Origin of the sequence: Candidatus Palauibacter soopunensis (assembly GCF_947581735.1) — a bacterium.
GTDB classification, from domain to species: domain Bacteria; phylum Gemmatimonadota; class Gemmatimonadetes; order Palauibacterales; family Palauibacteraceae; genus Palauibacter; species Palauibacter soopunensis.
In genome coordinates this window covers 1-57,671 of the sequence record NZ_CANPVT010000040.1, presented here as the reverse complement: position 1 = coordinate 57,671, position 57,671 = coordinate 1, and the positions used below count along the sequence as shown (strand labels likewise).

General features: G+C 68.4%; 45 protein-coding genes (1 of these 45 running past the window's edge). 13 read left to right on the top strand and 32 right to left on the bottom strand.

The window, feature by feature from the left end; genetic code table 11:
- The 9 genes from RN901_RS11160 to RN901_RS11120 form a co-directional block, all read right to left on the bottom strand.
- On the bottom strand, positions 1 to 15 hold the start of the coding sequence (locus RN901_RS11160; protein ID WP_310758363.1) for a hypothetical protein. Its footprint begins 3,234 nt before the window's first position; only the first 15 of its 3,249 coding nucleotides appear in the window; it begins with the start codon at positions 13 to 15; the stop codon falls past the left edge of the window.
- A 121-nt stretch (positions 16 to 136) separates the two neighbouring features.
- Positions 137 to 2,020, bottom strand: coding sequence for a CocE/NonD family hydrolase (locus RN901_RS11155; RefSeq protein ID WP_310758362.1), 1,884 nt, complete (start codon positions 2,018 to 2,020; stop codon positions 137 to 139).
- A gap of 19 nt (positions 2,021 to 2,039) precedes the next feature.
- A complete protein-coding gene (locus RN901_RS11150; protein ID WP_310758361.1) occupies positions 2,040 to 3,224 on the bottom strand; it encodes an acyl-CoA dehydrogenase family protein in 1,185 nt (394 codons plus the stop codon).
- The gene (locus tag RN901_RS11145) at positions 3,221 to 3,487 is read right to left on the bottom strand and encodes a hypothetical protein (RefSeq protein WP_310758360.1); all 267 of its coding nucleotides are present in this window, start codon (positions 3,485 to 3,487) and stop codon (positions 3,221 to 3,223) included. The genes RN901_RS11150 and RN901_RS11145 overlap by 4 nt, the downstream gene beginning before the upstream one ends.
- Entirely contained in the window at positions 3,469 to 3,789 is a 321-nt protein-coding gene (locus tag RN901_RS11140; protein ID WP_310758359.1) for a hypothetical protein, read from the bottom strand. The genes RN901_RS11145 and RN901_RS11140 overlap by 19 nt, the downstream gene beginning before the upstream one ends.
- A 34-nt stretch (positions 3,790 to 3,823) precedes the next feature.
- Positions 3,824 to 4,858 (bottom strand): isocitrate/isopropylmalate family dehydrogenase, encoded by a 1,035-nt coding sequence (locus RN901_RS11135; protein WP_310758358.1) that lies wholly within the window; start codon positions 4,856 to 4,858, stop codon positions 3,824 to 3,826.
- 2 nt (positions 4,859 to 4,860) lie between these two features.
- On the bottom strand, positions 4,861 to 5,472 hold the full coding sequence (locus tag RN901_RS11130) for a hypothetical protein (protein WP_310758357.1): 612 nt from the start codon (positions 5,470 to 5,472) through the stop codon (positions 4,861 to 4,863).
- Positions 5,469 to 6,710 carry a LeuA family protein gene (locus RN901_RS11125; RefSeq protein WP_310758356.1) on the bottom strand — a complete coding sequence of 414 codons (1,242 nt, stop codon included), beginning with the start codon at positions 6,708 to 6,710 and terminating at the stop codon, positions 5,469 to 5,471. Before RN901_RS11125 ends, RN901_RS11130 begins: the two co-directional genes overlap by 4 nt.
- Positions 6,707 to 7,699 (bottom strand): nucleotidyltransferase family protein, encoded by a 993-nt coding sequence (locus tag RN901_RS11120; RefSeq protein ID WP_310758355.1) that lies wholly within the window; start codon positions 7,697 to 7,699, stop codon positions 6,707 to 6,709. The genes RN901_RS11125 and RN901_RS11120 overlap by 4 nt, the downstream gene beginning before the upstream one ends.
- Before the next feature lie 135 nt (positions 7,700 to 7,834).
- Between RN901_RS11120 and RN901_RS11115 the strand changes: the two genes are divergently transcribed.
- The 5 genes from RN901_RS11115 to RN901_RS11095 are packed head-to-tail and all read left to right on the top strand — an operon-like array spanning position 7,835 to position 12,268.
- Positions 7,835 to 8,290 (top strand): DUF1499 domain-containing protein, encoded by a 456-nt coding sequence (locus RN901_RS11115; RefSeq protein WP_310758354.1) that lies wholly within the window; start codon positions 7,835 to 7,837, stop codon positions 8,288 to 8,290.
- Positions 8,287 to 9,198: a hypothetical protein gene (locus RN901_RS11110; protein WP_310758353.1), complete on the top strand. Its 912-nt coding sequence runs from the start codon at positions 8,287 to 8,289 to the stop codon at positions 9,196 to 9,198. Before RN901_RS11115 ends, RN901_RS11110 begins: the two co-directional genes overlap by 4 nt.
- The gene (locus RN901_RS11105) at positions 9,198 to 10,787 is read left to right on the top strand and encodes a DUF445 family protein (protein WP_310758352.1); all 1,590 of its coding nucleotides are present in this window, start codon (positions 9,198 to 9,200) and stop codon (positions 10,785 to 10,787) included. The genes RN901_RS11110 and RN901_RS11105 overlap by 1 nt, the downstream gene beginning before the upstream one ends.
- On the top strand, positions 10,784 to 11,473 hold the full coding sequence (locus tag RN901_RS11100) for an SCO family protein (RefSeq protein WP_310758351.1): 690 nt from the start codon (positions 10,784 to 10,786) through the stop codon (positions 11,471 to 11,473). The genes RN901_RS11105 and RN901_RS11100 overlap by 4 nt, the downstream gene beginning before the upstream one ends.
- Before the next feature lie 9 nt (positions 11,474 to 11,482).
- Positions 11,483 to 12,268, top strand: a complete 786-nt coding sequence (locus RN901_RS11095) for a cytochrome c oxidase assembly protein (protein WP_310758350.1) — start codon at positions 11,483 to 11,485, stop codon at positions 12,266 to 12,268.
- A 22-nt stretch (positions 12,269 to 12,290) separates the two neighbouring features.
- Here the strand turns inward: RN901_RS11095 and cutA are convergent, their stop codons facing one another.
- The 5 genes from cutA to folE form a co-directional block, all read right to left on the bottom strand.
- A complete protein-coding gene (gene cutA, locus RN901_RS11090; protein WP_310758349.1) occupies positions 12,291 to 12,611 on the bottom strand; it encodes a divalent-cation tolerance protein CutA in 321 nt (106 codons plus the stop codon).
- Positions 12,608 to 14,479, bottom strand: a complete 1,872-nt coding sequence (locus RN901_RS11085) for a long-chain fatty acid--CoA ligase (RefSeq protein ID WP_310758348.1) — start codon at positions 14,477 to 14,479, stop codon at positions 12,608 to 12,610. The genes cutA and RN901_RS11085 overlap by 4 nt, the downstream gene beginning before the upstream one ends.
- 19 nt (positions 14,480 to 14,498) lie before the next feature.
- Positions 14,499 to 14,975 (bottom strand): tetratricopeptide repeat protein, encoded by a 477-nt coding sequence (locus tag RN901_RS11080; protein WP_310758347.1) that lies wholly within the window; start codon positions 14,973 to 14,975, stop codon positions 14,499 to 14,501.
- Between the two features lie 61 nt (positions 14,976 to 15,036).
- Complete coding sequence (locus RN901_RS11075; protein ID WP_310758346.1) at positions 15,037 to 15,726, bottom strand: hypothetical protein; 690 nt, start codon at positions 15,724 to 15,726, stop codon at positions 15,037 to 15,039.
- A gap of 49 nt (positions 15,727 to 15,775) precedes the next feature.
- Positions 15,776 to 16,336 (bottom strand): GTP cyclohydrolase I FolE, encoded by a 561-nt coding sequence (gene folE, locus RN901_RS11070; protein WP_310758345.1) that lies wholly within the window; start codon positions 16,334 to 16,336, stop codon positions 15,776 to 15,778.
- Positions 16,337 to 16,722: 386 nt separating this feature from the next.
- Here folE and RN901_RS11065 point away from each other — a divergent pair, with 386 nt between their 5' ends.
- The gene (locus tag RN901_RS11065) at positions 16,723 to 17,007 is read left to right on the top strand and encodes a hypothetical protein (RefSeq protein ID WP_310758344.1); all 285 of its coding nucleotides are present in this window, start codon (positions 16,723 to 16,725) and stop codon (positions 17,005 to 17,007) included.
- Entirely contained in the window at positions 17,000 to 18,787 is a 1,788-nt protein-coding gene (locus RN901_RS11060) for an amidase (RefSeq protein WP_310758343.1), read from the top strand. The genes RN901_RS11065 and RN901_RS11060 overlap by 8 nt, the downstream gene beginning before the upstream one ends.
- Positions 18,788 to 18,805: 18 nt before the next feature.
- Here RN901_RS11060 and RN901_RS11055 read toward each other — a convergent pair whose 3' ends face one another.
- Both RN901_RS11055 and RN901_RS11050 read right to left on the bottom strand, forming a co-directional pair.
- Positions 18,806 to 20,713, bottom strand: coding sequence for a gamma-glutamyltransferase (locus RN901_RS11055; RefSeq protein WP_310758342.1), 1,908 nt, complete (start codon positions 20,711 to 20,713; stop codon positions 18,806 to 18,808).
- A 96-nt stretch (positions 20,714 to 20,809) separates the two neighbouring features.
- Positions 20,810 to 22,030 (bottom strand): DEAD/DEAH box helicase, encoded by a 1,221-nt coding sequence (locus tag RN901_RS11050; protein WP_310758341.1) that lies wholly within the window; start codon positions 22,028 to 22,030, stop codon positions 20,810 to 20,812.
- 78 nt (positions 22,031 to 22,108) lie between these two features.
- On the opposite strand from RN901_RS11050, the gene RN901_RS11045 reads away from it, so the two are divergent.
- Complete coding sequence (locus RN901_RS11045) at positions 22,109 to 23,968, top strand: M1 family metallopeptidase (protein ID WP_310758340.1); 1,860 nt, start codon at positions 22,109 to 22,111, stop codon at positions 23,966 to 23,968.
- Here the strand turns inward: RN901_RS11045 and lysA are convergent.
- From lysA to tyrS, 15 genes are all read right to left on the bottom strand, one after another.
- Positions 23,931 to 25,295, bottom strand: a complete 1,365-nt coding sequence (gene lysA / locus RN901_RS11040; RefSeq protein ID WP_310758339.1) for a diaminopimelate decarboxylase — start codon at positions 25,293 to 25,295, stop codon at positions 23,931 to 23,933. The two genes, RN901_RS11045 and lysA, sit on opposite strands and share 38 nt — an antisense overlap.
- The gene (locus tag RN901_RS11035) at positions 25,292 to 26,728 is read right to left on the bottom strand and encodes a Na+/H+ antiporter NhaC family protein (RefSeq protein ID WP_310758338.1); all 1,437 of its coding nucleotides are present in this window, start codon (positions 26,726 to 26,728) and stop codon (positions 25,292 to 25,294) included. The genes lysA and RN901_RS11035 overlap by 4 nt, the downstream gene beginning before the upstream one ends.
- A 38-nt stretch (positions 26,729 to 26,766) precedes the next feature.
- Complete coding sequence (locus tag RN901_RS11030; RefSeq protein WP_310758411.1) at positions 26,767 to 27,333, bottom strand: DNA-3-methyladenine glycosylase; 567 nt, start codon at positions 27,331 to 27,333, stop codon at positions 26,767 to 26,769.
- A gap of 35 nt (positions 27,334 to 27,368) precedes the next feature.
- Positions 27,369 to 29,678 carry an NYN domain-containing protein gene (locus tag RN901_RS11025; RefSeq protein ID WP_310758337.1) on the bottom strand — a complete coding sequence of 770 codons (2,310 nt, stop codon included), beginning with the start codon at positions 29,676 to 29,678 and terminating at the stop codon, positions 27,369 to 27,371.
- A 113-nt stretch (positions 29,679 to 29,791) separates the two neighbouring features.
- On the bottom strand, positions 29,792 to 31,384 hold the full coding sequence (locus tag RN901_RS11020) for a class I adenylate-forming enzyme family protein (protein ID WP_310758336.1): 1,593 nt from the start codon (positions 31,382 to 31,384) through the stop codon (positions 29,792 to 29,794).
- Between the two features lie 11 nt (positions 31,385 to 31,395).
- Positions 31,396 to 32,523, bottom strand: a complete 1,128-nt coding sequence (gene aroB, locus RN901_RS11015) for a 3-dehydroquinate synthase (RefSeq protein ID WP_310758335.1) — start codon at positions 32,521 to 32,523, stop codon at positions 31,396 to 31,398.
- Positions 32,520 to 33,014, bottom strand: coding sequence for a 2-amino-4-hydroxy-6-hydroxymethyldihydropteridine diphosphokinase (folK, locus tag RN901_RS11010; RefSeq protein WP_310758334.1), 495 nt, complete (start codon positions 33,012 to 33,014; stop codon positions 32,520 to 32,522). The genes aroB and folK overlap by 4 nt, the downstream gene beginning before the upstream one ends.
- 84 nt (positions 33,015 to 33,098) lie before the next feature.
- Positions 33,099 to 33,299, bottom strand: a complete 201-nt coding sequence (locus RN901_RS11005) for a hypothetical protein (RefSeq protein WP_310758333.1) — start codon at positions 33,297 to 33,299, stop codon at positions 33,099 to 33,101.
- 215 nt (positions 33,300 to 33,514) lie between these two features.
- A complete protein-coding gene (locus RN901_RS11000; protein WP_310758332.1) occupies positions 33,515 to 35,248 on the bottom strand; it encodes a hypothetical protein in 1,734 nt (577 codons plus the stop codon).
- Positions 35,249 to 35,302: 54 nt separating this feature from the next.
- Positions 35,303 to 38,686 carry a SusC/RagA family TonB-linked outer membrane protein gene (locus RN901_RS10995; RefSeq protein WP_310758331.1) on the bottom strand — a complete coding sequence of 1,128 codons (3,384 nt, stop codon included), beginning with the start codon at positions 38,684 to 38,686 and terminating at the stop codon, positions 35,303 to 35,305.
- Positions 38,687 to 38,801: 115 nt separating this feature from the next.
- A complete protein-coding gene (locus tag RN901_RS10990; RefSeq protein ID WP_310758330.1) occupies positions 38,802 to 40,529 on the bottom strand; it encodes a hypothetical protein in 1,728 nt (575 codons plus the stop codon).
- A gap of 55 nt (positions 40,530 to 40,584) precedes the next feature.
- Positions 40,585 to 43,953, bottom strand: a complete 3,369-nt coding sequence (locus RN901_RS10985; protein WP_310758329.1) for a SusC/RagA family TonB-linked outer membrane protein — start codon at positions 43,951 to 43,953, stop codon at positions 40,585 to 40,587.
- A 280-nt stretch (positions 43,954 to 44,233) separates the two neighbouring features.
- Positions 44,234 to 45,958, bottom strand: a complete 1,725-nt coding sequence (locus RN901_RS10980) for a hypothetical protein (protein WP_310758328.1) — start codon at positions 45,956 to 45,958, stop codon at positions 44,234 to 44,236.
- Between the two features lie 107 nt (positions 45,959 to 46,065).
- Positions 46,066 to 49,392: a SusC/RagA family TonB-linked outer membrane protein gene (locus RN901_RS10975; protein ID WP_310758327.1), complete on the bottom strand. Its 3,327-nt coding sequence runs from the start codon at positions 49,390 to 49,392 to the stop codon at positions 46,066 to 46,068.
- Positions 49,393 to 49,854: 462 nt separating this feature from the next.
- A complete protein-coding gene (gene tyrS / locus RN901_RS10970; RefSeq protein ID WP_310758326.1) occupies positions 49,855 to 51,066 on the bottom strand; it encodes a tyrosine--tRNA ligase in 1,212 nt (403 codons plus the stop codon).
- 229 nt (positions 51,067 to 51,295) lie between these two features.
- Between tyrS and RN901_RS10965 the strand changes: the two genes are divergently transcribed.
- Positions 51,296 to 53,392, top strand: a complete 2,097-nt coding sequence (locus tag RN901_RS10965) for a PBP1A family penicillin-binding protein (protein WP_310758325.1) — start codon at positions 51,296 to 51,298, stop codon at positions 53,390 to 53,392.
- 1 nt (position 53,393) lies between these two features.
- Here the strand turns inward: RN901_RS10965 and RN901_RS10960 are convergent, their stop codons facing one another.
- Positions 53,394 to 54,698 carry a thymidine phosphorylase gene (locus RN901_RS10960; RefSeq protein ID WP_310758324.1) on the bottom strand — a complete coding sequence of 435 codons (1,305 nt, stop codon included), beginning with the start codon at positions 54,696 to 54,698 and terminating at the stop codon, positions 53,394 to 53,396.
- Between the two features lie 49 nt (positions 54,699 to 54,747).
- On the opposite strand from RN901_RS10960, the gene RN901_RS10955 reads away from it, so the two are divergent.
- The 4 genes from RN901_RS10955 to thiE are packed head-to-tail and all read left to right on the top strand — an operon-like array spanning position 54,748 to position 57,410.
- Positions 54,748 to 55,245, top strand: coding sequence for a hypothetical protein (locus tag RN901_RS10955; RefSeq protein WP_310758323.1), 498 nt, complete (start codon positions 54,748 to 54,750; stop codon positions 55,243 to 55,245).
- Between the two features lie 2 nt (positions 55,246 to 55,247).
- The gene (ruvX, locus tag RN901_RS10950; protein WP_310758322.1) at positions 55,248 to 55,712 is read left to right on the top strand and encodes a Holliday junction resolvase RuvX; all 465 of its coding nucleotides are present in this window, start codon (positions 55,248 to 55,250) and stop codon (positions 55,710 to 55,712) included.
- Positions 55,709 to 56,740, top strand: coding sequence for an endolytic transglycosylase MltG (gene mltG / locus RN901_RS10945; RefSeq protein ID WP_310758321.1), 1,032 nt, complete (start codon positions 55,709 to 55,711; stop codon positions 56,738 to 56,740). The genes ruvX and mltG overlap by 4 nt, the downstream gene beginning before the upstream one ends.
- 13 nt (positions 56,741 to 56,753) lie before the next feature.
- The gene (gene thiE, locus RN901_RS10940) at positions 56,754 to 57,410 is read left to right on the top strand and encodes a thiamine phosphate synthase (RefSeq protein WP_310758320.1); all 657 of its coding nucleotides are present in this window, start codon (positions 56,754 to 56,756) and stop codon (positions 57,408 to 57,410) included.
- Positions 57,411 to 57,671 lie beyond the last annotated feature (261 nt).

Genomic DNA, 57,671 nt, shown 5'->3' with positions numbered 1-57,671 from the left:
GCGAACGTTGGACATGGCTCTCTGCCTCGTGAAACGGGTCGTTTGAGCGAGGAAACGTGCGGCCCCGGACGAATGCGGGCCAGAGCCCGCGGGACCGGAGACGGGGCGCGGGCTCGGCCGGCGGCTCCTGTCTCCGCTAGGAACCCGCCGCGACGGGAAGTTCGACGCTCGACGGATGGGTCGCGGAGCGGTACACGCGCACGGTCGGCGGGTCCTCCGACACCTCTTCCGCGTTGTCGCGGTCGGCGCCCATGACCGTTACGCGCAGCCGGTGGCCCGCGTTGAAGACGGTCGAGGTCGGGTGCAGATCGAGCCGCAGTTCGGCCGGCTCGTCCGGAAGCGGTTCGACGTCGCTCGCGTAGCTGCGCTGGAAGGGGAGGCCGAGGTTGTCCCACGGCGCGTCCGCGAGCTCGCGATGCGAGGCGCGAAGCACGCCCTCGGTCACGTAGCGGGAGGATCCCTCCGCGTCCACTTCCTCGAGCAGCACGAAGAAGTCGGCGTCCCGCGTCGACGAGGTCACCCACAGCGTCACGACCGGGTGGCCCGTGACCGTGAGGTCGGACACCAGCGGCGGAGTCGTGTAGGTCAGCGACTTCGCATCGGTGTCGCGCAGGTCCGGGTACACCATCTCCGGCGCCGCCCCGACGGCGTTGTCCCAGCGGCTGGAGGTCCCGGTGGTCGTCGAGAGATCGACCAGGTACTCGTCGAACGCGGCCTCGGCCGTGGGTGCGTCGGGCGAGAGCCCGCCGTCGTTGACCGATGCGACGCTCCCGCTCGCCCCGGGCGCGAGGAAGAGGCGTTGGCTCGTCGTTTCCGGCGGCCACACGTCGGACGACACCCAGCGCCAGTCGCCGGGATCGTTCATGATGGCGTAGTGGATCGGCGCCTCGTCGAGCACGCCGTTGTCGATGCCCTTGAGCCAGTAGTCGAACCAGCGGTGCTGCTCCACCGCGTACAGCTCGATGCGTTCGGCCATCAACGCGGGGTCGGGCATGCCGGAGTGGGGCCAGGCCCCGATGCCCAGCTTCTGCGGCCCGCGGTAGTTCGCAAACCAGAGCGTGGCGTCGGTGACGAAGATGTCGTACCAGCCGTTCCAGTGGTACGCCGGAACCCCCGCCTCGAGCACGTCTTCGAGCACGCCGCTGGGTCCGTGGCGCTCCCACGCCAGCTCGGGCGCCGCATGATCCCGATAGCGCCCCGCGCCGTACTGCTCGAGCACGTCCCAGTTGTCCTCGTGCTCCTCCATCGCCTGCCGCAGGAGCACCCCCTCGACGTCCTCGTCCACCGCCGGGGCCGGAATGGAGACGTCGAACTCGCGAGTCAGGCCACCCCAGTGCCCGATGAGGTCATCCCGGTACACGCCGCCGGGATACATGAGATCGTACATGTCGAGGGCCGCGACATCCGGGAAGATCGCCTTGAGCGCCGGCGGGTTGCGGGACGCGGCCATGTACTGCGTGATCCCCAGGTAGGAACCGCCGTACATGCCGACGTTGCCGTCCGACCAGGGCTGCGAGGCGAGCCACTCGATGAGTTCGACCGCATCGGTCGTCTCCGACTCCGAGAACAGCCCCTCGTAGCGGCCGAAGGAGGCCCCGCTCCCCCGCACACCGGCCGCCGCCACCACGTAGCCGTGGAGGACGAGGCGCTGGAGATCCTCGTTCGCGTCGACCTGGGAGCGGATGTCCGGGAGCGGATCCAGGTCCGGCGCGATCACGCGGAGGATCCGGCCCGGATTGCGGTGATAGCGGGAATGCGTCCACACGACCGGCAGGGGCTCGCTCTCCGGCGCGCCCCCAAGCGCCGGGCGGGTGACCTCGACCGCCAACCGCACGCCGTCGCGCATCTCGACGTAGCGGGAGGTTGTGACCCAGCCGTCGTACCGGGGCTCGCTGTACCCCTCGTAGCGGCCGAACTCCGACACGCGGTCGGGCGCTTCTCCTCCGGCGTCGTCGGTGCCGGGTTCGGCGGCACATGCCGCCAGAAGGGCGGGCAGGAAGATGGCGGTGATTCTCCTCATGTCGTTCTCGTCCCGCTCGTCAGTTGTAGGCCGGGAGCCCGGTCGCGTCGTGTCCGAGGATGAGGGAATGGATGTCGTGCGTGCCCTCGTACGTATAGACCGACTCCAGGTTCGCCATGTGACGCATGGAGGCGTACTCGGCGAGGATCCCGTTCGCGCCGAGCAGCCGCCGCGACTCGCGGGCGCACTCGCAGGCCATGTTCACGTTGTTTCGCTTCGCGAGGGAGACGTGCTGCGGCCGCATCGTGCCCTCGTCCTTCATCCGGCCGAGCCGGAGGCAGAGAAGCTGCGCCTTCGTGATCTCGGTGAGCATGTCCGCGATCCGGACCTGCTGGATCTGCGTCTGCGCGATCGGCGTCCCGTCGAACTGCACGCGGTTCTTCGCGTACTCGACCGACTCCCGGTAGCAGGCCATGGCGGCGCCGACGGCCCCCCACGAGATCCCGTAGCGCGCCTGCGTGAGACACTTCAGCGGGCTCTTGAGCCCCCCGCTGCCCGGGAGGAGGTTCGTGCGCGGCACCCGCACGTCCTGCAGCACGAGTTCGGAGGTGTCGGAGGCCAGGAGGGAGAGCTTCCCCTTCTGGTCGCTGGCGGAGAAGCCGTCGCGCCCCGTCTCGACGATGAAGCCGCGGATCGAGCCGACGTCGTCCAGGTCCCCGGTCTTGGCCCAGATCACCGCCACGTCGGACAACGACCCGTTCGTGATCCACATCTTGGCGCCGTTGAGGACCCACTCGTCGCCGTCCTCCACGGCCCGCGTGATCATCCCGCCGGGGTTGGAGCCGAAGTCGGGCTCGGTGAGGCCGAAGCAGCCGATGGACTCGCCGCTCGCCAGCCGCGGCAGCCACTCGCGCTTCTGTTCCTCCGATCCGAAGGCGAAGATCGGGTACATGACGAGGGCGCCCTGCACCGAGACGAAGGAGCGGATGCCCGAGTCCGCCCGCTCGAGTTCCTGCATGATGAGGCCGTAGGCCACGTTGTTGAGGCCGGCGCAGCCGTATTCCTCGGGGAGGTTCGCCCCGAAGAAGCCGAGTTCTCCCATCTGCGGGATGAGTTCCCGCGGGAACGTGCGTTCGATGTAGTGGTGGCCGATGATGGGCAGGACTTCCTGGTCCACCCACTCGCGCACCAGATCCCGAATCGCGATCTCCTCTTCGTGCAGGAGCGCATCGAGATCGAAGTAGTCGACACCCTCGAAAGTCATTCGTGAATTTCTCCGGATTCCGGGCAGCCCTTGGCCGCGGGATGAGGGACGGCGGACGAATCCGCGCGGAAACAATGGACGCCGAGCGCGACGCCGGCCGCGGCGAGAAGGATGCCCGCGGCGACCCCCGGCCAGCCGTACACATGCGCGTTGATGACGAGGACGATCCCGACCATGGTGGCGAGCGCCGCTGCCGGAAGCCCCAGCACCGTCCGGATGCCGGCGCGCTTGCCGGGCCGGACGCCTAGCGGCCGAGCCGCCATCGAGTGTAGCCCTTCACGACCTCGCGGCCGATGCGGAAACCCAGATAGTACGCGGCCACAAGCGGCAGCCCCCACGCGTACGCGGGCAGGAAACCGAGGTCGGGAGAGGAGCGGAGCCAGATGACGACCCAGACGGCGAACGGCAGCGTGATGCACGCGGCGACCACGTGCCGCCAGAGCCGCATGCGCCGCTGCATGCGGGGCCCGCAGGCTTCGCACCAGTCGTCGGCGTCCAACTGTCCCTTGGGAAACATCTGGCCGCAGGCGCCGCACATCACGCCCTTGAAATGAAGCTCTTCCATCCGCTCGCGCTCCGTGCCGGTCCTTCCGCGCCGGTCATTCACCGGCGGCATCCAGTCGCTCGATGACGGCGCCGGCGAACTCCGCCGTGCTCGCGGAACCGCCGAGGTCCGGAGTATAGCCGGCGCGCTCCTGCAGGGTCCGGTGCAGGGCGGCGCGGATGCGCGCGGCCACCTCGGGTTCATCCAGGTGGTCGAGCAGGAGGCAGCCCGCGAGCAGGAGGGAGGTGGGGTTCGCGATCCCCTTCCCCGCGATGTCCGGCGCCGATCCATGCACCGCCTCGAAGATCGCCGCCCGCTCGCCCAGGTTCGCGCCCGGCGCGAAGCCGAGCCCGCCAATGAGTCCGGCCACCTGATCCGAGAGGATGTCGCCGAACATGTTCTCGGTGACGATCACGTCGAAGCGGTGCGGGTCCAGTGCCAACTGCATCGCCGTGGCATCCACGATCTTCTCGTCGAATTCCACCCTTCCCTCGTATTCGGCCGCGACGTTGCGCCCGACCTCGAGGAAGAGACCCTGCGTGTACTTGAGGATATTCGCCTTGTGGACGAGGGTCACGAGACGCCGGTCGTGGGCGAGGGCGTACTCGAACGCGAAGCGCACGATGCGGCGAGACCCGTAGCGCGTAATGAGCATGACGGATTCGGCGACGGCGCGCGGATCGTTCTCCATCCCGATGAAGTGCTCGATGCCGGCGTAGAGGCCCTCCGTATTCTCCCGCACGATGACGAGGTCCACGTCCTGGTAGCGGGCGGCCGGGAGCAGGGTGACCGCGGGCCGGACGTTCGCGTAGAGGTCGAAGTGCTTGCGGAGCGCGACGTTCACCGACCGGAAGCCGGAGCCGATGGGGGTCGTGAGCGGCCCCTTGAGGGCGACCCCCGTCGCCTCGATCGCTTCGAGAGTCGCCTGCGGAAGCGGCTCTCCGGCCGCTTCCATCGCGGTGACGCCGCCGAGGCACTCGCGCCAGCGGATGGGCGCGCCGGCGGCCTCCAGGATCGCAACCGTGGCTTCGGATATCTCCGGGCCGATGCCGTCACCCGGGATCAACACGACGTCGTGTAGCGGCTTCATGGTCACGAAGGTGCGAGTTGATCGGCCACGCGCAACGCGAGCGTGGTGAGCGCGAATGGGGACGCGGCCTCCGCGACCGCCCCCGCGACGGGGCCGTGCCAGAGCACGGCGCTGCGCCGCACGTCGATGACGGCGAGTTGCAGCACGGCTCGGCTCTCCCGATACGAGACCGCGAGCGGCAGGACGACGAGGCGGGCCCCGAAGAGGGCGGCCACCTGGCGGAGCTGCGTGTGGAGCGGTTCGTAGAGTTGCGCCCGGGAATCCGGCGCGACGAGCAGGCCCTGGTAGGCGAGCCGCCCCGGGTCGACGTCGATCATCGGGTTGCGGGCGAGGCGAGCCTCCACGGCGGGCGCGAGAGCCCAATGTGCGGCCCCCTCCTCCTCGCCGAACGCGAACTCGATCTCGGCGTTGAGAAGATCGATCGTGCGCCGTGCGCTCCCCGTCCCCCCGACCCACGTCCCTCCGGGATCCGGCAGTGCGGACTGCACGGGAAGGACGACGACCGGCACGCCCGCGGGCACCGCCGGAGGGTTGTCGGCCGGAGGCTGCTGCGCCGCCAGCGCCCCCGCGGAGAGAAGGGCGAGCGTGCAGGACGACGCTGTCCGGCGTCTCATGCCCGCGCCGCTTCGACGCGGGCGATCTCGGCCTCGATTTCCTCCTGCGAGAGCGTGTGGTCGCACTTCTTGGCGAGTCCGAACAGCGCCTCGCACAGGGCCTCATCCCCCCCGTCGTATCCGTGCTGGCTCAGCCAGAAGCGGACGTTGCTGAGACCGGACACCGGAGAGATCTCGATGGTCTGTCTCCGCCCCACGATCGAAGCCGGGACGCCGCTGTACACGCGGTCCTCCAGCCAGCCGTCCCCCTTCTGCATGGCCTTGATGATCGCGGCCGCGTGTACGCCGGTCCCGGTCCGGAAGGCGTCGTCCCCGATGACCGGATAGTTGTGGGGTACCTCGACGCCGCACATCTCCGCCGTGAGGCGGCAGTAGTCCGACAGCCGGTCGATCGGGTGATCGTGCGTCCCGAGCAGGTGGAGGTTCACGAGCAGCAGATCCATCTCGACGTTGCCGATCCGTTCGCCGATCCCGAGCGCGGTGGCATGCACCCGGTCGACACCTTCCTCGATCGCCGCCAGCGCGTTCGCCAGCCCGAAGCCGCGGTCTCGATGTCCGTGCCAGTCGATCTTCACGGATTCTCCGGTGCCGGCCACGATGTCCTTCGCGAAACGTACGAGTCGCCGCACGCCGTGGGGCGTCGAGTGGCCGACGGTGTCCGCGAGGCAGATCCGCCGGGCCCCCGCCTCGACCGCGGCCGAGAAGAGCCGGGCGAGCGTCCGGGGCCGCGACCGCGTCGTGTCCTCCGTCACGTACATGACATCGAGTCCCTCGCCGATGGCGAACCCGATGGCGTCGCGCGTCGAAGAGAGGATCTGGTCCACATCCCAGTTCTCGGCGTACTGGCGGATCGGCGAGCTTCCGATGAAGGTGGCGACCTCGATGTTCAGGCCGGTCGCCTGCTGGACGCGCGCCACGGGCTCGATGTCGGCCTTGACCGTGCGGGCGGCCGCGTTGGCCTCGATCGGGAGTTCGCAATCGGCGATCTCCCGAGCCAGCGCGAGGCACGCTTCGTAGGCGCGGGGACCGGCACCCGGAAGGCCGATGTCGACCGCGTGGATGCCGAGGTCCACCATGAGGTGGAGGAGTTCGATCTTCTTCCCGATGGGCGGGTCCTTGACAGACGGATTCTGGAGGCCGTCGCGCAGCGTTTCGTCGTCCAGTTCGACCCGGGTCGCCGCGTAGTCGTGGCTCCCCGGAAGCGCGTTCCAGTCGTATATGAGTTCGTCCTGGCTCACGTCCGCTCGCCTTCGACGACGCCGTCGTCTCCCACGTTCACTCTCCCGCGCACGCCGCGCAGCGTCACACGGTCCCCGACGAGCGAATCTACGAGATCGCAGTCGTCGATGACGCTGTCCGCGCCGACGATGGTGTGGCGGAGGCGCGAACCCCGGACCCGGCATCCGGATGCGACGCTCACGTTCGGGCCGACTTCGGACGTCTCGACGATGGCATCCGCCGCGACCGCAATGGCCCCGTCGACGGCGACGGAGTCCGGGAGATCCGGATCTCCTCCGTGTCCGCGTTCGAGCATGATCCGGTTGGTCTCGAGCAGCGTCTCGGGCTTCCCGCAGTCAAACCAGCCGCCCACTTCCGCCGTATGGAGACGTGCGCCACGGTCGATCATGTACTGGAACGCGTCCGTGAGGAAATACTCGCCAAGGTGGGGATCCAGGTCCATCACATGCCGAACCCCCTCGAACAGCAGCTCATGGTCCTTCACGTAGTAGACGCCGATGTTCGCGAGCTTCGATACGGGTTCCGATGGCTTCTCGATGATCCGCTTCATGTATCCCGCTTCATCGGTGAGGATGACGCCGAACCGCTGGTAGTCCTCGACCTCCTTGGCCCAGATGATGCCGGATGCGGACGCGTGGCGGTGCAGCACGCCGAAGTCGGCATCGAAGAGCGTGTCCACGAAGACGATGATGACCGGCCCGGTCACGTGGGGTTCCGCCAGCGCAATCGCGTCCGCCGTACCGCGCTGGGTGGCCTGCTCCACGTAGGTGACGGAGAGGCCCGGGAACTCCTCCGCCATGAAAGCCCGGATCTGGCCGGCGAGGTGCCCGGTGATGCAGATGAACTCGTCGACGCCCTCGGCTCTGAGTTGCTCGACCACGTAGGAAAGCACGGGCCGATTGGCCACGCGGAGTAAGGGTTTGGGACGGCTGTGGGTGTGGGGACGGACCCTTGTACCCATTCCCGCCAACGGTATTATGGCCTGCATGTTAAGCCGTCAGAGTTTCGGGAGAGTGGTCCTGCTGTCTGCGGGGGCCGGGAGCCCGGGCCAACCGGGCCCCGCGGACCGCAAAGTTATCCGTCCGCGGCGGACGCGGGCAACCGCGGACCGAGGATTTCCGGGGTGACGGAGGCATCTCCCGACGGCGGGCAGGCTGGCGGGCTCTCCCGCTGGTTTCACCAGAATTCGGCGGATACCCGCGCGCCGGGCGGGCCCGAACCGCGCCTCTACGAGGTGGCCTTCTCCCGCGTCTGGGACCAACTGCTGAAATACGTCAGGCGGCGCTGGTGGTGGACGCTCGCCCACCGTGACGAAGACCTCGGACTCATCTCCGTGCGGTGCGTGGTCCCGCTCCTGCGGTGGGTCGATGACCTGACGATCTGGGTTGCCCTGGATTCGAACGGGCTCACGCGGGTCGAGGCGTTCTCGCGCGCGCGGCGGCGAAATTTCGATCTCGGCATGAACCGGCGAAGGATCCGGGGCATGCTGAAGTCGCTCGACAGGGCCCTGGGACCGCGAGCCAGGCTGCCCGACCCCGCTCCGGGCGGGGACGCGTGGGACGCGCCGGGGGAGACGTGATCGGGCGATGGCTGCCCGGGGCGGCGGGTGCCGCCCTGGTCCTCTTCGCCTGTGCGGGACCCCCGCCGGACGGAACGACGGAGGCTCGCGGAGAAATCGCCGGCGAGCCGCTCACGCCGGCGGTCGACGCACGCTACCTGACGCACCTGCTCTTCGCGGCCGTCGACGGGACGGCGTTCATCGGCTCGTTCGATCAGACTGCCGAGGGCGAGGATCTGCGCCTTGACTACGACGTGCGGCTCGTGGACGGCGATGCGTGGCAGCCCCTCGTTCTGACGCGCGACACGATGCCCGTGGCCCGGGCGGCGTGGCGCCTTCTGCCGACGCCGGCGATGGCGGTGCGTGTCGGCGATGCCGGACAGATCGTGAGTCTTCTGTTCAGCGAACCCGAGGGCGAAGACATCGATGCGGTGCGTCTCATAGCGGGTGAGGAAGTGTCTGTCTGGACCGGACCCACGGGCCAGCGGGAGTCGCTTGGGATCGCGGCGCTGGAGATGAGCGACAGGGCCGTGCCCGGCATCCTCTTTTTTCGTCGCGCCGCCCGGGCGCTGAGCATCCCCGTCGCGGTGACGGATGGTCAAACGTTCGTGTTCGCCGACTCGCTCGGGAACGGCCTCGTCGTCCACGCGGGCACCATCGGCCAGCCGGCCGTCGCCCACACCTGGCTGCACGGCGTCGACGCGGCCTGGGGCGACGTGACGCTCGAGCCGCCGGATCCGGGCGGGACCGGCGGCTCGGCCTCCGCCTGGCGGTTCGAGATCTCCGGTACGACGGTCCGTGGGAGTTTTCGGCCGCTGCCCGACGAGGACCCCGGCGATGGGACGCTCATCCGCATGGAGGCCATCGTCTACGTCGGAACGGAGGTGCTTGACTTCAACGGGTTTGCGGCCACGCTGCCTTCTCCCTGATGGAATTCGACTGGCTGCGTGCCCTCGTCACGGTGGCCTTCGGCGCCCTGGCGGGCGGGATTACGAACCGGATCGCCGTCTGGATGATCTTTCATCCCTACCGTCCACCGAAGATTCTGGGCCGCCCCGTCCGCTGGCTGCAGGGAGCGGTGCCGAAGAATCAGAAGCGGCTGGCGGATTCGGTCGGTGGCGTCGTCGGCGGGGCGCTCCTCACACCGGAAGACATCACCGCCGAACTGCGGGAACTCGAGTCCGCTTTTCGGGAGCGACTGCGGGAACTGGCGATCGAACTCAGCGAGGGCGAGCAGCCCGCGCTGGCCGATCTCCTCCCCGAGGCCGCGCTCGCAGAGGTCCGTGACATCCTCACGCAGATTCTCGGGCAGGGCCGGGAGTTCCTGGCCGGGACGCTCGATTCCCCGGATTTCGGGGATGAATCCGGGCGCCTCCTCGAATCGATCCGGGAGTCGCTGAGCGACGAATCGCTCGCGCAGACGCTGGAGCCGGAACGGATCGCCGCCATCCGCGAAACGATGGACGGCTGGCTCGCGCGGCTCGTCGATTCGTCAGCCTTCGAGATGACGGTACGCCGCCACCTGGACGAGGCCGCGCGGCAACTGCTCAGGCCGCACCGGACGTTCGAGCAGCTGATTCCCGCGGGGCTCGTGGCCGCGCTGGAGCACGCGATCAAGGACTACCTTCCGGTCGCGATCGAGCGTTTGAGCCGACTGCTGGACGACCCGGACGCGAGGAAGCGGATCGAGCATGTGCTCGGGGAGCTGTTCGACCGCTTCATGCAGGACCTCCGCTTCCACCAACGCGTCGTGGCCCGCCTCATCGTCACCGAGGAAACGGTGACGCACGCGCTCGACACCCTGCGCGAGGAAGGCGCCGACCGCCTCGGCGGCGTGCTGCGCGAACCGGAGGTCCAGACGGCGATCGCGCGGCACGTGAACGATGGCGTCGTCGAGTTCCTCCGGCACCCTCCTTCGGAGGTCATCGGCGGCGCGGGCGATCCCCAGGTCGAGAGCGCGCTCGATGCGTTGGCGGAGTGGCTCGTGAAGGCGGCGCGGGATCCGGGCTCGCGCGCCTTCCTGCTCGACCGACTCGAGGGACTGCTCCAGCGCTTCGGGGAGAGGAGCTGGGCGGACGTGCTCCGTGCCGTTCCGGCCGACCGCGTGGCGGCTTCGCTCGCCGCGGGATTTCGGTCCGACGCGGGACGTGCCCTCTTCGACTCGATCGCCGAGCCGATGGCGGACCGGCTCCTTCACACGCCGATCGGGCGGCTCGGGCGTTTCCTGCGCGAGGACGCCGCGGTACGGCTGGCGGATACGCTGGCCGCGCCCTCGTGGGACTGGATCGTCAACCGGGTGCCCGAGGTGGCGGGGCGAATCCGGATCGCCGAACGTATCTCGACGAAGATCGAGAACTTCTCCATCGAGCGGATCGAACACCTTGTTCGCGATATCAGCCAGCGTGAATTCGACCTCATTGTGCGGCTCGGCTACCTGCTCGGCGCCGGCATCGGCACCGGACTCGTGATTCTCGATTCCCTGCCGGTGCTCGAATTCATCCGGGGACTGTTCGGATGAGGCCGGCGCGCGCCGCCGCCGGCGCCGTCGCGTGCGGCATCGGTCTCGCCGTGTTCGCCTGCGCCTCGCCCGACACGGCGATCGACCGAACGGAGGGCACGGGGGAGCTTCGGGGGCTGGCGGTCGAACAGCCGTTCGAGGCGCCGGAGTTCACCCTCACGGACTCCCGGGGGCGCCGGTTCGACTTTCGGCCGGAGACCGCGGGGTCGCTCACGCTGCTCTTCTTCGGTTATACGCATTGCCCCGACATCTGTCCGGTGCAGATGGCGGTGCTCGGGGCCGCCCTCGACGACCTTTCGTACGCGGACCGCCGCGAGATCGAAGTCGTCTTCGTGACAACGGATCCCGCGCGCGACACGCCGGACCGGCTGCGGAGCTGGCTGGACCTCTTCGACGCCTCCTTCGTCGGCCTCACCGGGGAGGGCGAGACCGTGAACGAGATCCAGGCCGGATTCCACCTGCCGCCCGCGCAGATCGAAGAGACCTCGCCCCCGCCGGGCGCGGGAGAGCCTTATTTCGTGGGACACGCGACGCCGGTCGTCGCCGTGACGGGCGACGGCCTGGTGCGGGCGCTGTACCCGAGCGGCGTGCGGCAAACCGACTGGCGGCACGACCTCCCCCTGCTCCTGCGTCTCAACCGGTCGGTTTCGCAGCCGGCGGGCGAAGCGGGCACGGGCGACGACTGAGGCCTCGCGATGCAATGGTGGTGTGCGGCCCAGAGCATCCCCTGGGACTGGTCGTGGCGCCCCTATCCGGGCGTCTGGCTCTTCATCGCGCTCCTGTGCCTCGCCTACCGCGCCTTCACCCGTGGCGCCGCGCCTTCGCGGCTGGAGATCGCCCGCTTCGCCGGCGGCGCGCTCACGCTCTGGATCGCGCTGGACTGGCCGGTGGGCGCGCTCGGTTCGGGATACCTGGCTTCGGTGCACATGGTGCAGTTCCTCCTCATCGCGCTGCTCGCCCCGCCTCTCCTCATCGCGGGGCTTCCGCGCGCGGCGCTGGAGCGAGTGCGCCGCGGCAGGACGACCTCCGTCCTCGGGTTCGTCACGCGGCCGCTCATCGCGCTGCTGCTGTTCAATGCGGTCGTCATCGCGACGCACTGGCCGGAGGTCGTGGACGGGCTGATGGCCTCGCAGGCGGGCTCGCTCGCGCTCGACATGGCCTGGCTGGGCGGCGGACTCGTCTTCTGGTGGCCCGTCGTGAGTTCGATCCCGCACCGACCGCGTTTCCCGCTCGGCGTGAGAATCTGCTATCTGATCGCGAGCACGGTGTTGATGACGCTGCCGTATGTCTTCCTGACGTTCGCGGAACTCCCGTTCTACGCGACGTACGAACTCGCGCCTCCGGTGGGCACGCTCTCCGCGGGTGAGGACCAGCGGCTGGCCGGGCTGATCATGCGGATCGGCGGAGGCACGATCCTGTGGACCGCGGCGGGCGTCATCTTCTGGTTCTGGTACCGCGCGGAGAACGACGCCGCCGGCTGAGGCGGGGCGTCGCCACGGACCGCTAGTCGCTCACCTGTTCGGAGACCCAGTCCACGTAGGGTGGGGAGCCGGCGGCCACGGGAATGAAGAGGACCTCGGGGACATCGTACGGGTGGAGTTCGCGGATGCGGCGCTCGACGGCATCGCTGCGGGCCGCGGCCGTCTTGAGGATGCCGAGGGCTTCCGCTTCCTCGCACACCTCGCCCTCCCATCGATAGACGGAGGTCACGCCGTTCACCACGTTCAGGCAGGCGATGAGCCGTTCGTCGACGAGGGTCCGCCCGAGCCGCACGAGTTGTTCGCGGTCAGGCCCCGTGACGAGCCCAACCACGACGTCGCTCACGGGCGATCCCGCTCTTTCTCCCGCCCGCTCATGGCGTCCTCGGCCCGCTCGTAAAGCGCTTCGATCGCATCGGCGAAACGGGTCTCGATCACGCGACGCTTGACCTTCAGCGTCGGCGTCAACTCCCCGCCCTCGACGGTGAACGGCCCGGGGACGAGAAGCACGTCGCGCGGCCGCTCGTAGTGCGCGAAGTCGCGGCAGCATTCCCCTACGGCCCGTTCGACCATTTCGCGCGTCCGGGCGTCCGTGACGAGGTCGGCGTCCGCCGCTTCTTCGACTCCGTGCAGTTCCGGACGGACGGCCTCGAATTCGGGCACGACGATGACGATCGGGAACTTTCGCCCGTCGCCGAGCATCACGGCTTCCGCCACCATCGGGTGCAGCTTGATCGCCGCCTCGACGGGCTGAGGGGCGATGTTCTTTCCGTAGGCGGTGATGATGAGGTCCTTCTTGCGGTCCGTGATCCGGAGGTATCCGTCCTCGTCGATCTCGCCCACGTCGCCCGTGTGGAACCAGCCGTCCTCGTCGATGGCCTCGGCCGTCGCTTCGGGCTTGTTGTAGTAGCCCGCCATGATCTGCGGCCCGCGGACGAGGATCTCCCCGTCCTCGGCGATCCGGATTTCGGTGCCGGGGATCGGTTTCCCGACCGTGCCGAGGCGGATGGCGTCGATCGGATTGAAGCTGACGGCGGGCGAGGTCTCCGTGAGCCCGTACCCTTCGACGATGCGCAGGTGCGCGGCGAAGAAGAAGCGGGCCACGGCGGGCGAGAGGGGGGCTCCGCCGCTCACGAAGTAGCGGATCTGCCCTCCCGTGCGGGCGCGCAGCTTCGAAAAAACGAGGCGGTCGGCGAGCGCGGACTGGAGACGGAGACCCGGCCCGACCCGGCGTCCCTCGAGTTCAGCCATCGCGCGGGCTTCGCCGACGCGACGCGCCCAGTTGAAGATCCCCTGCTTCGCGCCACCCGCCTCCCGGGCGCTGGCTTCGGCCCTCTCCAGCACCTTCTCGAACACGCGCGGAACGGCGGCCATGAAGGTGGGCGAGACTTCGCCGAGATCGCGGGCCACCGTGTTGGGGGACTCCGCGTACGCGACGGTGACCCCCGCTCGCCACATGATGTAGTGGCCGACGGTGCGCTCGAACACGTGGGCCAGCGGCAGGAGCGCAAGGGCCACGTGTGTGGAGTCGATCGGGAAGACCCGCAACGCCATGTCCGCGTTCGAATGGAAGTTGGCGTGCGTGAGCATCACGCCCTTCGGATCGCCGGTCGTGCCCGAGGTGTAGATGAGCGTCGCCAGGTCTTCCGGACGCGTCTTTCGGGCGTGTGTTTCGTACGTCGCCGCGAGCGCTTCGGGCGCGGCCTCGCCGAGGTCGGAGAGGGCGTCCACCTGCATCGTGGCGAGCGAGGACCCCTCGGGCGCCGTCACGGGCCCGAAGGCGATCGCCAGTTCCAGAGCGGGAAGGTCGGCTTCTACCTCCGCGATCTTGTCCAGTTGCTCCTGGTCTTCCACGAATACGGCCCGCGCGCCGGAGTCCGCGAGGATATAGCGCACCTGGTCGGCGGGAAGCACCGGGTAGACGGGAACGGAGGTGAGCCCCGCCATGACGATGCCCCAGTCCGCCAGGGCCCACTCGAGGCGGGTCTGCGAGAGAATCGCGATGCGATCGCCCGGCGCAAATCCCCTTGTCCGGAGCCCGAGCGCGATGGCGCGGGCGCGGCGTCCGATCTCATCGGTGGAGGTCGAAACCCAGACGCCGTCGGCTCCCCGCGTACGCGCCGCGTCATCCCGGGGCCGCGAGAGCCCGTCGAGGAAGAGTTCCGGCAGTGTGCCGGGGCGATAGTCGTCCGGGAGCGGGCTCGAGACCTGCACGCTGCTGGTGCGCGCGCCGCTAGTGGGCGACCGATTCCGCGACCGGCACACCCAGCCGCTGCAGCGTGCGCCGGGCATGCTCGAGATGCCTCGGCTCTTCCCGGTCCCCGCCCGCATAGGCGAGGAACTCCTGAAGGTGCCGCGAGGCGTCCCGCTCGGCGCCCTTCTTCAGCAGGAGGAAAGCCAGGCCGTAGTGCGCCGCGGTGCTGCGCGGGCGCTCCTCGAGGGCGGCCCCGTAGGCGCGAACCGCATCATCGGTCAGTCCAATGTGCGTGTACACCACGGCCATCTGTTCCAGTGTGGCCGGATGCCGCGGGTTGTACTTCAAGGAGAGACGAAACGAGATGAGCGCCTCATGGTAGAGCTCCTGCCGAACCAACTCCACGCCTTCCTCATAGAAGTCCGGCTGTCTCCGTCGGCGCCGTCCGTCACTGTCCCAGATCTTCCACCACACCATGCCACCTCCCCCCCGAGCGAGCTGGATCTTATGTCTCACTCAACCTTCTTCCACACACACCCCCACACATCTGGCGACAACGGGGAATTATAGCGTCTTGTCAAGCTGAGGCAAATTTCGGACTGCGTTCACCGACCCAGATGGTGGCGTCGGAGGCGACTTCCGCGAACTCCGACGTGGCGAGCGAGTCGAGGTCCGCGGGGGCCGGATTCTCCACCACGAGGCGCGCGCCGGGCCGCGCGCAGCGCGTGATCTCGGACAGTTGGAGCGCCATGGGGGCGGCGAGCGCGATGCCGTGCAGTGCGCCGGAGCGGATCGGCCAGCGGTGCGGCGCCGCGCCCAGGAGAGGATCGACGCCGGCAACGAGATCCTCGACGCCCACGGCGGCCGGGGCGGAACCGTCGCCGGGGTCCGGCAGCCAGACGAGTACCTCGAGACGGTCTCCGAGGCGGGCGATGGCAGGGGCGTGCGCGGCAAGTCGCGGGCCAAGGAGCACCACCATGCCGGCCCGGTCGCTCACGCCCAGCAGGGCCGCGAGGCGCAGTGCCGCCTCCGGAGCGGCCGCCCCGGCGGGGCGCGCGGTCCCGGTGCTCGGCGTGGCGCGTCGCGCGGCATCGGAAAGATCGAACCGCATCGTCCCGCCGCGGATGGGCACCTCGATCTCGCACAGGGGACAGCCCAGCCGGCCCTCGACCACGCGACGCGACTCCGCCCGGTCGACGAAGGCGACGAGCCCGGCCGACGACGCGCAGTCGGGACAGTCCAGGACCTCAGCCAGTTCGAGAAACATGCCGCCGCCTCGTACCGTCCCCCGCCGCCCCGCACAGCCTCACGGGCTGCTAGAGCGAGTGTGCCAGGCGGAGGAATTCCTCGCGCGTCCGGTGATCCCGCCGGAACAGGCCGCGCACCGCACTCGTGATCGTCTTCGAGTTCTGCTTCTCGACACCCCTCATCATCATGCAGAGGTGAATGGCCTCCACGACCACCCCGACGCCCTGCGGGTTGAGCGCGTCCTCGATCGCCTGCGCGATCTCCTCGGTCAGGCGCTCCTGAAGCTGAAGCCGGCGGGCGAACACGTCGACGATGCGGGGGAACTTGGAGATCCCGATGATGCGTCCGTTAGGGACGTACGCGATGTGCGCCTTGCCGAAGAAGGGGAGCATGTGGTGCTCGCACAGCGAATAGACTTCGATGTCCTTGACCATGACCATCGAATCGTGGGGTTCCTCGAAGATCGCCGTCCCGATGACCTCGTCAACGGTCTGGCCGTAGCCGCGGGTCAGAAACTCGAGGGCGTCGGCCACGCGTGCCGGCGTCCGGACCAGTCCCTCGCGGTCGGGGTCCTCGCCGAGCAACTCGAGCTGTTCGCGGACGAGACGCGACAGGCGCTCTTCGCTCACGGCCTCCTCCAGGAGTGTTCCGGGATGTCCCCGGACGAATGCGGGGCGCCGCCGCGCCCCGTCCGGGATGCAAAAGGGGCGACCCGTGGGTCACCCCCTCTGTAGAATCAGATGCAAGGGGATTTCTTGAAGCCCTCCGCAACACGGTTCGGCCCCTCCCATCGGTTTCCGCCGTCCCCGCAGGGCATGACGTCCGCCTCCGGATCGGAGACTCTATGGGCAATTGTTGGCTCAAGAAATATGGCCTTGCATCCGTCTCCGTGAACGTTAGTGCGGCTTCGGGTTCGCGGCAAACCCCTGCGGCGCACGCCGAACGGAGCGCCCCGGTGGCGCGCGGCGATCGCCGGCACCATGATGCTTCCGAACATCTCCCCAACGGAGGCGCCATGGCCCGCCGACCCTCGCCGCCACGTTCCGTCGCGTCGTTACAGGAGGTGACGGACGAGCAGCTCGACGCGTACATCCGCACGCGCCTCGCGCTCGCGGGTGTCGATCTCTCCGTGCTTCCCGACGACGACGAGGATGCGCCGGCGGATCAACGCCGCATCCTGGCGTCCGCGCGGCGCTTCCTGAGGTCGACGCCCGGGGCGATCGCCGACTTCGAGTTCGACCCCCTGGGGCCGCCGCCGGCCATCTACCCCGCCGAAGTGACCGCGTGGAACCGTGGGTGAACTGAACCGGCGCCGCTTCCTCGAGCGGATGACGGCGCTGACCGCGACGGCCATGGCGACTCCCGCGACCCTCGGCGCGATTTCGAACACGGGGTCCGGCGTCGGGATGCGACCCTCGGGAGGGACGGGGGCGGGCGGCCGGATCGTGGCGGGGCGCGTGGACGAACTGGACCTGCCGCGGACGGGCCGTCCGCAACCCGCGGACCCGACCGAACTCACGCTCGCGGAGGCGGCGCGACTCCTTCGTGACGGCGGCGTGGGCGCGGTCGAACTCGTGGAGGCGTATCTCGCGCGGATCGGGCGGTGGGACCCCCGCTACCAGGCGTTCAACACGGTGGTTTCCGAGTCCGCGCTGGAGGCGGCCCGGGCCGCCGACCGGACGCGCGGGCGGGCGCCGCTGACGGGGGTACCGCTCGCGATCAAGGACAACTACTTCACGGCCGGGGTCCGCACGACGGCCAACTCGTTCATCTTCGAGGACTTCGTGCCGGACTTCGACGCGACCTCGTGGGCCCGGCTTCGCGACGCGGGCGCGATCCTGCTCGGCAAGACCCAGATGGGACCGCTCGCGACGACGGCCGCCTCGACCCCCACCGGAGAGCGTACGACGGCGAACGCGTGGGCTCCGCACCACGACGAAGTGAGCCCGGGCGGGTCATCCAGCGGATCGGCGACGGCGGTCGCGGCGCGCATGGCCGCGTCGAGCACGGGGACGCAGACGGGCGGCTCGATTACGAACCCCTCGAACGCGCAGGCCCTGACGGGCATCAAGCCGACGATGGGCCGGGTCTCGCTGCACGGCATCCTCCCTCTCACCTACACGCGAGATCACCCGGGCCCCCTCGCCAGGGACGCGGTCGACGCCGCGCTGATGCTGCAGATCATGGCGGGGCCGGACCCCGCGGACCCCCGGTCCCTCGGCCTCCCACCGGTCCCGGACTACCTGGGGGCGGTGAGCGGGGACGACGCCGCGCTCACGCATCCGGAGCGCGGGGGGGCGGTGCGGATCGGCGTCCTGCCGGGCTTTCTCGACGAGCCCGAGCCGCCGGAGGATCCCGAGCCCGACCCGGACCCCGACATCGACCGCATCGGGAGTTCGTTCCCGCGGCGCGAGCGGACGCAGGCGGCGTACCGCCGCGAAGTGGCGACGGTCGAGGCGCGGCGGCACATGTTCGCGACCCTCGAGGAGATGGGGGCGGAGATCGTCGAACTCGACTTCCCCACCCACTGGGAGACGCTGACGAGCTTCAACTTCAACAACGTGCGGCTCCCGGAGCGCTCCGAGATCTTCCTCGAACACCTTCGCGATGACGTGAGGAAGTTCGGCGTCTCGCTCGCGCCATGGATCAACGGGCTGCTCCTTCCCGCGGCGGAATACGTGCGCGGCTCGCGGGCCCGGCTCGTCCTCCTGAGGGAGATCCTCGACGACGTGTTCGGCCGCTGCGACCTGGTGACGCAGACGGCGCCCTTCCCCTTCGACATGGTGGGGCTGCCGCTCATCGGCTTCCCGATCGGGTTCGAGACCGGGTCGACGGGATACCCGAGACCCATCGGGGGCATGTTCGGCGCGGAACCCTACGCGGAGCACCACCTGCTCGCGGTCATCGCGGCGTACCAGCGCGCGACGGACTGGCACCTGCGGCGCCCCGCGGACCCCGGCGACCTCCGGCCCGCGGACGGAGAAGGGGACGGCCCGCGCGGCGGATCCGACCGCCGGGGCGGCCGGACCCGTTCACCGGGGCGCTACGATCTGTTCGACGTGATGGAGCGCGGCGAATAGTGCCACGCTAGCCAGCGGTCACCAGGCGATGCCGTAGTCGTCGCCGTGGTGGCTCGAGCCGCCCCAGAAGGCATCGTTCTCCCAGTCGAAGAAGATCGCGTTGATCGGCCCGGACGTGCGCTCCGAGAAGGTCAGGTCGTATCCCATCGACTCCAGGGCGGAGCGGATCCAGGGCGGCGTCGCGTCCTGCAGCAGCATCCGTCCCGGGCGCGTCTCGTGCTGGCCGAACGAACCGCGCATCTGGAAGCTGTTCATGTTCGGCGCCTCGACCGCCTGCTGCACGTTCATGTCCCACTCGACGACGTTGAGGAAGAACTGGAGCAGATTCTGGTCCTGTCCGTCGCCGCCCTGGACGGCGAAGGAGAGGAAGGGACGGCCGTCCTTGAGCGCCATGCCCGGCGTGAGCGTGGCGCGGGGGCGCTTTCCGGGCTCGATGACGTTGTACGGGTTGTCCGCCTCGTCGAGGACGAAGCTCTGGGCCCGCTGCGAGAGCCCGATCCCGGTCTCCCCGGCGACGACGGCGGGGATCCATCCGCCGGAGGGCGTGATGGAGACGACCCAGCCCTCGGCATCCGCCGCCTGCACGGAGGTCGTGCCCAGATAGAAGTCTTCGTCGAGCGCCGCGTGGTCATCCAGCGACAGTTCGACGCCCTGCTCCGTCGTGACTTCGGCCCGCGTCCCCCAGCGCTCGAGCAGGTCGGCGAAGGGGTTCTCCTCGCCCTGGAAGGGATAGGGATCGCCGGGCCCCGCGTTCGGATCGTTCCGGTCCCAGTCGATGGTCTCGAGCCGGGCCCTCGCGTAGTCCTTCGAGAGGAGCCCCTCGATCGGCTCCGCGGGCGGGAAGTAGGGGTCCCCGTAATAGAAGTCGCGGTCGGCGAAGGAGAGGTTCATCACCTGGTAGAGGGCGTGGAGATAGTTCGCGCTGTTGTATCCCATGGCCTTGAGGTCGAGCTGCTCGGCCATGTTGAGCGCCTGCAGCATCACGGGCCCCTGGACCCAGGTCGTGAGCTTGTAGACGTCGATCCCCTTGTAGTTGGCGGTGACGGGTTCCTCCAGGTAGACCTGCCAGCTCGCCATGTCCTCCATCGTGATGAGCGCGCCGGCCGCCTGAGCGCCCGCGACGAAGTCCGCTGCGATGTCGCCCCGGTAGAAGGCGTCGTACGCGGCGTAGATCGCCTCCTTGCGGCCGGCGCCTCCCGCCAGCGCCTCGGCTTCGGCTTCCACGAGGCGTTCGAGCGTCCGCTTGAGGCCTGGCTGCCGGAAGATCTCGCCTTCCCGCGGGCCCGGGTTCTCCGCGTCGTCCGGGTGGGTGAAGTAGACCTCCATGGACGACGGCCACTGCCGAATCTCGTCGACCGTATTCCGGATACGGCGCGCCGCGTCCGCTTCGATCGGGTATCCGCCCGCCATCTCGATCGAGGGCTGAAGCACGTCGGCGAGGCTCAGCCGGCCCCATTCGGCGAGCATCGTCATGAGCCCGCCGGGCGTGCCGGGTGTCACGGCCGACAGCGGGCCGGTCTCGGGCGGGAAGTTGTCGTGGCCCTCCGCGCGGTAGTGGTCGGGGGTCGCGCCGGTCGGCGCCACGCCGAGCGCGTTGACGCCGATGACGCGCCCTTCTCCCGGATGATAGATGAGCGCCTGCGTCTCACCTCCCCATGAGAGCACATCCCACATGGTGGACGTCGCGGCGAGCATGGCGGCAGCCGCGTCGACCGCGTTTCCGCCCTGGTGGAACATGCGCGCCCCGGCGGTGGCGCCGAGCGGCTTGCCGGTGATCGCCATCCAGTGGCGCCCGTGCAGGACCGGCTTGGCCGTGCGCTGGGCTTCGACGACCGGGGGCAGAGCCAGGAGCAGCAGGGCCGCGAGCGCGACGCGGGGCGTCACGACGTGGCGGGGAGAGCGGGAGCCGAAAGCGACAGACTTCATGGAATCCTCCGGGTAGGGACCGAGCGAGCCGACAGCCGAATATGGACCCCGCCATGCGCGCGGCGAAAGCCGGACCGAAGCTGGCAGGCCGGGCTGTTAGCGCCGGCGTCGGATCCCGCGCCTCAGAGCGGTGGGCTCGGGGCGCTCGACCTCCGACTCCTCCGGGGGCGGCGGCTCCACCTCGGGTTCGAAGCCGGGAACGACGCGGCGCTCGATCGTGTCGCCCAGGAGGCGTTCGATCGCTCTGATCTCGACCCAGTCGCTCGACGCCATGAGCGTGATGGCGTCGCCGGTGTCGTCGCCGCGCGCGGTGCGGCCGACGCGGTGCACGTAGTCTCTGGGGTCTTCGGGCACGTCGAAGTTCACGACATGGCGGATGCCGCGGATATCCAGACCTCGCGCGGCCACGTTGGTGGCGACGAGGACCCGGATCGAGCCTTCGCGGAAGCGGCGCAGCGCCTTGTCGCGCTGGTCCTGGTGCTTGCCGCCGTGCAGCCCCGCCACCGCGACGTCGTGCGACCGCAGATAGTCGGCGAGGTAGGTCGCCGTTACCCGCGTGCGCGTGAAGACGAGCACCTGCCCCTCCGGCCACTCGCCGAGCAGGTGGTGCAGGAGGGCGTGCTTCTGTGACCAGTCCACTGGGTGGAGGACCTGGCGGATCCCCTCCGCCGCCGTCTCCCGGCCCACCTGTACCTCTTCCGGGTCGGTCATCAGTTGATGGGCGAGCCAGCGGACGCCGTTCGGCATCGTCGCCGAGAAGAGAAGCGTCTGCCGGTCGTCCGGCGTGTGCCGAACGATCTCCTTCACATCGTCGATGAACCCCATGTCGAGCATGCGGTCGGCTTCGTCGAGCACGAGAACCTCGACGCGGGACAGGTCCGCGTTTCCGCGCTTGATGTGGTCGAGCAACCGGCCCGGCGTGGCGACGAGCACGTCGCACCCGAACGAGAGTTCCGCCTGCTCGGGCCCCAGCGGGGTGCCGCCGTGGACGACGACGGACTCGATGGAGGACGCGGCGCCGTAGGTCGTGACCGCCGCCTCGACCTGCTGCGCCAGTTCGCGGGTCGGCGTGATGACGAGGCCCCGCGGGGCGGTGGATGACTCCGTGGCCGCAAGCCGCTGCACTGCCGGCAGGGTGAAGGCCGCCGTCTTGCCGGTGCCCGTGTGGGCCGTGCCGAGAACGTCGCGGCCGGCGAGGATGGCGGGGATCGCCTGGCGCTGAATCCCGGTGGGCTCGACGTAGCCCGCCCTTTCCACCGCCTCGACGAGATCGGGGGAGAGACCGAGTTGGGCGAAGGGGTGCCCTTCGTCACTCACGTGCGTACCGTCTCATGAGTCGCGGGGCGCGGCGGGCGGACCGCCGGGCAGGCGAGCGTTTTTTTGGGAGCGGGCAGGATGACCAGACTTCGTTTCGCCATGGAATCGGACAGACGTCGGGTCTTCGCCCGACGGAGCATGCGCCGCCACGGTGGGGCGCGGGAAGTCGCTTCGCAAGACGGAGGGGGGTCCGCAGGGGCGAAGCTCCGCCGCGCCGCGCTCGCCCTGTGCCTCCTGCCGGGCCTGTCGACCGGCTGTCGGCCGGCCCCGGAGGGACCGCGCCCGCCGCGGATTCCGGCGGAGCAGGCGACGCTCGATGCCGCCTCGGTGGCCCCCGAACCGGGGATCGAACTCCGGCGCCCGGCGGATCGCGCCGGCTTCGATATCGCGCACTATCGGCTCGAACTCGACCTCTCGCGCCCCGCCTCGGGCGCGTTCGGCGCCGTGGCGACGCTTCGCGGCGACCTCGCCGCCGGTGCGGACCGGGTGGACCTCGACTTCATCGGGCTGGACGTCGCGTCCGTGACGATGGATGGCCGCACCGTCGAGTTCGGACGGGGCGGCTCGGTGCTCACGGTAGGCCCGTTCGAGCCGTCCGCCGCCGAGGTGGAGCGCGAGATCCGCATCGAATACGGAGGCGCGCCGGAGAACGGCCTTTTCTTCGGCGAGGACCGCAACGGCGAGCCGGCCGTGTTCGCGGACAACTGGCCGAACCGCGCCCGGTGGTGGTTCCCTTCCAACGACCACCCTCTGGACAAGGCCACCGCCCGCTTCGAGGTACTGGCGCCGGAGGGATTCGAGGTCATCGCCAACGGACGTCTCGTGGAGACGCGTCCGGGGGCGGAGGGCGGGACCGTGTGGACCTGGGAGACGGATCCCGGCGCGCCGATCCCCTCCTATACGATGGTCGTGGGGATGGCCCGCTTCGAGCGTCGCCCCCTCGGCGCGGCGGGCTGCGGGCTCTCCCCCGCGGCGCCTCGCCCCCAAGGAGGAGGGGAAGCCTGCGCGGCCGTGTCCGTGTGGGCGCTGGCGGGCGATGGCGACTACGGGGCGCAGCGTTTCTCGCGCGCGCCGGACATGCTCGACTTCTACAGCGAGCTGATCGGGCCCTATCCCTATGAGAAGCTCGCCCATGTGGAGTCGTCGACCCGCTTCGGGGGCATGGAGAACTCGAGCGCGATCTTCTACGGGCGGGGCGCCTGGGAGGAGCGCCGCATGGGCGAGGGGGTCATCGCCCACGAGACCGCGCACCAGTGGTTCGGGGACGCGGTGAGCCCGGCGTCCTGGAGTCACCTCTGGATCAGCGAGGGCTTCGCCAGCTACTTCGGCCCGCTCTATTTCGAGGCCCGGGACGGGGTCGACGCCTTCCGCGCGCTCATGGGTGCGAGCCGCGAGGTCGCGGTGGGGTCCGACGTGGTGGGACAGGCGATCGTCGACTCCAGTTCGAACCAGCTCTTCGACCTGTTGAACCGGAACAACTACCAGAAGGGCGCCTGGGTCCTCCACATGCTGCGACATCACGTGGGGGACGAGGCGTTCTTCCGCGGGATCCGGGACTACTACGCCGGTCACCTCCATCGCGTGGCCCTCACCGACGACGTGCGGGCGGCGTTCGAGCGGGCCTCGGGCCGCGAACTGGGCTGGTTCTTCGACCAATGGGTCCACGGCCCCGGGCACCCGCGGCTCGAGGTGGAATGGGGCCCGGAGGCGGAGGATCTCGTGCTCTCGATCCGTCAGGCGCAACCGGCGGAGTGGCCGGTGTTCACGCTCGATCTCGACTTCGAGGTCGAGGGCGGCGGGGCCGACGGCCGCCGGGCGAGCGTGCGCGTCGATGCGCGGGAGGCGACGCTGCGAATTCCGGGTGCCGCCGGGGCCGAGGGCGTGCGCTTCGACCCCGACGTCAGCGTGCTCGCGACGGCCGAACTGCGGCGGCGCTGACCGGGCGGGCGCCGCGGGCCGGCTCCGGGCTGCCGAGCGAGAGGTCGCACGCCAGGAGATCGTCGTCCGTTTCGCGGCGAACCACCTCCCGCGCCGCGCCGTCCCGCACGAAGACGACGGCGGGGCGTCCGACCCCGTTGTACCGGCTCGACATCGCGAACACGTAGGCGCCCGTGCCCGGGATGGCGAGCACGTCGCCCACCGCCGTGTCGCCGGGCAGCGTCGCCGCCGGCGCGATCACATCGCCCGACTCGCAGTGCCTTCCCACGACGCGAAACGACCGCGGGGCGTCGCCGCGCCCGCGCGATGCGTTGAGCACCTCGTAGCTCGCCCCGTACAGCGATGGGCGCGGATTGTCGGAGAGCCCGCCGTCCACTGCCAGTGCCTCCCCGGCCCCATCGAGGCGCTTGCGCGCGTGGATCGTGTAGAGGGTGAGCCCGGCGTTCGCGATCACGGACCGGCCCGGTTCGACGATGAGCCGGTACGCGCCGAGCCGGGCCTCCGCGTCGGACCGGTCCAGGCCGACCTGCAGCGCCTCGGCATACTCCCGGGGCGAGGGGACCTCTTCACCGGCGCGATAGGGCGCCGCGAGCCCTCCCCCGAGATCCAGATCGACCGTCCCGGGAAAACAGAGCCGAAGCGGCGCCACGAAATCCACGGCCGCCTCCGCGACCCGGGAGAAGAGCACGGGATCCCGAATCTGGCTGCCCGCGTGGATGTGGACCCCGGTCAGGCGCCACTCTCCGGCGCCCGCGATCCGGCGCGCGACGGACGCCGCGACGGACGGCGACATCCCGAAATGCGTGCCCGGCCCAACGGTTCGCACCTTCTCGTGGGTCGCCGGATCCAGATCCACGTTCAGTCGCAGGAGCAGGTCCGGACGGTGGCCGGATCCGACGGCGGCCGCCGCCCTCCGGAGGTCATCGACCTCGTCCGGATGGTCGATGACGATCCGTCCCACGCCGTACGCGATGGCTCGTTCCAGCTCGGCGGCCGACTTTGCGTTCCCGTGCAGGATGACGTTCCGCCCCGGGAAGCCGGCCCGCCGCACGAGTTCGAGTTCCCCGCCGGAGACGACGTCCACCAGCCAGCCCTCCCGGTCCAGCAGCCGCACGAGGGCCCCGCACAGGAAGGCCTTCCCTGCGTAGGTCAGTCCGGCGTCCGCCCCGAAAGCGGCGCGAAAGCGGGTGAGGCGGTCCTCGAGGTGGCTCTCGTCGACGACCACCAGCGGCGTCCCGAACCGGGCGGCGAGTTCCGTCAGGGCCACTCCGCCGACGCGCCCGCGCCCGTCGGCTTCCGACCATGAAACGGGGAGGACGTGCTTCACATCAGCGCCCCGACGACCGCGAAGCCCGCGGTCGCGATCCCTCCCGCGACGAGCGCGTACGGAATCTGCGTGCGGACGTGTTCGATGTGATCGGTGGCGGACGCGAGTGAGGCGATGATCGTCGTATCGCTGATCGGGCTGCAGTGGTCACCGAAGATGCCGCCCGACAGCACCGCTGCCACGAACGGCGCGGGCGGCAGGCCGAGAGCGTTCGCGAGCGGTATGGCCACCGCGAGCATGATCGCGAACGTCCCCCAACTGCTCCCGGTGGCGAAGGCGATCGCGCCCGTCACGACGAACACCAGCGGCAGCAGCGCCATGAGCGGGAAGCCGTCTCCGACGATGCCCGCCGCATAGAGACCCGTCCCCAGCGACCTCGTCACGTCGCCGAGCGACAGCGCGAGCCAGAGCACGACCGCCATTCCGGTGAGCGCCCCCGCCCCCTTCAGTCCGACCCGGCTCAGGCTCTCCAGATTGAGGGAGCGCTGCGCGAGGGCGAGGACCCAGGCGAGCCCCAGCCCGACGATGACCGCCCACAACACGCTCGTCGAGCCGGAGCCTTCCCTGATGTCGCCGCCACCCGTCACCCACATGAACACGGGCATGGAGACGACCATGGCCGCGATCGGGATGAGCATGTTGCGAGGCTTGAGGACGACGCCCTCGGCCGGCGGCGGCGCGATCTCCTCCGGGTCCGCGAGCGCCACGGCGTGGTCCCAATGGAGACGCCCGTCCCGCGTGCGCGCCTCGGCTTTCTTCATCGGGCCCCAGTTCCAGCCCCGGAAGGCGGTCAGGCCCGCGAGGATGAGGGCCGCGACGGCATAGAGGTTGAGCGGAATCGCGATGAGAAAGACGCCGAGCGGGTTGGCCACGCCCTGCTCGGTCAGGATCCCCAGGACCAGCGCGCCCCACGCGTTGAACGGGATCAGGATGCAGACGGGGGCCGAGGTCGAGTCGACGATGTAGGCCAGCTTCTCCCGCGATATCCGGAAGCGGTCGAAGAGGGGCCGCGACACCGAGCCCGCGACGAGGATCGTGAGATTCGATTCGATGAAGACGACGATCCCGATCAGCCAGGCCATGATCTGGGCGCGCCGGGCGTTCGTCACCCAGCGGGCCTCCTCGACCCAGCGCACGAAGCCCCGCATTCCGCCATTCGCCTCCACCGTGGCGATGAGGGCGCCGATGAGGAAGGTGAAGACGATGACCCGCGCGTTGCCCGCGTCGCCGAGCACGCCGATCGCGCCATCGATCGCGCCCGCGGCGCCCGCGGCCGGGTTCCAGCCGGAGAGAATCGTGTGTCCGAGCCAGATGCCGGCCGCGAGGGAGAGAAAGACCTGGCGGGTGTAGATCGCGAGGCCAATGGCCAGCAACGGGGGGAGAAGCGAAGCGAAGCCGTACGTGCCGACTTCCTGCAGGGCGATTTCGGCCATTCACATCCTCCCGGGGTGTAGCAGTCCGCGGCGACGACTCAGCGCCTCGAGACCCAGCGGCTCCGTCGATCGTAAAACCTGAGGGGTTCGTCCGCCGCACGCGAGATCCCGATCCGCGTCGTGACCTGCACGGCGGCCTCCGGGACCGACTCTCCCCAATGCAGGGAGAGCGGAGGATGGTCGAGCCGGTGCCCCTGCATTTCGGGGCCGACTCCGAGCGCCTGGGCGAGCCGCGCCGGGCCGTTGGTGAGTTCGGCGCGACCGCGGCGGCGGCGCATGACATCGAGACCTTCGGTCGGCTCGATGGCTCGCAGGAGGACGCCGGCCGGGAAGTCCTGCGGTCCCGTGACGACGTTCAGGAGCCAGTGGATGCCGTAGTTGCGGTGGATGTACGCGGTGCCCGGAGGTCCGAACAGCGGCGCGTTCCGCGCGGTGCGGCCGATCCGCTCCGCCGCGTGGCAGGCGTCGTCCTCGGGCCCGGTGTAGGCTTCCGTCTCGACGATCCGGCCGGCCGTCCGCTGGCCGGCGCAGTCGGAGTACACCGTGCAGCCGAGCAGCGCCCGGGCCACCTCGACGGCGGGGCGAGAGAGAAAGTCGGCGTCGATCGGTCCGGACCCGAGGCCCCGACCGGCCGCGTCGTTCAGCCCTCCAGCTCTGCGCGCCGGGCTTCGCGAACCACCTTCGCCCGGCCTTCCGAGAGCACTTCGGTCAAGCGCGCCGGCTCGGAGTCGATGACCTCGAACACCCGGTCGCCGAAGTGATCGAAAAGCACCTCCGCGGTCCGCTTCCCGACGCCCGCGTAGTTCCGGACCATGTGCCCGATGGGTCCTCCGGCCGGCTTCGCGGCCGGTTTCGCAGCCGACTTCGCGGTTCCGCGGGACGACTTGTCGGCCCCTCCGGCCTTGTTGGCCGCCGGCCTGTCGCGAGCCGGAACGTCCGCGCGCGGCGCAGCTTCCTTCGTGGCCCGCGCGGCGGGTTCCTCATCGGCGACCGGCCCGATGCGGGGCGCACCCACCTTCTTCGCCGCGCCCGGCGCGGCCGTCCGCCCGCGGGACCCCGACCGATAGCGCCCCAGCGTTCGCCGGGAAGGCGTCGTCTCGCTGCCGCTCGGCTGGCTGTCTCCGGCTTTCGGCTCGGGCTTCGGTGCCGACGCCGCGGGCTCCCTCTTTGGCGTCGCCTTCTCACTCGGCTCCGAGGCGCGCGGTTGCCGCGCCTTCGGCTGGCCGCCGCGCTCGGCGGCCCGGCCACGCCGCTCATCGGGCCGACCCCGATCCGCCCGGCCCTTCGCGGCTGTCTTTGCGCCCCGAGCGCCGGATGGGTCCTTCCCGCCGCGTTCGGATCGAGACGGCTCCGCCTTCCGCTGCTGAGGCGGCTTCTTCCGCTGACCCGCCGTGTCCGCACTCGCCGCCCGCGACGATGGCGCCCGCCGGGGCGCCGACTTGCTCGGGGGCGCCGACTTGCTCCGAGGCGCCGACTTGCTCGGGGGCGCTGTTTCGCTGCGGGCTGCCGGCTTGCGCGGAGACGCCGACTCACGCGGAGACGTCGCCTCGCGACGGGGCGCCGGCTTGCTCAGGGGTGCCTGCTTACTCTGGGACGCCGCCTCGCTGCGGGTCGCCGGCCCGCGCCGGAGCCGGCCCAGCGTCTTGCGCGCGGCCCTGGCCGCAGCGGACAGGGGGGACCGCCCACCCACTTCGTCCGTGCTCCCGTCCGGCTCCGACTTCGCCTTGCGTGCGGGTGCGGCCGGTGCATCCACCACGGTCAGATAGTGATTGCCGTCCTCATGCCGCGACATCCGGACGACCCCCGCGTCGTGCGCCGCCCGCAGGAACAGGCTGAACTTGCTGAAGCCGAAGACGCCTTCATCGAAGGTGCTGTCGTACTGCAGGAGCTTGCGCTTGGCCATGGAATCGCGGACCGGGGCTCCGTCCCGCGAGAGCTCGGCCACCGCGCGCTTCAGCGCCTCGTAGGCACCTTCGACGGCGGCCGAAGCGTCCGTCCTCTTCGCCGTCGTTTTCGCCGACGGTTTCCCGGCCTTCGCGGGTGCGCGCTCTTCCGAAGCCTTCGGGGCGGACGCGCGGCTGCGGCCGGAGCCTCCGCGTCGGCCGCGCCGACCGCGGCTCCTCGCCGTCGCGGCCTCCCCCCCGGAGGACACCGCGTCGCCGCCCGCCGCTGCCGCCGACGTCGCCCCGGACGGCAGGCCGACATCGTACTGTCCGTTTTCCCGCTTCTGCAGCACGATTCGATCGCGCTTGGCCGCTTCATTCAGAAATCGATTGAATCGGGAGAAACCGGCCGTCTTCTCGTCGAAGCCCGGGTCCATCTCCAACATCACCTGCTTCAGGCGATCCGACCGCATGACATCGCCGCGCTCGGCCATGCGCGCGACGGCCCTGCTCGTCAACTCCCACGGGTCGTGCTTCTCCGTCTGGATTTCGTCGGCCGACGTGAGCCCGGACAGCCGGTTGTAGCTGTAGTACTCGTCGCAGTTCTGGACGAGGATGTCCGAGGTGGATTCCTGGAGTCCCACGCCGATCACATACTTCCCGTACTCCTTCAGTTTCAGCACGAGGCTCGAAAAGTCGGAGTCCCCGGAGAGGAGGATGAAGGTTCCGATCTCGGGGCGCGTGAACACCAGTTCGAGCGCGTCGATCGCGAGCCGGATGTCGGTGGCGTTCTTCTTCGACGACCCGTAGGCGGGCGCGAAGATGAGATCGATGGAGGATTCGGAGAGCGGCACGATGTACTGCGGATAGCGTCGCCAGTCCGCGTACGCTCGCTGGACGGCCACCTTGCCGCGGATGATGTCCGATTCGAGGAAGTTGCGGAGTTCCTGTCCCAGGTTGGACCGGATCCCCATGGTCACGTTGTCGAAATCGATGAGAAGCGCCGCGGCGTCTGCCATATCGGCGGATGGGCGCCGGTGAGGCGCCCGCATGTACGTGTCGTTCATGTCCCTCTTGTCCGTTCGTTGCCGCGAACGGCCCGGTGAGGCCCCTCCGCCTCGCCCCCGGTGGCGGGGGGGATGGTGAGAGGGGTCTACGGACAACCGTTCGCGTTCTCGGTCTAGTTGGCCTCCGCGCGTATGATGCGGGCCAGACTCACGCGGCGCGCTTGTGCGCTGGAGGCCTCCGGAAACTCATCCAGAAAGTGAATGAGATCCGGCACTCTGTGCTCTGCCAGAGATTCGTGGCAGAAATCGCGGATTTCGTCGGCCGTGATCAGAGCCCCTTCGGCAGTGATCACGCAGGCGCAGATGAGTTCACCCAGCACGTCGTTGGGGATCCCGAGAACCACCGCTTCTTCCACCGCGGGGTGGGACCGGAGCTGCGCTTCGATTTCGGCAGGGTGTACGCTGTTACCCCCGCGAAGAATCACGTCGCTCAAGCGGCCGACGATATGCAGGTAACCCTCGGGGTCGACCATCGCAAGGTCGCCGGTCTTCAGGAAACCGTCTTCCGTCATGGTTTTTCGGGTCTGGCCGGGCTGGCGGAAGTAGCCGCGCATCACGTTGAAACCTCGCACGGCGAGTTCGCCCACGGACTCGGTGGGGAGTTCTCCCCCGTCCTCGTCAAGCACCTTGAGTTCGACGCCCTCGAGCGGGCGACCCACCGTGTGGGCCCGCTTCGATTCGGGATCGGACCGGGTCGTGATCGAGACCGTCGGGGAGGTCTCGGTGAGGCCGTAGGCGCTTTCGAGATCGGGGATCAAACGACGGCGCGCGTCGCGCACCAGGTCGTCGCCGACAGGGGCGCCCGCGATGACCCCGGTGCGCAGGGAATCGGGCCGGGCCCCGCCGCGTTCCAGCGCCCGCAGCAGCATCACGAACATGGTCGGGACACCGTGCACGACCGTGGCCTCGTGCTCCCGCGCGAGCGCGAGCGCGCCGGCCGCGTCGAACGTCTCCTGCAGCACGAGCGCCCCTCCCGTGCCGAGCGTCGTGAGCAGGGCGGTGAGCCCGAAGATGTTCGGCAGAGGGACGATACACAGCGTTCGATCGTCGCCGTCCAGCTCCAGCCGCGCGGCCGTCGCGAGGGCGGTGCGCACCAGGTTGTCGTGCGTGAGGACGACCCCCTTCGGAGCCCCCGTCGTCCCGGGCGTGTACAGAATCGCGCAGGGATCCCGCTGCAGGTCCACATCCGTCGGCGGGATTTCCCGGCCGCGGCCGCTCGCGATGAGGTCCTCGAACTGGAAGATCCGGTCGTCGTACCAGAGATCTTCCTCTCCGACCGTCACCACGTACTGAAGGTCCGGCAGACGGGTGAGGAGGCTCTCGAAGCGCTGGAGATAGTCCACACCGTCCCAGCTCTCGGCCGAGATCGCGACGGCGGCCTCGGAATTCCGCAGCGTGAAACGCAGCTCGCGCGCGGAACAGTTCGGACTGATGGGCACGAGGACGGCGCCGGCTTCCGCGACCGCGAGAGTGGAGACCACGAATTCCGGCCAGTTGGGCAACTGGACCGCGACGCGGTCGCCGGGTTCGACTCCCAGGTTGTGAAGCCCCACGGCCAGGGCGCGCGCCTGCGCCGCGACGCGGGAATAGCTCCACGACCCGTCCCGCGCCCGTATGCAGGGCGCGTGCGGGCTCAACTCCGCGTATCGGGCGAAGAGATCGGCGACGCTGAGCGCGGAGGTCGGTGACGGTTCGGGGGGGATCACTTCCGACAATCTCAACCCCCCGGGGCCGGCCGTAAAGCCGTCGCGAGCGGTTCTCCGAGATCTTCCTCGCCGAGCCCGAAGCTGTGTCGTCCATCCGTGTCGATGGCCACCTCGCCGAGTTGCGAAAGGAATACGCAGCGGATCCGATCCTGACGCGCCTTCTTGTCCTTCGACATCGCATCCCGAATCTCGGTTGGCTCACGGTCGGTTTCCCAGTCGCCGCCGAGCCCGCACGCCTCCAGCAGCGCGGCGAGCCGTTGGGAGGTGCCGTCCTCCGTAATCCCGAGCAGTTCTCCGAGACGGGATTCGACGCGCATCCCCGCGGCGACGGCCTCGCCGTGGAGGAGCTTGTAACCCTCGAGCGCCTCCAGCGCGTGGCCCACGGTGTGTCCGAAATTCAGAATCTCGCGGCGGCCGTGCTCCAGCGGATCGTCGCCGACCACGGCCGCCTTGTGCCGCACGACGCGCTCGATGAGTTCCGCGGATGCGTCGGGGTCGCCGCTCGATAGCGCCGCAGAGCCGCGCGTCATCCAATCCCAGAGTTCCACATCGAGAATCGCCGCCGTCTTCACGGCCTCGGCCAGCCCGGCGCTGCGCTGATGCCGTGGCAGCGTCTCCAGCACGGCGGGATCGATGAGCACGGCCGATGGGTGATGGAACGCCCCGATCAGATTCTTGCCCGCTTCCGTATCCACCCCCGTCTTCCCTCCCACGGAACTGTCCAGCATGGCCAGAAGCGTCGTGGGAATCTGAACGACGGGAACCCCGCGCATGTACGTGGCCGCGACGAAACCCGCCAGATCGCCCGCGACCCCGCCTCCCAGCGCGACGACGGCGGAGTCGCGGCCGAACCGCGCGTGAAGCATGCGATCGCTCAGCGCGGCCCACTGCTCCCGGCTCTTGTTCCACTCGCCCGCCGGGAACGGGAACAGATCGGCGGCGAGACCGGCATCCTCCAGGCGGGAGACGATCCCGGCGCCATAGAGCCGCGCGACCTGCGAATCCGCGATCACGGCGTATCGGTGCGCCAGCGCGTGTCGCCGGCAGATCGACGCCGTCTCGTCGAGCAGGCCCGGTTCGATGTGAATCGGGTAGCCCCCGCCCCCGGTGACCCGCACCTCCAGAGTCCTACGGCTCATGAGCCTCCATCGGAAGCACCCGTCAGTCGCAGATCCGTGACGGCGACACCCTCCGGGTCGATCGCGGCCGCCAACTCGGCGATCGAGCGCCCGAGCGCGGGATGTCGCCAGGCGCCGGCAACCTCCGCCAGCGGGAGGAGAACGAAGGCCCGATCCGCGAGGGCGGCGTGTGGAATCGCCAGATGCGGCGTTTCGACAACTTCGTTCGCGTAGAGAAGGATGTCGAGATCGAGAGGACGGGAGGAAAATCTCGGCGCATCCGGGTCGCGTCCCGCGTTCGATTCGAGACCCTTGAGCGAGGCGAGCAGGGCGCCGGGCTCGAGACGGGTCCAACCGACGCAGCAGGCGTTCAGGTAGGCGGGTTGGTCCAGGCCGTAGGCGGGCGCCGTCTCATAAACCCTGGAGAACCGCGGCTCGACCAGCACCTTCTTCGCCAGGTGTCGCGCGGCGGCGCGCAGATGGTCGATGCGAGAACCCAGATTCGATCCCATCCCGAGGGCGACGGCCCGCAGCGAGGCGTCAATACCGGAGGATGGCCGACCGGACCCCGTCAAGGCGCGCCGGCCGCCGAATTGCTAGCGACTCTCCGGGAGGGCCGGGACGATGCTGCTGCCCGGATTCGTGTTGCCCGGCTCATCGAGCGCGGTGTCTTCCGTGGAATCGACGGCCGGAACCGTGGGCCCGACGGTGAGGTCCAAACACCCGGTCGCGGACACGCCGGCCAAGCCGATCAGGAGCGCGCATGTCGCCAGGAAGTGCGTGGCTCTCAGTCTCATGTATGCCTCTGTACTCTTGCTCGGGATCGTCTCCGTAGCCGAAAGCTAGTGCGGCGGACGACCGCCGCACAACGAGGAAACGTCCGAAGTCCGCCTTTTCTGACACGTCGGATCCCGGATGCGCGGACGCCACCGGAACGAAACCCGGTGGCCTCCGCCGCCTACTCGAGGACGCCCTCAGGCGCCCCCGCACGGGATCCTCCGCAGAGGAAATGCTAACGCACTACGAGATCGGCGTTTGCCGCCCGACCCTCAGCCGCGAGACTCCTCTGGATACGCTCCAGCGAGTACGCCGCACGCTGCAGCGCAGCGTCGAGACTGCCCGGCACGACCGCGGGCGGGATGGGGTTCCCGGCCGAACTCGCCTCTCCCCCGCCGAAGGTGTAGATGTCCCGCTGCAGCACCTCGAGATCGGCGGCCGGGATCGGCAATTGCAGCGCACTCCCCGCCGGCAGGATGTCGTTACGCCGTCCGTGCCAGAACTCGAGTCCGCCGAACACGTTGAACACGTTTTCGAAGTGCTCGAACCACATTGCGTCGCGCAGGTTCCCGCAACGGCCCTGCACGTCGTACCGCTTCCGCGGCGTGCACTCGCCCGCCGCGTTCGAGGGCACCGCGTCCGTCGGGTTCGACGGCGCCGGGGGCAACCCCGCCTCCGCGCGCGTCTTGTTCACGATGTCCGCGGCAGCCGAGAAGTTGCCCATCCGGTAGTGAGCCTCGGCGACGTACGTGTCCATTTCCTGGTGCGTCATGGACTCCATCGCGCCGAACTCGCAGCGGCTGCAACTCAGCGTGTAGTCGTCGTACCGCGAGTCGCCGTAGTGCGACTGCCGGTACGTTCCGCGCTCCGGCCGGAAGATGATCGTCGCGTTGTACCGGTGACGCGGGCCATACGAGGCCGCCGAGGGACTCACGGGCTCCCCGAGCGTACCGTGCTCGTTGACCGCAGGGAACCGCTTGTCGTCCCCGAACGTCATCTCGCGCGCCGTCCGCTGTTCCGTGGGGAACGTCAGCCAGTCCTGGTACTGGCCGCTCTGATCCGCCATGCCGACCCAGTCCATGTGCATGCGGTGCCAGGTCCGGTTCTCCTGCATGAAGATCTTGATGCCGCTCCACCATGGAGTGCCGGAAGACCGGTCCTCGCCGATGGCCACGAGTTCGCGAATGCCGTTCTCGGCATCCGAGATGATGCTGCCCCAGTTCACGCCCGCGGCCTCGGCATCCGTCCGCGGCAGGTTGGCGGCACAGCGCGCCTTCCAGCTCACCAGGTAATCGGCGAGCTGGTTGTTGTCCCAGGGATTCCCGTTGATCCACGTTTCCGGTAGCGTGAACGAGGACGAGCGGGCGGCAGCCTCCGCCTCATTCAGCTTGCTCACCGCGTACTGGTAGACGGCGTTGTAGTCGACCGTGTCCAGCTCGCCCGTCAGGTCCACCGTCTCGTCGACGATGAACGCCTGATCGTACCACAGCGAGAGCAGGCAGTTCAGTATGGCCTGGCTCGCCATCGCGAACGTGCGCGCACGCACATTGCGCTCGCCTCCGGGGCCGATCTCCAGACCCTCGTCGAGGGCCCGGATCCCGTCCGACGCCGCCGAGATGCCGCCGTAGGCGTCACCCCAGTTCGCCTCGAAGATGTACGACGGACTGTACGCGGCCGAGTTCGGCAGCGGTTCGCGGGGTTCACGACCGAGGTCGTTCATCCCCATGTTGCCCCACGTCGCCGTGTGGCGGCTCGACATGTGATTGAACGCGAAGTTCGCGTTGTTCCAGTAGTGCCCGATTTCCCAGACCTTGAGGAAGGAGCTCGCGATGAGCGTCTCCACATCGTCCGGGCCCGCCAGCGCACGCGCCCTGTCCGGCTCGTTCGGGTTGTCGACCTGCAGGTCGCAACCCGTAAAGCCGACCGTAAGCGCCAGCGCAATGGCAGGCAGTGTCAGCTTCCTTTTCATGACCCCTCCATTACTCAAATCCATGTCCGTGCGACCCCCGTTCCCGGAGGGGCGTCAGAAGACGAGTTCCGCCGAGAAGGTGAACGTTCGGAAATTCGGGTAACCGAAGCTGTCGTAGCGGTTCAAGGTCGCGCTCCCGACCTCCCCGCCGTCTCGGCCGACTTCGGGATCGTACCCGCGGTATGCGGTGAAGGTGAACAGGTTGCGTCCGATGGCGTTCAGCGTGACCCGGTCGAACACGTCCCCGAACACGGACGACGTGAGCGATTCCGGCAGCGTGTAGCCGAGCGAAAGCTCGCGGACCTTGAGCCAGTCGCCGTCTTCGCGGAACCAGGAGTTGTCCGACCCGACGTTGTAGATGACCGAGGCGTAGCCCGTCGGCTTGTTCAACTCGAGCGGCTTGCCCGTCTGATCCACGTCCTCGCCGCGCAGTTCGCGAAGCGCCCACTGCGCCGTGTTGTTGTAGATCGAGTGACCCACCGACGACTCGAGGAGCGCGTTCAGGCTGAGGTTCCTGTACCGGAAGTTCGTCGCGAACGAAGCGCTGAAATCCGGCGTCGTGTTCCCGAACGGCAGGAAGTCGGTCAGCCGGCACTTCTCCATGTAGTCGCCCGGATTCTTGGCGACGCAGGCCGGCGAGTAGTCCTCCACCATGAAGGGATGTCCCCACTTGTAGTTCCGCATTCCACCATCGGCCGTGGCCACCTGGCCTTCCGTGCCCCACAGCTTCTTGCTGAACCCTTCGGTGTGGTTCGCACCGCCGGTGTAGACGAGAAGTCCGTCGTCGTTCACCTGGAAGTTGGCGTTGCAGTCGGAAGCCGACACGCCGACCGGCGCCAGGTCCGCACAACTCGTGGCCAGGACTTCGCCCCACATCTCGCCCAGCGGACGACCCTCGGAGACGTAGTAGGTCGACACCGTGTAGTCGGGCACGTCGAGACGCGTGATCTCCTGCCGCGTCCGGTCCCAGTTCAGCCGGAACTGGAGGCCCATGTCCTGCTCGTCGATCGCCGCGTAACGCAGCGACACTTCGTACGTCTCCGCCGAGATCTCGCCCGCGTTCTGCCACTGGTTCGAGAAGCCCACGAACGCCGCCTGCGGAACCTGCAGCAACTGGTCGTCGGTCGTCTGCCAGGCGTACGTCAGGTCGAGACCGAGGTTCTCGAAGAACACGAAATTGAGCCCCGCTTCGCGCTCCGTCGTGAACTCCGGCTTCAGCGCGCGGTTCCCGAGGTTGATCGGGAAGATCGCGCCCTGCGCAACGCCGAACGTCTCATACTGGGCATAGAAGTTCGGGCGGCCACCCGCCGTACCCAGCGAGAAGCGCAGCTTCAGCTCGTCGATCGCGTCGATGTTCCAGAAGTCCTCCTGAGAGATTCGCCACGCGACCGAGCCGCGGTAGTACGTCTGCCACCGCTCATCGGGTCCGAACAGCGAGGAGCCGTCGCGACGGATCAGGCCGTCGAGGATGTAGCGACCCTGGTAGTCGACGCTCGCGATCCCGAACAGCCCCTCCGCCTTGATCGAGCGGACCTGGTTGTTTCCGCTCGTCTCGCCGATGATCGCACCGAAGTTCGGCACGTCCTGCACCGAGAAGCGGCTGCCGAACACGCCGTTCGACTTGAAGCTCTGGTCCTCGATCAGGTAGCGGGCCTTCGCGCGCACCGTGACGTCGCCGTCCAGGAACGTCTGACTCGCGCCGAGCGTCACGGAGGCATTGATCGCCTCATCGGTGAAGTTGAACTCGCGCAGGCTGCCGCCGGTGAGTTCGCCCGTTCCGCTGGCGCTTGACGTCCGCTCGTTCTTGGGCCGGATCGTGTAGTCCCGGAAGTCCGTCCGGTCGAACGACGCGTTCGCCTCGAGCGTCAGCCAGTCGATAGCCGCGGGCGAGAAGTTGAGGTCCACCGACCCCATCGACCGCGTGCGCTTGTCGCGACTGTCGTTCACCGCAAGCAGGTAGAGCGGGTTCGCCTCGATCGACTGCGGATCCGCGTCGATATCGGGGTACCCGTCGAACGCCGAAACGCCCGTCAGTTCGATCGCGGGCGACATGAAGGTCAGCCGGGAGAAAGCGCCGGTCGTGACCGCCTTGTCGTCCTGATTGGAACGCGAGTAGAAGCCGCTCGCCGCAATGTCGAGATCGCCGAAGCGCGTGTCGACGTTCAGACGCACGTTCTGCCGCTCGAAGCCCTCGTCGTCGGGAACTCCGACATCGAAGGGCGCGAGCCCCTGTGCGACGCGGTCCGCGTTCAGCGTTGCCAGGTTGTCGATGCACTGCGAGCAGCTCACGACCCCTGCCTCGCGGAACTGGTCGACGCTCACCCGGAAGCTCGACTCGCCGAAACGACCCGTCACGGCGCCGTAGATGTCCATCGTCTCGCCGGGATCGAAGAACGTGTCCATGTGGTCGAACAGTTCGCCCGGGAACGCCTGGTTTGCGAACGCCGTGGACGTGGTGCCCGGATCGCCGGGATTGATCTGGTTGTAGAGCAGCGCCGAGCCGAAGCCCTGTCGGTTGAGGTCGCGGAAGTCGACCTCATTGCCCTGCGAATCGATGAACTTCGAGCCGGACGCGTTCATCGTGTACGGATGCGAACGCACGAGGCCGATGTCACCGACCAGTTGGCCCAGGCCGTACTCGCCGCGCGCGAGGACGTTCAGCGTGTTCGTCTGCAGGCCCGTGCCGCGCTTCGTCGTGATCTCGATCACGCCGTTCTGCGCCCGCGAACCGTACAGCGACGCCGCCGCCGCTCCCTTCACGATCTCCACGTGGTCGATGTCCAGCGCGCCCACGTCCGACAGCGACGCGCCTTCGGACTGAATCACGCCGTCGATCACGATCAGCGGTGACGTGCTCCGGCCGGAGGCGTTGATCGACGTCGGTCCGCGCAGCATGATCGACGCCGGCTGGCCCGGCTGGCCCGAAGCGGAGACGACCGATACGCCCGCGGCCTTACCCGCCAACAGCGACGAAGCGTCCGCCGCCGGGACCGGAAGATCCTGCGCCGACAGCCGCTCCACCGTGAACGGGAGCTTCACCTGCGGCGTTTCGCCCACCACTCCCGTTACGACGATGTCCTGGAGGCGAAGCGCCGTCTGCTCCACGGAGAAGTCCGCCGTCGCCACCTGACCCGACGCCACCGTCACTGTCTGCGACAGCTCCCGGTAGCCGATCAGGCGGACCGTCACGGTCTGCTCGCCCGCCGGTACACCGTCCAACCGGTACGTGCCCTCCGGACCCGACAGCGTACCGATCACCGTTCCCGCAACGAACACCTGCGCGCCGGCCACCGGGGCCAGCGACTCCGCGTCGGTCACCGTCCCCGAGATCGCTCCCTGAGCGAGCAGCGGGGCCGCGCCGATAAAGAGCCAGGCGCTCACTGCCGTGGCGGCCAGCGCGCTCGCGCGCCTCCGCCGTCCTGACAACCTGAACAACATGGATCACTCTCCTTGTAGCAGTGAGATCCGTTTGTGCTTCGTTATGCGACCGTCCTTTATCTGAAGTCAGACCGGGAAGCGCCCTCCGGCGCCCCCGGTCATTTCACCTCAACCTTCAACGCACGACCATATCCTCGCTGGCGCGCGCGGCCTTCTGGTGCCGCTGGAGGCGATGCAGCGTGAAGGCCGCCCTCTCCAGCGCCGAGTCGAGGCTGCCCGGAACGATCGACGGCGGCGTCGGATTGCCTGCCGCACCGCCCGCGCTCCCGCCGAACGTGTAGATGTCCCGCTGCAGAACCTCGAGATCCGCCGCCGGCATCGGCAGGTGGAGCGCCGTGCCCGCCGGCAGGATGTCGTTGCGTCGCCCGTGCCAGTGCTCAAGCCCTCCGAACACGTTGAACACGTTCTCGAAGTGCTCGAACCACATGGCGTCCCGCAGGTTGCCGCAACGCCCCTGCACGTCGTACCGCTTGCGCGGCGTGCACTCGCCCGCACCGTTCGACGGGACGGCGTCCGTCGGATTCGACGGCGCGGGAGGCAGTCCGGCCTGCATCCGCGTCACGTTGATGATGTCCGCGGCCCCCGCGAAGTCGCCCATCCGGTACAGGCCTTCCGCGACGTAGTGGTCCATCTCCTGGCCCGTCATCTCCTCCATGTCCCCGGACTCGCAGAAGTTGCAGCTCAGGGTGTAGTGGTCGTACCGCGCATCTCCGTAGTGCGACTGCCGGTACGTCCCGCGCGAGGCGATGAAGATGATGTTCGCGTTGTAGCGGTGGACGGGACCCGTGGACGCGGCCGTGGGACTCACGCTCTCGCCCAGCGTCCCGTTCTCGTTCACGGCGGGGTAACGCCGGTCATCCCCGAACTCCATCTTGCGCGCCGTCCGCTTCGAGGTCTCGAAGGAGAGCCAGTCCTGGTACTGCCCGCTCTGGTCCGCCATGCCGGCCCAATCCATGTGCATCCGGTGCCAGGTGCCGTTCTGCTGCGCCTTGGCCTTCATGTCGTCATACCAGGCCGTGTCCGACGAACGGTCTTCGCCGACCACGACAACATCCTGAATGCCGGCCCGCGCGTCGGAGATGATCTGACTCCAGTTCGCACCGGCCGCCTCGGCATCCGTCCGCGGCAGGTTCGCCGCGCAGCGCGCCTTCCAGCCTACCAGATAGTCGGCGAACTGGTTGTTGTCCCAGGCGTTCCCGTTGATCCAGGTATCCGGCAGCGAGAACGACGTCGCCCGCACGGCGGACTCGGCCTCGTTCAGCTTGCCCATCGCGTAGCTGAACATGCTGTTGTAGTCGACGGTCTCGAGTTCGCCGGTGAGATCCGTCGTCTCGTCGACGATGAAGGCCTGATCGTACCACAGCGAGAGCAGGCAACTCAGCATCGCCTGACTGGAAAGAGCGAAGGCACGGGCCCGGGCGTTTCGCTCGCCCCCCGGCCCGATCTCCAGACCCTCGTCGATGGCGCGGACCCCGTCGGACGCCGCCGCGATCCCTCCATAGGCGTCGTTCCAGTGCTCGGAGAACACGTACGACCAGCGATAGGAAGTCGAGTTCGGCATCGGCTCGCGGGGTTCCCGACCGAGATCGTTCTGGCCGTTGTTGCCCCACGTCGCCGTGTGCCGGCTCGACATGTGGTTGAACGCGAAGTTCGCGTTGTTCCAGTAATGGCCCATCGCCCATACCTGCTGGTACGAACTGGCGATGAGCGACTCGACGTCATCCGGGCTGGCCAGCGCGCGGGCCCGGTCCGGCTCGTTCGGGTTGTTGACCTGAAGGTCGCAGCCCGACAAGCCGACTCCCAGAGCCAGCGCGACGGCCGGCAGTGTCAGCTTCCTGTTCATGACCCCTCCATAAACTCAGTCCATGTCCGTTCGACCTCCGTTTCGCGGAGGGGCATCAGAACACCAGTTCCGCCGAGAACGTGAACGAGCGGAAGTTCGGATAGCCGAAGCTGTCGTACCTCTGCAGGCCCGCGTTCGTGAGTTCGCCGCCGCTCCGGCCGACTTCGGGATCGTATCCGCGATAGTCCGTGATCGTCAGCAGGTTACGGCCGATGGCGTTGAAGGTGATCCGGTCGAACATCTCGCCGAAGAGGCTCTGCCGCATCCCGTCCGGCAGCGTGTACCCGATCGACAATTCGCGGATCTTGATCCAGTCGCCGTCCTCGCGGAACCAGTCGTTGTCGTTGTTCGAGAGATACACCCCGGCCACGTAGCCGATGGACTTGGTGAACTCGAGGGGTTTCCCCGTCTGGTCCACGTCCTCGCCCCGGTCATCCCGGAGCGCCCACTGCGCGGTGTTGTTGTAGATGGAGTGACCCATCGACGACTCGACGAGGGCGTTCACGGCGAGGTTCCTGTAACGGAAGTTGGACCCGAACGACACGTTGAAGTCCGGCGTCGTGTTCCCGAACGGGAGCACATCCGTGAGCTGGCACTTCTCCATGTAGTTGCCCGGATTCTTCGCCACGCACGCCGGCGAGTAGTCCACAACCTTGATCGGAATGCCCCAGAGATACGTGTTCTCGCCACCATCGGTCGTGGGCACGGTCCCGTCCGTCCCCCAGAGTCTCTTGCTGAACCCTTCGGTGAAGTCGGCGCCTCCCGTCCACACGAGGATGCCGTCATCGTTCACCCGGAAGTTCGCGTTGCAGTCCGCAGCCGCGATGCCGACGGGTTCGAGATCCGAGCACGTTCGCGCCAGCACGTGGCCCCACATCTCGCCCAGCGGACGACCCTCGGAGACGAAGAACGTCCCCTGGCGGTACGCGGGAACGTCCAGTCGCGTGATCTCCTGGCGCGTCCGATCCCAGTTCAGCCGGAACTGCAGGCCCATGTCCTCCGTGTCGATCGGAGCGTAGCGCATGGAGATCTCATACGTCTTCGCCGAGATCTCGCCCGCATTCTGCCACTGGCTCGAGAAACCCACGAACGCCGGCTGCGGAACGCGCAGCAACTGGTCATCCGTCGTCTGCCACGCATACGTCAGGTCGAGACCCAGGTTGTCGAAGAAGACGAAGTTGATTCCCGCCTCGCGCTCGGTCGTGAACTCCGGCTTGAGTGCCGTGTTCCCGAGGTTGACGGGGAAGATCGCGCCGCCCGAAATGCCGAAGGTCTCGTACTGCGCCTGGAAGTTCGGCCGCCCGCCGGCCGTCCCCAGCGAGAAGCGCAGCTTCAGTTCATCGATCGCGTCGATGTTCCAGAAGTCCTCCTGCGTCACGCGCCAGGCAAACGAGCCGCGGTAGTAGGTCTGCCACCGCTCGTCAGGCCCGAACAGGGACGAACCGTCGCGCCGGATCAGACCGTCGAGGATGTAACGGCCCTGGTAGTCCATGCTCGCGATCCCGAAGAGTCCTTCCGCCTTGATCGCCCGGACGGAGTTGCTGCCCGTCGTGGATCCGGTGATGGCGCCGAAGTTCGGGACGTCCTGCACCGAAAACTGGCTTCCGAAGACGCCGTTCGACTCGAAGCGCTGATCCTCGATCAGGTAGCGAGCCTTACCACGCACCGTGAGGTCGCCGTCCATGAACGTCTCGCTCGCGCCAAGCGTCACCGATGCGTTGATCGCCTCGTCCTCGAAGTTGCCTTCGCGCAGGCTGCCGCCGGTTGGGCCCTCACGGGTCTTCTCGTTCTTCGGATACAGTTCGTAGTCGTAGAAATCCGTCCGGTCGAAGGACGCATTCGCCTCGAGGGTCAGCCAGTCGAGGGATGCCGGCGAGAAGTTGAGGTCGACCGAACCCATCGTCCGCGTCCGCTTGTCCCGACTGTCTACGATCGCCAGGAGGTAGAGCGGGTTGTTGGAGATGGACTGCGAGTCCGCATCGATCCTCGGATAGCCGTCCACCGGGTCGATCTGTGCCAGGTCGACGGCCGGCGAGGCGAACGTCAACTGGCTGAACGCGCCGTTCTCGAGCGCCTTGTCGTCCTGGTTGGCGCGCGAGTAGAACCCGCTCGCCGCGATGTCCAGGTCCCCGAACCGGGTGTCGACGTTCAGGCGCACGTTTTGTCGCTCGTATCCGTCGTCGTCCGGCAGCCCGGCGTTGAAGGCCGTCAAGCCCTGGGCGACCCGGTCGGCGTTCAACGTGGCAAGGTTGTCGATACACGGCGTGCAACGCACGATGCCGCCTTCCCTGAACTGGTCCACGCTCACCCGGAAGCTCGACTCGCCGAACCGGCCCGTCACTGCGGCGTAGGCATCGATCGTTTCACCGGGATCGAAGAACGTGTTCATGTGATCGAACAGTTCGTGCGGGAACGCCTGGTTGGCGAAGGACGTGAAGGAATCGCCAGGTTCGTCGGGGTTGATCTGGTTCGCGAGGACCGGAGCACCGAATCCGCCGCGGCTCAGGTCCGTGAAAGCGACCTCGTTCCCGTCGGTATCGATGAAGAGCGTTCCCGCGGCGTTCATCTGGTACGGGTGGGACCGCGTCAAACCGACGTCCCCCACCAACTGGGCGATGCCGTATTCGCCGCGGGCGAGGATGTTCAGCGTGTTCGTCTGCAGCCCCGTCCCGCGCTTCGTCGAGATCTCGATCACGCCGTTCTGCGCCCGCGAACCGTACAGCGACGCCGCCGCCGCCCCTTTCACGATCTCCACGTGGTCGATGTCCAGCGATCCGATGTCGGAGAGCGAGGCCGACTCCGACTGGATCACCCCGTCGATCACGATCAGCGGCGACAGGGAGCGCCCCGAGGAGTTGATGGAAGTTGGACCGCGCAACATGATCGACGCCTCCGCTCCGGGCTGGCCGGAGCCGGAGACAACCGACACGCCGGCCGCCTTCGCCGTCAGCAACGCCGAGACGTCGGCCGCCGGCACGGGGAAATTCTGCGCCGATAGCCGCTCCACCGTGAACGGGAGCTTCACCTGCGGCGTTTCGCCCACCACTCCCGTTACGACGATGTCCTGGAGGCGAAGCGCCGTCTGCTCCACGGAGAAGTCCGCCGTCGCCACCTGACCCGACGCCACCGTCACTGTCTGCGACAGCTCCCGGTAGCCGATCAGGCGGACCGTCACGGTCTGCTCGCCCGCCGGTACACCGTCCAACCGGTACGTGCCCTCCGGACCCGACAGCGTACCGATCACCGTTCCCGCAACGAACACCTGCGCGCCGGCCACCGGGGCCAGCGACTCCGCGTCGGTCACCGTCCCCGAGATCGCTCCCTGAGCGAGCAGCGGGGCCGCGCCGATAAAGAGCCAGGCGCTCACTGCCGTGGCGGCCAGCGCGCTCGCGCGCTTCCGCCGTCCTGACGACCTATGCAACATGGATCACCCTTCCTCTAGAGTGAGACCTCCTGCGCCCCGGACCCCCTCCCGTGCCCCAAAACAGAAAACGATCGGGGGGCCGTCGGACCGCGACCCCCCGATCGTCGTTTGCAGACGCTCGTAGCGTTGTTAAGCGCACGCCTCCCGGAACCGTCACTGACGGCGCCGGGAGGCGTCCACGCTCCCTGGAAGGGCTGTCTATCCAACGAACCGCCTTCCTGGTTCAGAACCTTCGGGGGCGAACCCACCCCCGACCCGGGCCTTGCCGGGTTGCTGTTTCCTACCTGACGACCAGATCCCGTGCCTTGCGGTCGGCGGCCTGACTGGCCTTGATCCGCTCCAGCGCGTAGGTCGCCCGCTCCAGCGCGGCGTCGAGGCTGCCGGGAACCACGGTCGGCGTCGGATCGCCGGCCGAACTCGGCCCGCCACCGCCGAACGTGTAGATGTCGCGCTGAAGCACTTCGAGGTCGGCGGCCGGCAGCGGCAGCTGCAGCGCTGTACCCGCCGGCAGGATGTTGTTGCGACGCCCGTGCCAGAACTCGAGTCCGCCAAACACGTTGAACACGTTTTCGAAGTGCTCGAACCACATCGCGTCTCGCAGATTGCCACAACGGCCCTGCACATCGTACCGCTTCCGCGGCGTGCACTCGCCCGCACCGTTGGACGGGACGGCATCCGTCGGGTTCGACGGCGCCGGGGGCAGCCCGGCTTCCATCCGCGTCTTGTTCACGATCTCCGCGGCGCCCGCAAAGTTGCCCATGCGGTAGTGGCCCTCGGCGATGTAGTGGTCCATCTCCTGGGCCGTCATATGCTCCATCGGCCCGAAGAAGCAGAAGCTGCAGCTCAGCGTATAAGCGTCGTACCGAATGTCGCCGTAGTGCGACTGGCGGTACGTACCGCGCTCCGGCCGGAAGATGATCGTCGAGTTGTACTTCGACCGCGGACCGTCGGAGGCAGCCGACGGACTCACGACCTCCGACTTCGCACCGTTCTCATTGACCGGCGGGAACCGCATGTCGTCCCCGAACGTCATTTTGCGCGCTGTGCGCTGCTGCGTGGAGATCGTAAGCCAGTCCTGGTACTCGCCGCTCTGGTCGGCCATGCCCACCCAGTCCATGTGCATCCGGTGCCAGGTGTTGTTCTCCTGCATGAGCGACTTGAGGCCATCGAACCACGGGCTGTCCGACGAGGAGTCCTCACCCGTGATCACGACGTCCCGGATGCCGTTCTGGGAGTGGGAGATGATCTGACCCCAGTTCGCACCGGCGGCATCGGCATCCGTCCGCGGCATGTTCGCCGCGCAGCGCGCCTTCCAGCTTACGAGATAGTCGGCCCACTGGTTGTTGTCCCACGGATTTCCGTTGAGCCACGTATCGTTCAGCGTGAAGGAACTCGACCGGGCGGCCGACTCCGCCGCATCCAGCTTGCCCATCGCGTAGCTGAACATGCCGGTGTAGTCGACCGTTTCGAGTTCGCCGCCGAAATCGGTCGTCTCGTCGACAATGAAGGCCTGGTCATACCACAGCGCGAGCAGGCAGGAGAGGATCGCCTGGTTGCCCGACGCGAAAGCGAGGGCGCGCGCGTTCCGTTCACCGCCCGGCCCGATCTCGAGGCCCGCGTCGATGGCGCGGATCCCATCCGATGCCGCGGAGATGCCGCCGTAGGCGTCACCCCAGTTGGCCTCGAAGACGTAGGCCCAGCGATACGAAGGCGAGTTCGGCAGGGACTCGCGGGGTTCACGACCGAGGTCGTTCATCCCCATGTTGCCCCAGGTCGCCGTGTGGCGACTGGCCATGTGGCCGAACGCGAAGTTCGCGTTGTTCCAATAATGTCCGATTTCCCAGACCTTGAGGAAGGAGCTCGCGATGAGCGTCTCCACATCGTCCGGGCCGGCCAAGGCACGAGCGCGGTCCGGCTGATTCGGGTTGTCGACCTGCAGGTCACACCCCGAAAAGCCGACCGTCAGTGCCAGCGCAAAGGCCGGTAGCGTCAGCTTCCTGTTCATGGTCTCTCCGTTGTTCAATCGGTATCTCCCGGTCCCCTTCCGTTGTGGATCATCGGGCAGGGGACGCCCTCCGGAGAGGGCGCCCCCGCCACTGCCACGGGAAGGAATCAGAATACCAGTTCGGCTGAGAAGGTGAAGGTCCGGAAGTTCGGATAACCGAAGCTATCCACTCGGTTCAGCGCTGCACTCTGAAGCGAACCGCTCCCGCGTCCGACCTCGGGGTCGTAGCCGCGGTAGTCCGTGATCGTGACCAGATTGCGGCCGATCACATTGAGCGTAACCCGATCGAAGACGCCGCTGAACAGACTCTCGACCATGCTCTGGGGCAGCGTGTAGCCGAACGAAAGCTCGCGCAGCTTGATCCAGCTGCCGTCCTCGCGGAACCAGGAGTTGTCGGCGTTCACCGAGTAGACCGCGGAGGCGTAACCGACGGGCTTGTTGTGCTCCAGCGGCTTGCCCGTCTGGTCCGTGTCTTCACCCCGCAGCTCGCGAAGCGCCCACTGCGCCGTGCCGTTGTAGATCGACTGGCCCTGCGAGGTCTCCACGAGCGCGTTCACGCTGAGACCATGATACCGGAAATTCGTCGCGAACGATGCGTTGAAGTCCGGCGTCGTGTTCCCGAACGGCAGGAACTCGGTCAGCGTGCACTTCTCCTCGTAGTCGCCGGGATTCTTCGCCACGCACGCCGGCGAGTAATCCTGAACCTTGATCGGGAGACCCCAGTGGTACGAGTTGGAGCCGTCCGCCGTGGCGACCTCGACCTGCGTTCCCCACAGCTTCTTGCTGAAGCCTTCGGTGAAGGCGGCGCCACCCGTCGGGACGAGGAGGCCGTCATCGTTCACCTGGAAGTTGGCGTTGCAGTCGGAAGCCGAGACGCCTATCGGCGCCAGATCCGCGCAGCTGGTGGCCCACACTTCGCCCCACAGCTCGCCCAGCGGACGACCCTCGGAGACGAAGAAGTTGCCGCCCTGCGTGAAGTCGGGCACGTCCAGACGCGTGATCTCCTGCTGGGTCCGGTCCCAGTTCAGCCGGAACTGGAGGCCCAGGTCCTGCTCGTCGATCGCCGCGTAGCGCAGCGATACTTCGTACGTCTCCGCCGCGATCTCGCCCGCGTTCTGCCACTGGCTCGAGAAGCCCACGAACGCCGGCTGCGGAACCTGCAGGAGTTGCTGGTCCGTCGTCTGCCACGCATACGTCAGATCGAGACCCAGATTGTCGAAGAACACGAAGTTCAATCCCGCCTCTTTCTCGGACGTGAACTCCGGCTTCAACGCGCGGTTCCCGAGGTTGATCGGGAAAATCGCGCCCGCCGAGACGCCGAACGTCTCGTACTGGGCGGCGAAGTTCGGCCGGCCGCCCGCCGTCCCCAGCGAGAAGCGCAGCTTCAGCTCGTCGATCGCATCGATGTTCCAGAAATCTTCCTGAGAGACCCGCCACGCGACCGAGCCGCGGTAGTAGGTCTGCCACCGCTCATCGGGTCCGAACAGCGAGGAACCGTCACGCCGAATGAGACCGTCGACGATGTAGCGGCCGCGGTAGTCGGCGCTCGCGATCCCGAACAGCCCTTCCGACTTGATGGCGCTGGTGAAGTTGTTCCCCGACGTCTCGCCGATGATCGCGCCGAAGTTCGGCACGTCCTGCACCGAGAACCGGCTGCCGAACACGCCGTTCGACTCGTAGCTCTGGTCCTCGATGAGGTAGCGGGCCTTGGCGCGCACGGTGAGGTCGCCGTCCATGAACGCCTGGCTCGCGCCGAGCGTCACCGAAGCGTTGACCGCCTCGTTGGTGGAGTTGAACTCGCGGAGGCTGCCGCCGGTGAAGTCGCCTACGCCGCCGCCACCCAGGCTACGCTCGTTCTTGGGCCGGATCGTGTAGTCGCTGAAGTCCGTCCGGTCGAACGAGGCGTTCGCCTCGAGCGTCAGCCAGTCGATGGCCGCCGGCGAGAAGTTGAGGTCCACGGACCCCATCGTCCGCGTCCGCTCGTCGCGGCTGTCGTTCGTGGCCAGCAGGTAGAGCGGGTTCTCCTCGATCGACTGCGGGTCCGCACCGATCTCGGGATATCCGTCAGTCGGGTCGATCCGCGTGAGGTCGATCGCGGGCGACATGAAGGTCAGCCGCGAGAAGGCGCCCGTCGACACGGCCTTGTCGTCCTGGTCGGAGCGCGAGTAGAAGCCGCTCGCCGCGATGTCGAGATCGCCGAAGCGCGTGTCGACGTTCAGACGCACGTTCTGCCGCTCGTAGCCTTCGTCGTTCGGGAGTCCCACGTCGTAGGCCGACAGGCCCTGTGCGACGCGATCCGCGTTGAGCGTGGCGAGGTTGTCGATGCAGACGGAGCAACTCACGACGCCCGCCTCGCGGAACTGGTTCACGCTCACCCGGAAGCTCGACTCGCCGAAACGGCCCGTCACGGCGCCGTAGATGTCCATCGTCTCGCCGGGATCGAAGAACGTGTCCATGTGGTCGAACAGTTCGTTCGGGAACGCCTGGTTCGCGAACGCCGTCTGCGGAGACGGCTGCTCGCCCGGAGTGATCTGGTTGTAGAGCCGGGCAGAGCCGAAGCCGGGGCGGTTCAGGTCGCGGAAGTCGACCTCGTTGCCCTCGGTGTCGATGAACTTCGAGCCGGACGCGTTCATCTCGTACGGATGCGAACGCACGAGGCCGACATCACCGACGAGCTGGCCGAAGCCGTACTCGCCGCGGCCCGTGATGTTCAGCGAGTTCGTCTGCAGGCCCGTGCCGCGCTTCGTCGTGATCTCGATCACGCCGTTCTGCGCCCGCGAACCGTACAGCGACGCCGCCGCCGCTCCCTTCACGATCTCCACGTGGTCGATGTCCAGCGCGCCCACGTCCGACAGCGACGCGCCTTCGGACTGAATCACGCCGTCGATCACGATCAGCGGTGACGTGCTCCGGCCGGAGGCGTTGATCGACGTCGGTCCGCGCAGCATGATCGACGCCGGCTGGCCCGGCTGGCCCGAAGCGGAGACGACCGATACGCCCGCGGCCTTACCCGCCAACAGCGACGAAGCGTCCGCCGCCGGGACCGGAAGATCCTGCGCCGACAGCCGCTCCACCGTGAACGGGAGCTTCACCTGCGGCGTTTCGCCCACCACTCCCGTTACGACGATGTCCTGGAGGCGAAGCGCCGTCTGCTCCACGGAGAAGTCCGCCGTCGCCACCTGACCCGACGCCACCGTCACTGTCTGCGACAGCTCCCGGTAGCCGATCAGGCGGACCGTCACGGTCTGCTCGCCCGCCGGTACACCGTCCAACCGGTACGTGCCCTCCGGACCCGACAGCGTACCGATCACCGTTCCCGCAACGAACACCTGCGCGCCGGCCACCGGGGCCAGCGACTCCGCGTCGGTCACCGTCCCCGAGATCGCTCCCTGAGCGAGCAGCGGGGCCGCGCCGATAAAGAGCCAGGCGCTCACTGCTGTAGCGGCCAGCGCGCTCGCGCGCCTCCGCCGCCCTGACAAGTGAAACAACATGGATCTCCCTCCTGTGGCAGTGGGATCCTCTACGACCCGAACCTGTTCGAGGGCCGAACCCTCGCCCGACGCAGCCGGGTCAGTACACCGCGTCGAGACCGATCAAAAATGCACGTCGTGTCGTGTCGCTACTCCTCTACAACGATTGGCGGAACCGTTTTGCGACGCACCGGGCGCCGCGATATCGGATGCGCGGCCCGCAGCGAGCCGAAACCGCGCTCCCCGCCACTCTCCGAAGTTCGACGATTCCCACCCGTGGGCGTGCGGCCGTTCGGCGCACACCCGCAACTTCCCCGACGAACGGGACCGGGCAACATGAGTGCCAACTTCGGCCCGTGCAAGACCCTCGAAGGGACCGCTGCGGGACCGCGCGCGCCGCCGTTCGGGGTCCGGAAACCGGGGACCTCAGGACCGGAGAGAAACGCGCGCGAACGTTCGTTTGCCCCGCTGCACGAGATACTCGCCTTCTCCGAGGCGAAGGTCGCCCTCCCGGATCACGCTGCCGTCCACCCGCACCGCTCCCTGGCGTATGAGGCGACCCGCCTCCGAGGAGGAAGCCGCAAGCCCCGAATCGCGAAGGATGTGAGCGATCCAGAGCGTCTCCTGCTTTCCGAGCGAGAGCGACACGGCAGGGACATCCTCCGGCACCTCCCGGCGCCGGTGGAGCCGGTCGAAAGCTTCCCGTGCCTCGCCGGCCGCCGCCGCGCCGTGGTAGCGGGCCACAACGTCTCCGGCCAGCCACCGCTTGGCCGCGAGCGGATCGGTCCCCGCCTGCGCGCGGCGCGAGGCGAGCGCCTCGCCGGAGGCGCTCGATACGAGCACGAGCCACTCGTCGAGCAGCGTGTCCGGAATCGACATCACTCGCCCGAACGTCTCGCTCGCCTCCATCGCGATACCGACGTAGTTGCCGTAGCTCTTGGACATCTTTCGCTGCCCGTCGGTGCCGCGCAGAAGCGGCATGATGAGGCACACCTGCGGCTCCTGGCCCGCGCGCTCCTGGAGTGTTCTCCCCAGCAGCAGGTTGAACCGTTGATCGGTGCCGCCGAGTTCGACGTCGGCCCGCAGCGCGACGGAATCGTACGCCTGCATCATCGGATAGAGGAATTCGACGAGGCTGATGGGACGTCCCTCCCGGTGGCGCGCGGCGAAGTCGTCGCGCTCGAGCATGCGCGCGACCGTGTACTGAGAGGTCAGCCGCAGGATGTCCGCCAGCGCGAGGCCGGCGAGCCATTCGCTGTTCTTCCGGATCTCGGTCGCCGCCGGATCGAGGATGCGGAAAACCTGGTCCTCGTAGCTGGCCAGGTTCGACTCGATCTCCTCCTCGGACAGCATCGGCCGCGTCTCGTCCCTTCCGCTCGGGTCGCCCACGCGGGCCGTGAAGTCGCCCATCACGAAGACCACGCGGTGGCCGAGTTCCTGGAATGTCCGCAGCTTGTGGATCGATACGCCGTGGCCGATGTGGAGATCGGGCCGGGTCGGATCGAACCCCTGTTTAATAAGGAGGGGCCGATCCTCGCGTGCCGAACGCTCGAGCTTGGCCACGAGTTCGTCTTCGGGGACGATGGACTCGGCTCCATCTCGGATTCGGCGGATCTGTTCGTCTACGGGAAGAAACATCTGCACCTGGTGTCGGTATATTCCCTATCGTCCCGTCGCGGGTTCGCTCCCGCCGGGGGCGTCGCGACGGTAGAATCGGGCCGTCGGCGGTTCGATGCGAGGGGTGAGGTCCGGAGGAAAGCGTGAACGGCCGGGAGATCGGAGGGGGGGAACGGGGATGATCCGTCGACGACGAGGCGCGCGGCGGCCGCGGGGCGCGAAGAAGCGGACGCCCGGGAAGCGGAGAAACGTGCGCCGGGCTCTGGTGTTCGCCGTTCTGGTCGGCGGCGGCCTGGGCGGAGGCGTGGCGTGGCGCGGCTGGACGCACCTGTGCGACGACTGCCCCTCCATCGCCCAGATCTACGCCTTCGAACCCAAGGAAGCGACGAAACTCTTCGCGGCGGATGGGTCGCTCCTCGCGGAACTCGCCATCGAGCGGCGGACGCCCATCCGAATGGAGGCGCTTCCCCGCCATGTGTACAACGCCTTCATCGCCGTCGAGGACAAGCGCTTCTGGGGGCACGCGGGGGTGGACCTGCTGCGGACGACGCGAGCCTTCTTCGATTTCCTGCTGAGAGGGTACGGGGCCGCGGGCGGCAGTTCGATCACGCAACAGCTCGCGGGCAACATGTTCGAGAGCTCCGTAAACCGGCGCGACATCAGCATCCGGAGGAAGCTGCGGGAGATGCGGGTCGCGATCGATCTCGAGCGCGCATACAGCAAGTGGGAGATCCTCGAGGCCTACCTGAACCAGATCAATTTCGACGGGGTGTTCGGGGTCCAGGCCGCGGCGGAGCGCTACTTCGGAAAGACCGCTGCGCAGCTGAATCTGCCGGAGGCGGCGCTTCTCGCGGCCATCCCGCGGAATCCGGCGGGGTACAACCCGATCCGCCGCCCCGAGCGGGCGGTCGGACGGCGCAATCTCGTCCTTCAGTTGATGGCGGCGCAGGGCCTCGTGAGCATTGAGGACGCCGAGGCCGCAAAGGCCTACCCGCTGGAACTTGCGAGGGGAGCCCGCATCGAGCAGGACGCGCCCTACTTCGTGGAGTGGGTGCGCCAGCGGCTCTATGACCGGTACGGCACCGACATCTACGAGAAGGGGTTCCGCGTCTACACGACGCTCGACCCGGATCTGCAGGCGGTCGCGGATTCCGCGCTTCTCGCCCAGCTGGAGTGGGTGGACCGCCACCCGGCCTATAGCGGCGTCACCTTCGAGGAAGTGCGGGCGTGGCCGCCCGACAGCCTGTACCAGGTGAGCCGCGGAGGCGCGGAGATGCCGTACGTGCAGGGGATGTTCGTCGCGCTGGACGCGGCGACCGGCGACGTGCGGGCGATGGTGGGCGGGCGCGATTTCGGCGACTCCGAGTTCAACCGCGCGACCCAGGCCATCCGGCAGCCGGGGTCCGTGTTCAAGCCCTTCGTCTACGCGACGGCGATCGCGTCCGGCATCCCCGCGTCGGAGATCATCTACGACCAGCCGTACTACCTCGAGAACGTCGGCGGCGATCCCTACGCGCCGCGCAACTTCGAGAACGACTTCAAAGGCCCGATGACCCTGCGGCGGGCGCTGGCCCGGTCCATCAACATTGTGGCGGTCAAGCTGGGACAGCGCGTCGGCGAGGAGTCGTTCGCGCAGATGGCCGAGCGCATGGGGGTCGCGTCGAACGTCCCGCGGGTGCCGTCCGCCGCGATCGGCTCAATGGACGTTCGTCCGATCGAGATCGCCAGCGCCTACAGCACCTTCGCGAACCTCGGCGTCCGGGTCTCTCCCCGCTCGATTCTCCGCGTGGAAAGCAAAGACGGCCGCGTGCTCTTTGAGAGCCGGGTCCAGCGCGAGCGGGTGCTGGAGCCGGACATCGCCTGGATCGCCCAGTCCATGCTGCGGGATGCGGTGGACCAGGGGACCGGGACGCTGGCGGTGAGGTCTCGCTATGCGATTCCCTTCTCCATACCGGTAGCGGGCAAAACGGGAACGACGAACGATGCGACAAATACGTGGTTCGTCGGATTCACGCCGGACCTCGTGACGACGACGTGGATCGGGCTCGACCGGCCCCGGCGCATCTATCCGGGCGCCACGGGGGGAGGCACGGCGGCGCCGGTCGGAGCCGCGGTGCTCGCGCACTACTACGAGATGCACGAGCACCCCGACGCCTGGGAGCGGCCGCCCGGCCTCATCGAGCGGACCGTGGACGAGACGACGGGACTGCTGTCCACGCGCTGGTGTCCGCTCGACGTCCGTTACGTCGAGGTCTACCTCGAGGGGACGGAGCCGACCGAGACGTGCGACGCGCATGGTCCGTGGAGCGCGAGGGCCCCCATTCGGCGGAGTTTCGCGCCGCATTAGCCTAGCGGGCGATCCGCTCCAGAATCAGGGGTTGCGGCGCGGGCGGCTCGGGAGAGACCCGGATCGCGTCCCTGAGGCGGTGGGCCGCCGTCGCGGCGCTGGCCGGGTCCGCCGCGTGTACGGTGACGAGAGGTTCGCGTCCGGTAACGCTGTCGCCCGCCCGGCGGTGAAACTCGAACCCCACTCTCGGATCGACCGCATCCTCGACGCGGCGGCGGCCGGCACCAAGTTCCACCGCGGCGACGCCCACCCTGCGAGCGTGGACATCGAGCCAACCGGAGCCGGGGGATGGGAAGGGTTCGCGGATCGGGGCCGTGGGGAGGCGCCCGGGATCGTCGGCCACCCTCGGGTCCCCTCCCTGGACCTCGATGAGCCGCGCGAAGCGCTCGAGCGCGGCCCCGCCATCCAGGATCGCGCCGAGTTCCGCCGCGGCCTCTTCCGCGTCGGGGGCGCGACCGACGGAGACGAGCAGCTCGGCGCTCAGCGCCAGGGTGACTTCGCGCAGATCCGCGGGTCCCCCGCCTCTCAAAGTCTCGATCGCCTCGCGCACTTCCAGCGCGTTGCCGACGGTGCGACCCAGGGGGGCATTCATATCGGTGAGAAGCGCGCTCGTCCGTACTCCCTCGGCTGTCGCGAGGTCTACCATGGTGCGCGCCAACCCACGTGCCTGGTCACGGTCGGTAATGAAGGCGCCACGCCCACACTTCACGTCGAGCACGAGCGCCCCGATCCCTTCCGCCACTTTCTTGGAAACGATCGAAGCCGCGATCAGGGCTGGGGAAGGAACCGTCCCCGTCACGTCCCGGAGCGCGTAGAGACGTCCGTCGAGCGGCGCGATTTCCTTCGTCTGGCCGATCATGGCGCACCCGATCTCGTCGAGAATGGCCTGGAACCGTGCCAGATCCACGGACACGTTGAAGCCGGGGATCGCCTCGAGCTTGTCCAGCGTGCCTCCGGTATGTCCGAGGCCGCGACCCGACATCATGGGGACGCGAAGTCCGGCTTCGGCCAGGAGAGGCGCGAGGATGAGCGAGACCTTGTCGCCGACGCCACCGGTGGAGTGCTTGTCGACCGCCGGCGGACCGTCGTCCGCGAACTGCAGTCGCGCCCCGGACTCGATGATCTCTCGCAGAAGCACGGACAGCTCGGCGGGATCCAGCCCGCGGATGAACGCGGCCATGAGGAAGGCGGACATCTGATACTCGGCGACGTTTCCTTGGAGATACGCACGCAGGAAGGCCGCGAGTTCATCGGACGAGAGCCGACCCCCGTCTCGCTTTTTCTCGATGATCCGGGTCGGGAGCATGAGGCGCCAACCTTGTCCGGCCCCGGCCCCATGTCTAGCTTTTTTCGCGATGATCTCCCCCACGCAGGCCCCTCCCGTGATCCTGCCGAGGTCGGTCCTCGCGGATCTCTTTCACCGCTGCGCAAGCCTGGGCGATGCCGGCATTGCGGCGTTGAACGAGGCGGGGGATCGTACCGGCGCGGAGGCCGTCGCGCTGCTCGGCGACTCGCCGGACGCGCTGGACGCAGAGGAGTTCTGGGCTTTCCTCGACGAGATCCTCCGGAAGGCGGGCCTCGGATCGATATCGTTCAAGCCCGGGGGAGGAGCCTCCGCCGCCATCGCCTGGCGTGACTCGGCGGAAGCCATGGCGGCCGGGAACGTCCGCTGCCACTTCGCGACCGCGCTGCTCCGGGGCGTTCTGAGCCGCCTGGCGGACCGTGCTGTAGAGGTCGCCGAAGTGCAGTGTGGCGGCGGCACGGAGCCATGCTGGTTCGTGTTCGGATCCGTGGAGACGATCCAGCGGCTGCGTACCGGCGGCCAATCGCGGGCCGGGGGCCGGGAGCACTGAGCATGTCCGGCGGTCGTTTGATGGCGCTCGACTACGGCCGACGACGCATCGGGGTGGCCGTCACCGATCCGACCCGTACGATCGCGGCGCCCCGCGGCGTGGTGGAGAGATCGAACCGACGGGCTCCGGGGACCGCGATCCCGGGCGCGCTGACCGCACTCGTGGCGGAATTGGACCCCGCCGCCATCCTCGTGGGTATTCCGTTCTCGATGGATGGGACCGCGGGCGAGATGGCCGAAGAGGCACGGGCCTTCGCCCGGGCTTTGGAGGAAGCAACGGGAGTACGAACGATCGAGTGGGATGAGCGGCTGTCGACTGCCCGCGCGGAACGAGAGATCCTCAGCATGGACCCGCCTCGAGGCCGACGGCGGCGGAAGGGCCGGACGGACGAAATGGCCGCGGCGCTGATGCTCTCCGCTTATCTGCGCAGCGCCCCCGCCGGTGCCGGCGTCCCCCGAAGCCCATGAAACTCCTGCCGAAAGCGACGGGCGTTCGCCTGCTCCTCGCCGCTCTCGCCGCCCTGGCGCCCGTGGCGTACGGGTTCTTCTCCGCCGAGTTCCGGGGACGCGGCTTCCCCGATGGGTCGGTGGTCGAGATCCTCGTCCCCGATGGCGCGGCGTCGCTCGACGTCGCCGACGTGCTCCGCGCGCAGGAACTGATCTTCCATCCGCGGATCTTCGACGCGTACGTGCGCCTGAAGGGTCAAGGGCGGCAGCTGAAGGCCGGCCGGTACGAGATTCCGCGCGGCGCTCCGTACCCGTACCTGCTGGAGGTGCTCCGAACCGGGGCCGTCGTTACGACGCCGCTCACGATCCCGGAGGGTTTTCGGCTCCCGCAGGTGGCGGAACGCCTGGCCGCCTACGTGGGCGATTCGACCGCCGCCGTCCTTGCCTACCTTGCAGCTCCGGAGCGTGTGGGTGAGCTGGGCGTGCCGGGTCCCACACTCGAAGGATACCTGTTCCCGGAGACGTATCGATTCGCCGATGGCGTCGGAATCCCGGTCATCGTCCGGGCGATCGTCGGACGATACAGCGCTTTCTGGGGGGCCGAGGAGCAGGCTCAAGCCGCCGCGCTCGGCCTCGACGAGAGAGAGATCGTGACGCTCGCGAGCATTGTCGAGAAGGAAGTCCGGTGGGACGAGGAGCGTCCGGTGGTCGCGGGAGTCTACTGGAACCGCCTTCAGCGCGACATGCTTCTGCAGGCGGATCCCACGGTACAGTACGCCCTCGGCGAACCGCGCGCGCGTTTGCTCTACCGCGACATCGACGCCGTCGCGGATCACCCCTACAACACCTATACGCAGCAGGGACTGCCGCCCGGGCCCATCGCTTCGCCGGGCGAGGCATCGCTGCGGGCCGCCCTCCAGCCCGCCGACCACGAGTACATCTTCTTTGTGGCGCGAAACGATGGCTCGCACGAATTCACCCGGACCCTGCGCGAGCACAACAACGCGATAGACCGGATCCGCGTCGGCCGCGAGTCGGCGGAACGCTAGTTCGGAAAGGACCGTGCCCGGCTCGCCCACGCCGGATGGCTGGCCTCTCATGGTGATCACCCACCCGAGGCCCGCCTGCGACCGTCCGCTCGAGCAGGTCGTAGCGGAATGCGTGGACGCCGGGGCACCTGCGATTCAACTCCGGGACAAGACCGCGGACAGCCGCGCGCTCGCCTCGACCGCGGAGCGGCTCCGTGCGATCACGAAGTCTGCGGGCGCCGCCTTCATCGTGAACGATCGTCTCGATGTCGCCCTTGCCGTCGGCGCGGATGGCGTCCATCTGGGTCCGGACGATCTCACCGTCTCGGCCGCCCGCAACATCGCCCCCAGCGACTTCATCATCGGCTATTCCACCGATGATCCCGAGGAAGCTCGCCGCGGGGCGGCTGCGCGGGCGGACTATCTGGGCGTCGGAGCCGTGTTCGGTACGCGCTCCAAGCCCGGCCTCGCCGACGAAGCGATCGGACCTGACCGAGTCCGGCTCGTCCGGGAGGCCAGCGGTCTCCCCTGTCTCGGAATCGGCGGCATCACGCCGCAGAACGCTCCCGAGGTGCTCGAGACCGGCGCCGGCATCGCGGTCCTGTCAGCTGTAATGTCCGCCTCGGACCCTGCAGCGGTCGTACGGGAGCTTCTTCGCATCGCCGGCGGAGGAGGAGGGTGTGGGCGCTAGCTTGCTGGTGAACGCCGCGGCACTGCCGAGCGGTCGGGGAGCACCCCGTCGCGCGGCGGAGGAGGAGCTGTCGGCGCTGGCTTGCTGGTGAACGCCGCGGCCGTGCCGAGCGGCCGCGGAGCACCCTGTCGCGCGGCGGCGCTGGCGCACGAGCGCTGATCGGCAGACGTTCAAGGCTGACGCCGGCGCCGACAGCTCCTCCTCCGCCGCTCCACCGCAATGATCGGGCAACCGGACTGCGGCCGATCCGCCCGCACGGCC

Bases quoted from the DNA above. Each gene is read 5' to 3' on its own strand.
- RN901_RS11075 (WP_310758346.1), bottom strand. From the start codon at position 15,726: ATGTTTCTCGAACTGGCTGAGGTCCTGGACTGTCCCGACTGCGCGTCG.
- RN901_RS11000 (WP_310758332.1), bottom strand. From the start codon at position 35,248: ATGAAAAGGAAGCTGACACTGCCTGCCATTGCGCTGGCGCTTACGGTC.
- aroB (WP_310758335.1), bottom strand. From the start codon at position 32,523: ATGAGCCGTAGGACTCTGGAGGTGCGGGTCACCGGGGGCGGGGGCTAC.
- RN901_RS11055 (WP_310758342.1), bottom strand. From the start codon at position 20,713: ATGAAGTCTGTCGCTTTCGGCTCCCGCTCTCCCCGCCACGTCGTGACG.
- RN901_RS11035 (WP_310758338.1), bottom strand. From the start codon at position 26,728: ATGGCCGAAATCGCCCTGCAGGAAGTCGGCACGTACGGCTTCGCTTCG.
- RN901_RS11120 (WP_310758355.1), bottom strand. From the start codon at position 7,699: ATGCAGGCCATAATACCGTTGGCGGGAATGGGTACAAGGGTCCGTCCC.
- RN901_RS11095 (WP_310758350.1), top strand. From the start codon at position 11,483: ATGCAATGGTGGTGTGCGGCCCAGAGCATCCCCTGGGACTGGTCGTGG.
- RN901_RS11065 (WP_310758344.1), top strand. From the start codon at position 16,723: ATGGCCCGCCGACCCTCGCCGCCACGTTCCGTCGCGTCGTTACAGGAG.
- RN901_RS11155 (WP_310758362.1), bottom strand. From the start codon at position 2,020: ATGAGGAGAATCACCGCCATCTTCCTGCCCGCCCTTCTGGCGGCATGT.
- RN901_RS10955 (WP_310758323.1), top strand. From the start codon at position 54,748: ATGATCTCCCCCACGCAGGCCCCTCCCGTGATCCTGCCGAGGTCGGTC.
- tyrS (WP_310758326.1), bottom strand. From the start codon at position 51,066: ATGTTTCTTCCCGTAGACGAACAGATCCGCCGAATCCGAGATGGAGCC.
- RN901_RS11135 (WP_310758358.1), bottom strand. From the start codon at position 4,858: ATGAAGCCGCTACACGACGTCGTGTTGATCCCGGGTGACGGCATCGGC.
- RN901_RS11150 (WP_310758361.1), bottom strand. From the start codon at position 3,224: ATGACTTTCGAGGGTGTCGACTACTTCGATCTCGATGCGCTCCTGCAC.
- RN901_RS11100 (WP_310758351.1), top strand. From the start codon at position 10,784: ATGAGGCCGGCGCGCGCCGCCGCCGGCGCCGTCGCGTGCGGCATCGGT.
- mltG (WP_310758321.1), top strand. From the start codon at position 55,709: ATGAAACTCCTGCCGAAAGCGACGGGCGTTCGCCTGCTCCTCGCCGCT.
- RN901_RS11025 (WP_310758337.1), bottom strand. From the start codon at position 29,678: ATGAACGACACGTACATGCGGGCGCCTCACCGGCGCCCATCCGCCGAT.
- RN901_RS10990 (WP_310758330.1), bottom strand. From the start codon at position 40,529: ATGAACAGGAAGCTGACACTGCCGGCCGTCGCGCTGGCTCTGGGAGTC.
- RN901_RS11005 (WP_310758333.1), bottom strand. From the start codon at position 33,299: ATGAGACTGAGAGCCACGCACTTCCTGGCGACATGCGCGCTCCTGATC.
- folK (WP_310758334.1), bottom strand. From the start codon at position 33,014: ATGGGATCGAATCTGGGTTCTCGCATCGACCATCTGCGCGCCGCCGCG.
- RN901_RS11130 (WP_310758357.1), bottom strand. From the start codon at position 5,472: ATGAGACGCCGGACAGCGTCGTCCTGCACGCTCGCCCTTCTCTCCGCG.
- RN901_RS11140 (WP_310758359.1), bottom strand. From the start codon at position 3,789: ATGGAAGAGCTTCATTTCAAGGGCGTGATGTGCGGCGCCTGCGGCCAG.
- RN901_RS11145 (WP_310758360.1), bottom strand. From the start codon at position 3,487: ATGGCGGCTCGGCCGCTAGGCGTCCGGCCCGGCAAGCGCGCCGGCATC.
- RN901_RS10995 (WP_310758331.1), bottom strand. From the start codon at position 38,686: ATGTTGTTCAGGTTGTCAGGACGGCGGAGGCGCGCGAGCGCGCTGGCC.
- ruvX (WP_310758322.1), top strand. From the start codon at position 55,248: ATGTCCGGCGGTCGTTTGATGGCGCTCGACTACGGCCGACGACGCATC.
- RN901_RS10985 (WP_310758329.1), bottom strand. From the start codon at position 43,953: ATGTTGCATAGGTCGTCAGGACGGCGGAAGCGCGCGAGCGCGCTGGCC.
- RN901_RS10960 (WP_310758324.1), bottom strand. From the start codon at position 54,698: ATGCTCCCGACCCGGATCATCGAGAAAAAGCGAGACGGGGGTCGGCTC.
- RN901_RS11045 (WP_310758340.1), top strand. From the start codon at position 22,109: ATGACCAGACTTCGTTTCGCCATGGAATCGGACAGACGTCGGGTCTTC.
- RN901_RS11105 (WP_310758352.1), top strand. From the start codon at position 9,198: ATGGAATTCGACTGGCTGCGTGCCCTCGTCACGGTGGCCTTCGGCGCC.
- RN901_RS10980 (WP_310758328.1), bottom strand. From the start codon at position 45,958: ATGAACAGGAAGCTGACGCTACCGGCCTTTGCGCTGGCACTGACGGTC.